54 protein-coding genes, 3 pseudogenes and 3 other annotated features (1 of these 60 running past the window's edge) are annotated in these 57,671 nt (G+C 42.5%); of the genes and pseudogenes, 11 read left to right on the top strand and 46 right to left on the bottom strand.

All coding sequences use genetic code 11. The features are described from left to right. The 19 genes and pseudogenes from nadE to CU635_RS16680 all read right to left on the bottom strand — a co-directional run. Positions 1–43, bottom strand: the start of a protein-coding gene (gene nadE / locus CU635_RS16770) for an ammonia-dependent NAD(+) synthetase (RefSeq protein WP_101578532.1). It extends 776 nt beyond the left edge of the window; the window shows 43 of its 819 coding nt (coding positions 1–43); the start codon lies at positions 41–43; its stop codon lies off the left edge, out of view. A gap of 297 nt (positions 44–340) precedes the next feature. Continuing rightward, complete coding sequence (gene clpP / locus CU635_RS16765; protein ID WP_101578531.1) at positions 341–922, bottom strand: ATP-dependent Clp endopeptidase proteolytic subunit ClpP; 582 nt, start codon at positions 920–922, stop codon at positions 341–343. Between the two features lie 26 nt (positions 923–948). Continuing rightward, positions 949–1,659: a sigma factor-like helix-turn-helix DNA-binding protein gene (locus tag CU635_RS16760; RefSeq protein WP_101578530.1), complete on the bottom strand. Its 711-nt coding sequence runs from the start codon at positions 1,657–1,659 to the stop codon at positions 949–951. Positions 1,660–1,791: 132 nt separating this feature from the next. Then, positions 1,792–2,436: an SDR family oxidoreductase gene (locus CU635_RS16755; protein WP_101578529.1), complete on the bottom strand. Its 645-nt coding sequence runs from the start codon at positions 2,434–2,436 to the stop codon at positions 1,792–1,794. Between the two features lie 196 nt (positions 2,437–2,632). After that, positions 2,633–3,628: an NAD(P)H-dependent flavin oxidoreductase gene (locus tag CU635_RS16750; protein ID WP_101578528.1), complete on the bottom strand. Its 996-nt coding sequence runs from the start codon at positions 3,626–3,628 to the stop codon at positions 2,633–2,635. A gap of 112 nt (positions 3,629–3,740) precedes the next feature. Next, positions 3,741–4,667 (bottom strand): MBL fold metallo-hydrolase, encoded by a 927-nt coding sequence (locus CU635_RS16745; RefSeq protein WP_101578527.1) that lies wholly within the window; start codon positions 4,665–4,667, stop codon positions 3,741–3,743. Positions 4,668–4,862: 195 nt separating this feature from the next. Beyond that, positions 4,863–5,291, bottom strand: a complete 429-nt coding sequence (locus CU635_RS16740) for a cell wall hydrolase (protein WP_101578551.1) — start codon at positions 5,289–5,291, stop codon at positions 4,863–4,865. 149 nt (positions 5,292–5,440) lie between these two features. Continuing rightward, a complete protein-coding gene (locus CU635_RS16735; protein WP_373270902.1) occupies positions 5,441–6,112 on the bottom strand; it encodes an HAD family hydrolase in 672 nt (223 codons plus the stop codon). A 137-nt stretch (positions 6,113–6,249) separates the two neighbouring features. After that, complete coding sequence (locus CU635_RS16730) at positions 6,250–6,528, bottom strand: hypothetical protein (protein ID WP_101578525.1); 279 nt, start codon at positions 6,526–6,528, stop codon at positions 6,250–6,252. Positions 6,529–6,889: 361 nt separating this feature from the next. Continuing rightward, positions 6,890–8,152 (bottom strand): annotated as a pseudogene (tyrS, locus tag CU635_RS16725) (tyrosine--tRNA ligase). A 43-nt stretch (positions 8,153–8,195) separates the two neighbouring features. Next, positions 8,196–8,408 (bottom strand) — a binding site (T-box leader). Positions 8,409–8,486: 78 nt separating this feature from the next. Next, a complete protein-coding gene (locus CU635_RS16720; protein WP_101578524.1) occupies positions 8,487–9,158 on the bottom strand; it encodes a GNAT family acetyltransferase in 672 nt (223 codons plus the stop codon). A gap of 21 nt (positions 9,159–9,179) precedes the next feature. Then, complete coding sequence (locus tag CU635_RS16715) at positions 9,180–9,845, bottom strand: GNAT family N-acetyltransferase (protein WP_101578523.1); 666 nt, start codon at positions 9,843–9,845, stop codon at positions 9,180–9,182. A 12-nt stretch (positions 9,846–9,857) separates the two neighbouring features. Then, complete coding sequence (locus CU635_RS16710; RefSeq protein WP_101578522.1) at positions 9,858–10,727, bottom strand: carbon-nitrogen hydrolase family protein; 870 nt, start codon at positions 10,725–10,727, stop codon at positions 9,858–9,860. A 134-nt stretch (positions 10,728–10,861) separates the two neighbouring features. Continuing rightward, positions 10,862–11,230, bottom strand: coding sequence for a winged helix-turn-helix transcriptional regulator (locus CU635_RS16705; protein WP_101578521.1), 369 nt, complete (start codon positions 11,228–11,230; stop codon positions 10,862–10,864). A 103-nt stretch (positions 11,231–11,333) separates the two neighbouring features. Further along, entirely contained in the window at positions 11,334–12,284 is a 951-nt protein-coding gene (locus CU635_RS16700) for an MFS transporter (RefSeq protein ID WP_101578520.1), read from the bottom strand. A gap of 118 nt (positions 12,285–12,402) precedes the next feature. Beyond that, on the bottom strand, positions 12,403–12,669 hold the full coding sequence (locus CU635_RS16695) for a phage holin (RefSeq protein WP_101578519.1): 267 nt from the start codon (positions 12,667–12,669) through the stop codon (positions 12,403–12,405). A gap of 176 nt (positions 12,670–12,845) precedes the next feature. Then, entirely contained in the window at positions 12,846–13,466 is a 621-nt protein-coding gene (locus CU635_RS16690; protein ID WP_101578550.1) for an NUDIX hydrolase, read from the bottom strand. A gap of 87 nt (positions 13,467–13,553) precedes the next feature. Then, positions 13,554–14,006 carry a threonine/serine exporter family protein gene (locus CU635_RS16685; protein ID WP_101578518.1) on the bottom strand — a complete coding sequence of 151 codons (453 nt, stop codon included), beginning with the start codon at positions 14,004–14,006 and terminating at the stop codon, positions 13,554–13,556. A gap of 20 nt (positions 14,007–14,026) precedes the next feature. Continuing rightward, the gene (locus CU635_RS16680) at positions 14,027–14,782 is read right to left on the bottom strand and encodes a threonine/serine exporter family protein (RefSeq protein WP_101578517.1); all 756 of its coding nucleotides are present in this window, start codon (positions 14,780–14,782) and stop codon (positions 14,027–14,029) included. A gap of 231 nt (positions 14,783–15,013) precedes the next feature. Between CU635_RS16680 and CU635_RS16675 the strand changes: the two genes are divergently transcribed. Continuing rightward, on the top strand, positions 15,014–15,439 hold the full coding sequence (locus CU635_RS16675; protein ID WP_342751466.1) for a DUF4395 domain-containing protein: 426 nt from the start codon (positions 15,014–15,016) through the stop codon (positions 15,437–15,439). A gap of 39 nt (positions 15,440–15,478) precedes the next feature. On the opposite strand, the gene nagE is transcribed toward CU635_RS16675, so the two are convergent. The 7 genes from nagE to CU635_RS16640 form a co-directional block, all read right to left on the bottom strand. After that, complete coding sequence (gene nagE / locus CU635_RS16670; RefSeq protein ID WP_101578515.1) at positions 15,479–16,855, bottom strand: N-acetylglucosamine-specific PTS transporter subunit IIBC; 1,377 nt, start codon at positions 16,853–16,855, stop codon at positions 15,479–15,481. Between the two features lie 202 nt (positions 16,856–17,057). Beyond that, positions 17,058–18,326 (bottom strand): exo-beta-N-acetylmuramidase NamZ family protein, encoded by a 1,269-nt coding sequence (locus tag CU635_RS16665; RefSeq protein WP_101578514.1) that lies wholly within the window; start codon positions 18,324–18,326, stop codon positions 17,058–17,060. An 86-nt stretch (positions 18,327–18,412) separates the two neighbouring features. Further along, a complete protein-coding gene (locus tag CU635_RS16660; protein WP_101578549.1) occupies positions 18,413–20,482 on the bottom strand; it encodes a glycoside hydrolase family 3 protein in 2,070 nt (689 codons plus the stop codon). Positions 20,483–20,599: 117 nt separating this feature from the next. Next, positions 20,600–22,315 (bottom strand): serine hydrolase domain-containing protein, encoded by a 1,716-nt coding sequence (locus CU635_RS16655; RefSeq protein WP_245917500.1) that lies wholly within the window; start codon positions 22,313–22,315, stop codon positions 20,600–20,602. 297 nt (positions 22,316–22,612) lie between these two features. Further along, positions 22,613–24,340: an ABC transporter ATP-binding protein gene (locus tag CU635_RS16650; protein ID WP_101578513.1), complete on the bottom strand. Its 1,728-nt coding sequence runs from the start codon at positions 24,338–24,340 to the stop codon at positions 22,613–22,615. 184 nt (positions 24,341–24,524) lie between these two features. Continuing rightward, positions 24,525–25,580: a M42 family metallopeptidase gene (locus CU635_RS16645; protein ID WP_101578512.1), complete on the bottom strand. Its 1,056-nt coding sequence runs from the start codon at positions 25,578–25,580 to the stop codon at positions 24,525–24,527. Positions 25,581–25,756: 176 nt separating this feature from the next. After that, positions 25,757–26,077 (bottom strand): MerR family transcriptional regulator, encoded by a 321-nt coding sequence (locus CU635_RS16640; protein ID WP_101578511.1) that lies wholly within the window; start codon positions 26,075–26,077, stop codon positions 25,757–25,759. A 187-nt stretch (positions 26,078–26,264) separates the two neighbouring features. On the opposite strand from CU635_RS16640, the gene CU635_RS16635 reads away from it, so the two are divergent. Together CU635_RS16635 and CU635_RS23430 are read left to right on the top strand one after the other, a co-directional pair. Then, positions 26,265–26,474 carry a hypothetical protein gene (locus tag CU635_RS16635; RefSeq protein WP_101578510.1) on the top strand — a complete coding sequence of 70 codons (210 nt, stop codon included), beginning with the start codon at positions 26,265–26,267 and terminating at the stop codon, positions 26,472–26,474. Continuing rightward, a complete protein-coding gene (locus tag CU635_RS23430) occupies positions 26,471–26,608 on the top strand; it encodes a hypothetical protein (RefSeq protein WP_180955669.1) in 138 nt (45 codons plus the stop codon). The genes CU635_RS16635 and CU635_RS23430 overlap by 4 nt, the downstream gene beginning before the upstream one ends. A gap of 615 nt (positions 26,609–27,223) precedes the next feature. On the opposite strand, the gene cdaS is transcribed toward CU635_RS23430, so the two are convergent. Further along, positions 27,224–27,820: a sporulation-specific diadenylate cyclase CdaS gene (gene cdaS, locus CU635_RS16630; protein ID WP_101578509.1), complete on the bottom strand. Its 597-nt coding sequence runs from the start codon at positions 27,818–27,820 to the stop codon at positions 27,224–27,226. A 304-nt stretch (positions 27,821–28,124) separates the two neighbouring features. Between cdaS and CU635_RS16625 the strand changes: the two genes are divergently transcribed. Then, a complete protein-coding gene (locus CU635_RS16625; RefSeq protein WP_101578508.1) occupies positions 28,125–29,093 on the top strand; it encodes a nuclease-related domain-containing protein in 969 nt (322 codons plus the stop codon). A gap of 33 nt (positions 29,094–29,126) precedes the next feature. Here CU635_RS16625 and CU635_RS16620 read toward each other — a convergent pair whose 3' ends face one another. Further along, positions 29,127–29,729, bottom strand: a complete 603-nt coding sequence (locus CU635_RS16620; protein WP_101578507.1) for a LysE family transporter — start codon at positions 29,727–29,729, stop codon at positions 29,127–29,129. Positions 29,730–29,892: 163 nt separating this feature from the next. Between CU635_RS16620 and CU635_RS16615 the strand changes: the two genes are divergently transcribed. Beyond that, complete coding sequence (locus tag CU635_RS16615) at positions 29,893–30,495, top strand: class I SAM-dependent methyltransferase (RefSeq protein WP_101578506.1); 603 nt, start codon at positions 29,893–29,895, stop codon at positions 30,493–30,495. Here the strand turns inward: CU635_RS16615 and trpA are convergent, their stop codons facing one another. The 8 genes from trpA to CU635_RS16575 form a co-directional block, all read right to left on the bottom strand. After that, on the bottom strand, positions 30,496–31,281 hold the full coding sequence (gene trpA / locus CU635_RS16610) for a tryptophan synthase subunit alpha (protein WP_101578505.1): 786 nt from the start codon (positions 31,279–31,281) through the stop codon (positions 30,496–30,498). After that, positions 31,278–32,477, bottom strand: coding sequence for a tryptophan synthase subunit beta (gene trpB, locus CU635_RS16605; protein WP_101666434.1), 1,200 nt, complete (start codon positions 32,475–32,477; stop codon positions 31,278–31,280). The genes trpA and trpB overlap by 4 nt, the downstream gene beginning before the upstream one ends. 5 nt (positions 32,478–32,482) lie before the next feature. Then, positions 32,483–33,097, bottom strand: a complete 615-nt coding sequence (locus tag CU635_RS16600; RefSeq protein ID WP_101578503.1) for a phosphoribosylanthranilate isomerase — start codon at positions 33,095–33,097, stop codon at positions 32,483–32,485. After that, on the bottom strand, positions 33,094–33,888 hold the full coding sequence (trpC, locus tag CU635_RS16595; RefSeq protein ID WP_101578502.1) for an indole-3-glycerol phosphate synthase TrpC: 795 nt from the start codon (positions 33,886–33,888) through the stop codon (positions 33,094–33,096). The genes CU635_RS16600 and trpC overlap by 4 nt, the downstream gene beginning before the upstream one ends. A 1-nt stretch (position 33,889) precedes the next feature. Beyond that, positions 33,890–34,915: an anthranilate phosphoribosyltransferase gene (trpD, locus tag CU635_RS16590; RefSeq protein ID WP_101578501.1), complete on the bottom strand. Its 1,026-nt coding sequence runs from the start codon at positions 34,913–34,915 to the stop codon at positions 33,890–33,892. Next, entirely contained in the window at positions 34,887–35,498 is a 612-nt protein-coding gene (locus CU635_RS16585) for an anthranilate synthase component II (RefSeq protein WP_101578500.1), read from the bottom strand. The genes trpD and CU635_RS16585 overlap by 29 nt, the downstream gene beginning before the upstream one ends. Then, positions 35,482–36,882, bottom strand: coding sequence for an anthranilate synthase component I (gene trpE / locus CU635_RS16580; protein WP_101578499.1), 1,401 nt, complete (start codon positions 36,880–36,882; stop codon positions 35,482–35,484). Before trpE ends, CU635_RS16585 begins: the two co-directional genes overlap by 17 nt. 71 nt (positions 36,883–36,953) lie before the next feature. Then, positions 36,954–37,251 (bottom strand) — a binding site (T-box leader). A gap of 35 nt (positions 37,252–37,286) precedes the next feature. Next, positions 37,287–37,534: a binding site (T-box leader), on the bottom strand. 95 nt (positions 37,535–37,629) lie between these two features. Next, entirely contained in the window at positions 37,630–38,283 is a 654-nt protein-coding gene (locus CU635_RS16575) for an MOSC domain-containing protein (RefSeq protein WP_180955670.1), read from the bottom strand. Positions 38,284–38,585: 302 nt separating this feature from the next. Here CU635_RS16575 and bcbE point away from each other — a divergent pair. After that, positions 38,586–39,827, top strand: a pseudogene (gene bcbE, locus CU635_RS16570) (bacillibactin exporter BcbE). A gap of 274 nt (positions 39,828–40,101) precedes the next feature. On the opposite strand, the gene CU635_RS24395 reads toward bcbE, so the two are convergent. Then, positions 40,102–40,158, bottom strand: coding sequence for a hypothetical protein (locus tag CU635_RS24395; protein ID WP_373270903.1), 57 nt, complete (start codon positions 40,156–40,158; stop codon positions 40,102–40,104). Positions 40,159–40,417: 259 nt separating this feature from the next. Beyond that, positions 40,418–41,218: a DUF2935 domain-containing protein gene (locus CU635_RS16565; RefSeq protein WP_101578497.1), complete on the bottom strand. Its 801-nt coding sequence runs from the start codon at positions 41,216–41,218 to the stop codon at positions 40,418–40,420. A 234-nt stretch (positions 41,219–41,452) separates the two neighbouring features. On the opposite strand from CU635_RS16565, the gene cls reads away from it, so the two are divergent. After that, positions 41,453–42,931: a cardiolipin synthase gene (cls, locus tag CU635_RS16560; protein WP_101578496.1), complete on the top strand. Its 1,479-nt coding sequence runs from the start codon at positions 41,453–41,455 to the stop codon at positions 42,929–42,931. 94 nt (positions 42,932–43,025) lie between these two features. On the opposite strand, the gene CU635_RS16555 is transcribed toward cls, so the two are convergent. The 6 genes from CU635_RS16555 to CU635_RS16530 all read right to left on the bottom strand — a co-directional run bounded on the left by CU635_RS16555 (position 43,026) and on the right by CU635_RS16530 (position 51,069). After that, complete coding sequence (locus tag CU635_RS16555; protein ID WP_101578495.1) at positions 43,026–43,649, bottom strand: flavodoxin family protein; 624 nt, start codon at positions 43,647–43,649, stop codon at positions 43,026–43,028. A 166-nt stretch (positions 43,650–43,815) separates the two neighbouring features. Beyond that, complete coding sequence (locus CU635_RS16550) at positions 43,816–45,075, bottom strand: TolB-like translocation protein (protein ID WP_101578494.1); 1,260 nt, start codon at positions 45,073–45,075, stop codon at positions 43,816–43,818. Positions 45,076–45,243: 168 nt separating this feature from the next. Then, the gene (locus CU635_RS16545; RefSeq protein ID WP_101578493.1) at positions 45,244–47,112 is read right to left on the bottom strand and encodes a PTS fructose transporter subunit IIABC; all 1,869 of its coding nucleotides are present in this window, start codon (positions 47,110–47,112) and stop codon (positions 45,244–45,246) included. 2 nt (positions 47,113–47,114) lie between these two features. Then, positions 47,115–48,038, bottom strand: coding sequence for a 1-phosphofructokinase (gene pfkB / locus CU635_RS16540; RefSeq protein ID WP_101578492.1), 924 nt, complete (start codon positions 48,036–48,038; stop codon positions 47,115–47,117). After that, on the bottom strand, positions 48,035–48,784 hold the full coding sequence (locus CU635_RS16535; RefSeq protein ID WP_101578491.1) for a DeoR/GlpR family DNA-binding transcription regulator: 750 nt from the start codon (positions 48,782–48,784) through the stop codon (positions 48,035–48,037). Before CU635_RS16535 ends, pfkB begins: the two co-directional genes overlap by 4 nt. Before the next feature lie 218 nt (positions 48,785–49,002). Beyond that, positions 49,003–51,069 (bottom strand): thioredoxin domain-containing protein, encoded by a 2,067-nt coding sequence (locus CU635_RS16530; protein ID WP_101578490.1) that lies wholly within the window; start codon positions 51,067–51,069, stop codon positions 49,003–49,005. 213 nt (positions 51,070–51,282) lie between these two features. Here CU635_RS16530 and CU635_RS16525 point away from each other — a divergent pair, with 213 nt between their 5' ends. Further along, positions 51,283–51,600, top strand: coding sequence for a retroviral-like aspartic protease family protein (locus CU635_RS16525; RefSeq protein WP_219620151.1), 318 nt, complete (start codon positions 51,283–51,285; stop codon positions 51,598–51,600). Positions 51,601–52,009: 409 nt separating this feature from the next. Here the strand turns inward: CU635_RS16525 and CU635_RS16520 are convergent, their stop codons facing one another. Continuing rightward, positions 52,010–52,282, bottom strand: a complete 273-nt coding sequence (locus tag CU635_RS16520) for a hypothetical protein (protein WP_101578489.1) — start codon at positions 52,280–52,282, stop codon at positions 52,010–52,012. 299 nt (positions 52,283–52,581) lie between these two features. Here CU635_RS16520 and CU635_RS16515 point away from each other — a divergent pair, with 299 nt between their 5' ends. Together CU635_RS16515 and bioB are read left to right on the top strand one after the other, a co-directional pair. Continuing rightward, positions 52,582–53,181, top strand: a complete 600-nt coding sequence (locus CU635_RS16515; protein ID WP_101578488.1) for a biotin transporter BioY — start codon at positions 52,582–52,584, stop codon at positions 53,179–53,181. An 18-nt stretch (positions 53,182–53,199) separates the two neighbouring features. Further along, positions 53,200–54,201 (top strand): biotin synthase BioB, encoded by a 1,002-nt coding sequence (gene bioB / locus CU635_RS16510; RefSeq protein WP_101578487.1) that lies wholly within the window; start codon positions 53,200–53,202, stop codon positions 54,199–54,201. 487 nt (positions 54,202–54,688) lie between these two features. Here bioB and CU635_RS16505 read toward each other — a convergent pair. Next, a pseudogene (locus tag CU635_RS16505) lies at positions 54,689–56,302 on the bottom strand (bifunctional metallophosphatase/5'-nucleotidase); the annotation flags it as partial. 358 nt (positions 56,303–56,660) lie between these two features. Here CU635_RS16505 and CU635_RS16500 point away from each other — a divergent pair. Beyond that, positions 56,661–57,593, top strand: a complete 933-nt coding sequence (locus CU635_RS16500) for an HNH endonuclease signature motif containing protein (protein ID WP_101578485.1) — start codon at positions 56,661–56,663, stop codon at positions 57,591–57,593. The last annotated feature ends 78 nt before the right edge of the window (positions 57,594–57,671 follow it).

The raw sequence follows: 57,671 nt of genomic DNA, 5'->3' as shown, positions 1-57,671 counted from the left end.
GTTTAACGTGTAAATCCTCAATGATTTGTTTTTGCAGACTCATCAGTTTAACACCTCTCCATTTCGCAAAAAATTTAAAACTGAATAACAGAATATTATGTAATTCTATGATCGCTGTTTCGCAGAAACCCTTGATTCCCTTCTACTTTGCCTTGGATGAGTAATCTTAAACATATTAGATAATTTTTTAGAAATGAGGCCATTCGGTTATTCTTATTTTAGCATTCTGTCCATATGAATGTAATCCGAAAAGAAAGGTATTGAATTTACCCTGTTTTTAAAGGTATTAAATGCAAAAAAAAGCAGCGGAATAGACTGCTCTTTCCGCTGCTGGACGATCTTAAGCCGGGAATAGAATTTCATCGATAATCCCGTATTCCTTCGACTCTTCGGCACTCATAAAGTAATCTCTGTCCGTGTCTTTTGCAACCTTTTCGCTCGGCTGCCCGGTCCGTTCTGCGATGATGTTGTTAATATGCTCTCTCAGCTTCAATATGCGCCGGGCCGATATCTCGATTTCAGTAGCCTGGCCTCGCGCACCGCCGAGAGGCTGATGGATCATCACCTCACTATTTGGCAAAGCATAGCGCTTCCCCTTCGTGCCGGCGAGAAGAAGCATTGCTCCGAATGAAGCCGCCATTCCGGTACAGATCGTCCTGATATCGGGCTTGATGTATTGCATCGTATCGAATATCGCAAATCCTGCCGAGGTTGAGCCGCCCGGACTGTTAATATAGAGCGAAATATCCTTATCCGGTGCATCTGCAGCCAAAAACAATAATTGGGCGATGATCGAATTTGCCATCTGGTCATTAATTTCGTCGCCCACCATAATGATCCGGTCCTTCAAAAGCCGTGAATAAATATCATAGGAACGTTCGCCGCGATTTGATTGTTCAATTACATATGGAATTGCCGTCATCCGTATTCCTCCTGTCATATAAATGGCTATGCTGCCATGCAGAAGGTGCTGAAAGGAGAATGGGCCTGTTTTGCGATTTTTCTTTTTCGAGCCCGCATTTGGACCGGCGCTTCATTCACTAATGAACGAATAGACGGAATTGCTCTAATCAGAACAGCTGGATCCTGTTCATGCAAAGACTCGTAAATAAGCTCGGAGATCTGTTTTTGCTCCCCGTCCTCCCAAAAGGTTGCAACCTCGTAAAACTTGTCGTTAGTCAAACGTTGTTTTGCCCGGAAAAGTGAGCTTTTGACAGCCATTTCGCTTACACTCAAAATGTCCGCAATCTCCTTAACCTGATATTGAAAGGCTTCCTTTAATGTAAAAATGATCGCTTGCTTCGGTGTAAATTGCTGCATTAATAACTCCGTCGTTTCCATTAGCCCGCTGTGTAGTTCCCTGATGGACAATTCAGGACTTGCATCAATCATTTCTTTTTTTCGTTTTCGAACCGTATCAATCCAAAGATTGTAAGCCATTTTGTTCAGTAAAGCAGCGCTGATTACCGGCTTGTGCTGGTAATGCTGAATCGCCTTCAGTATGGTTGCCTGCGCAATGTCGTCTCCATCCCATTTATTTTGGGCCAGAAACCGGCAATATTTTTGCAAACCGGGATATAACGTAACCAAGATATTTTCTGCCTGTTCTGGGCGCGGAGTTTCCAGTTGTTCATTTTTGCCGAGCCTGTTATCCATCATTTCACTCCTTCAGCACCTTTCTGTCTTTTAAACGATTTCGAACGGGAGAAAGATACGGGGTCTAAAATTTTATTTATTTTTTATCCCATATGCTGATACAAGCCTGTTAGTTACGGCAAAAAAATGTTATCTTTACAATGATTTCAGTGCGTCTGGGATGGGAATTTCCCCTGAAACGAGATCAAATGAGCGATAAAAAGTGTTTTCTTCATCTAGAGCAGCAAAAATGGTGTGGGCTACATCTTCACGGGGAATCGAACCTCTTTCCAAATTCTCTGCAGCTGACACTTTTCCGGTTCCGGCTTCATTGATGAGACCGCCCGGGCGGATAATCGTATAGGTCAACTCGCTTTGCTCAAGGATTTTATCAGCGTAATGTTTGGCAACATAATATGGTTTTATTGCTTCACTCCAGTTTTCCCTGTTGTGCGACTGGAGAGCACTAACCAATACAAACCTTTTTATCCCGGCTTTTTCTGCTGCTTCAACCGTTTTTGCAGCTCCATCCAAATCGATAAGCAGAGTTTTGTCTGCGCCTGTGTGTCCGCCAGACCCTGCAGTGAAAACAATCGCATCGCAGCCTTTCGCTGCTTCAGCAATAGCATCAACTCTATCCTCCAGATTGGCGACTGCTGTCTCGATCCCCTGCTGCTTTAATTCATTTGACTGTTCTTCCGTTCTGACCATCGCTCTCGGTGTATGTTCCTTGCTTTCTTTTAACAGCTCAATAAGCTTCTTGCCAATTTGCCCGTTTGCTCCCACTACAAGTACTTTCATTTAGCCATACTCCTTCCTTGATTTCATTTTCTGCATCAATTATTTCAAAAATAAAATACGAGGGCAAATCATTGGTTTCATAACAGCCTTTTTATGATTCGTTACTTTCATTAGAAATATAAAAAACCTTTTCCTCTTTATGAGAAAAGGCTTGAAATTTAGTAGTTATTAGATACTTTTCAACTCCAGCTCAGCATTAACAAGGGATCCCGGTCAGTTTCGCGACTTGATTATTCATTCTCTGGATGGCGCTATAGTATTCTTTTTCTAAAGAGTCGACAATTTCTGCCACTGTTTCGATTTTATTAATCGCGCCTACCCCCTGGCCTGCGGACCAAATGTCACGCCACGCCTTTGCGTTCGTTTCTTTTTGCATCCCATCAAAATCAACTTCTGCTTTCTTTGTTAATTCGGCTGGATCGAGGCCTGCTTTCACAATGCTCGGTTTCAGCATATTAGCTTTTACTCCTGAAAAGGCGTCGGTTAAAATAAGATCCTCCTGGGTTGCTTCTATGAGCATTTTCCTGTAATCGTCATTTGCCATGCTTTCTGTCGCAACGATAAAGCGCGTGCCTATATAGGCGAGGTCTGCACCAGCAGATTGTGCAGCCAGCAAGCCGCTTCCAGTTGAAATAGCTCCGGCCAGGATAATCACTCCATCCCAAAAAGAGCGGACAATATCGACGAAGGCAAAGCTGTTCAATTCACCAGCATGGCCGCCCGCACCAGCAGCAACAAGAATTAAACCATCCACTCCAGCCGCAGCTGCTTTCTTCGCAAATGCAACATCACTGACATCTGAAAAAACAAGACCTCCGTAACTGTGGACGACTTCGACAACTTTTCGGGGGCTTCCTAAAGACGTAATGACCAGCTTTGGCTGATGTCTTTGAAGCAGTTCCAGTTCAGTCTCAAGACGGCTGTATGAACTATGAACGACCATATTCATTGCCCATGGTGCACTCTTCCGTTCAGGCTCTTTTTTGTTTGCTTCAGCCAGTTCCTCATTTAATTGCCCCATCCATTGATCAAGAACCTCAATCGGTCTGGCGTTCGGTGCCGGGAAAGAACCAATCACACCGCTTAAACACGCATTTTTTACCAAATCAGGCCCTGAGACAAGAAACATTGGTGCTGAAATAACAGGAAGCCTTAAATTGCTCCACCACTCATCAGGGATTTTTTTATTCATCTCTTACCCTCCAAGCATTTTTTTAAAATTCAGAATTCCATAGATTTACTTTATCACAAAAGTGAATGAATAGCCATTCAATTAATATTGAAAAAGCGGGAAAAACCCGCTTTTACAACCAGGAGCTTTCCCCCAATGCGAGCACCTTCAACTGGTCTTTATCCAATTCAAGCCGCTCCCATTCTGCATACATTCTTTCTAAAGCTTCTGGTCCTGTATCATCCGCCAAGCGGTAAGCTCCATAATGCATCGGGATAAATGTTTGTCCTTTTAATTGTAAAAAAGCTTTTATCGCATCCTCAGGATTAATATGAGAAGTGGACATAAACCATTCCGGTTCATAGGCACCAATCGGCATAAGGACAATGTCCAGCGTGAATCTGTCAGCAATCTCCTTAAAACCGTTAAAGTAACCGGTATCACCGACAAAATAAACAGATCTGGCCCCGGCTTCAAGCCCTGCAAACACCCAACCGCCCCAATGGGATGTATTTGTATCCGTTAAAGACCTTTTCGTCCAATGCTGGGCAGGGACAAACGAAATTTGCAGGCGAGCCTCTGTAAAAGAGTCCCACCAATTCGCTTCAACTACTTTTTTATATCCTCTTCGCCTAAAGGCTGATTTCAATCCGGCCGGTACATAAAAGACTGGCGAACCTTTCAGTCTTCGGATCGAACCGAAATCAAGGTGATCGTAATGGCCGTGCGAAATGATGACCACATCAATTTCAGGGAGCTGATCAATCTGGATGCCGGGAGCAGTCTGTCTTTTTTGCAAGCCCATTCTGCTTGCCCAAACCGGATCAGTTAATATATTGAGTCCGCTCATTTGTATTAGAAATGTTGAATGTCCAACCCATGTAATCGAAAAATCAGTCCTGTTTTCCCGCAGTCTGGCTACTTCTTTAAGGTCAGCCTGGGGAATTTGAACTGTCAAATCCTTCGTTTTCCCCCTTCGTTCCTTTGACCATTTCAGCATATCGGAAAACGAATGTAGATTTTCTACATCCTCATAGTTTTTATATCTTGTTCGTTTCATCATCTAACCCCTTTTGACCAATTGTAGAACGTTATAGCTTTTTGGCACTCTCTAGGGGATATTATAATGAACTAATATTTTGATAGCAAAAATTCGGTATCATCCTGCAGTCACTTAGAGATTAAAAAAAGTCCACAAGCATTAATCAGCAAGTGGACAAGAAGCTACTTTTGCTTAATTCATTAGCACTTCGATTTAATAAGTATTATACACATTTTCGCATTCTTCTCCTGTTGGCTGGTAAAAACAGTGCAGCTTGTAACGGCCAACGTGTGGCTGGTTATACCAGGTTGGCGGACAGTCGCCCGGAGGTCTGAAATACCACAAGCTAAATTTTGCCGGCCAGCGTCTTTCACCATTTATAACGCGGCGGGCCAGTTGTTTCTCACTTTCTCGTGCCCGTTGATAAAAGTAACCCTTCTGCACGGCTTCGAAGGCATGGGGCTGATAGATCATTTGCGGTATGGTACGCAACCCTATAAAATCGGAGCAATTTGCCCTGATCCGATTTATGCCAACATTGCCAACGAGCAGCATACCAATGTCTCCTTCTCCTTCAGCCTCTGCCCTGAGCAGCCTTGCCAAAAGGTCAATATCAGACTCCCTTGCCTTAACAACTGCCATATCTTCACCTCCCATGTTTCTTCCTCTATAATATTCTGATGCGTTCGGGTAATGCCGATTAATTTAAATTTACCAGTTGCATAAATACTTCATCCGATAATTTTTCATTTGACACCTTTATTTCCATATTTATATGCAGTCTTTTTCTCTCACTTAGCATCCATTTCTTCAAAAATCGAACAAAGCTCAAGCAAGTCATCTATGATAAAATCGGCTTTCGTTTCGTCCATGCTCCAACCTTCATCTTTTTTCCAAATCGCAGTCATTCCCGCGCTTTTCGCCGCAGCTATATCGTTTTCAGGATGATCGCCGACAAAAATGCTCTCCTCTGTGGAAACTCCAAGCTGGTCGATAGCCCTTTTGAAAATTTCCGGGTTCGGTTTTTTAATCCCTTCTGTTTCGGAAACCAGGATAACGTCAAAATAATGTTTAATTTCCAATGCCTTAATATTTTTTAATTGAAAATCATGATATCCATTGGTAATGACTCCAAGTATCAGCGAGTTTCTTTTTAAATTTTCGAGCATCCTGATTAGATTAGGAAAAGGGACACAATGAACATGAAAATTTGTAAAATAATCATCGTATAAACTTTCCCAATTGCACCCTGGAATGTTGAACTCTTTTACCAGCTTTGAATAAACCATGTCTTTTCCTGTATAACCACGACAATCAAGTTCGACAAAACGGGTTAAGTAAGTATCTACAGGAATATGGTCGAGGTAATTGGAAAAGCGATCATATTGGGAAACTATGAACCTATGTACAGATTGATCGCGATCAAGCAATGTACCATCCAAATCAAATAATACAGCTTTCATCAGCTGCTCCCTTCTTTATATTTTGTGTTTAAAACGCTTTCAGACTCCTTTATTTTACCACATTCCAAATTTTTGGTTATCATACCTAATTAAAAAAACATCACCGTTAACCAGTGATGTATAGTGAAAAAAATTTATCATAATCTGTTCCTAAAATATTTTATCGCTCCAATAATAAACACGAAACCAGTTACCAACCATGTTAAAAGAAAGCCAGTCCTAACTCCCATTCCGGCATCCAAATTACCTCCGATGTAGTCCCCATACACAAGATACATTAACGGAATTGAGCTTAATAGAAACAGCAAGTTGAAGATGGCTTTACCATATGGCTTTCGCTGGCGGGACTGAGCGGATAAAAAACGAAACGCCGCGAATAAAAGCAGAATTGATAAACCGGCCTGAACCATTAGCATGAGAGCGATCATCCTCCTTCTCAAAATATATGAATCTTGTCCAAAAATATTGCTGTAAATTAAAATCTTTTTTTAATACGAAAATTTTACAAATAATTGAAACTTTACAACCTCCTGTCCCTTATAGAAATGATGTCGCATGTTGTCAGAATCATTACGATAACAGCTGAAAATCGGGGACTATACAACAATGGAAGCACTGATCCAGGCTCAACAGGCTGCCATGTATGCAGCGATTGTCGGCGCGTCAGTAGCCATCACTGGCAGCGGCGATACTGGATCGGCAATCCGAAAAGGTTGCTCCCAGCCGGAGCAACCTTTTGTGGGTGGATGTGTTTAAATTAATCCTTTAAAAAGTGAATCAATTAACCGCCGGATTGCTCCTAAGCAACTTTATAAATTTTCGTTTGCCAACCTGGATGATTGTTTCATCTTGAACCACTACCAGGAAATTAATATCGATAATTTTTTCGCCATTCACTCTAATTCCACCGTTTTGAATCATTTTGCGCGCTTCTCCCTTTGAAGGAAGCAATTTCAGTTTTACGATGGCATCAATGACTGACACAGGCTCAGCAGTATCCCAGACGATCATTGGAATATCATCTGGAATAAGCCCTTTTTGAAATACTTCTTTAAAGATCTGCTCTGTTTGATTCGCTGCCTCTGTTCCATGAAACATTGAAACAATTGTTCTTGCGAGCAGCATTTTCGCATCTCGGGGATGAACGCGTCTATTTTCGAGATCTGCAACGATTTTTAATTTGTCGTCTATAGGCAGATTGCTAGCAAGATTAAAGTATTTTACCATAAGCTCATCGGGAATCGACATCGTTTTTCCGTACATATCCTGAGGATTTTCGTCTATGCCGATGTAATTGCCTTTCGACTTTGACATCTTTTCAACACCATCAAGTCCTTCCAGGAGTGGCAGCAGCATGACGACCTGCTTCTCTTTATTGTAGTATTCCTGCAAATGCCTGCCCATCAATACATTAAAATGCTGATCATTGCCGCCAAGCTCGATATCGCTTTCAAGCATCACTTAATCGTAGCCTTGCATCAGCGGATAAAAAAATTCATGAAGCGAAATCGGTTTTCCCGCCGCAAGCCGTATGGAAAAATCGTTTCTCTCTAGCAGTCTTGCAACAGTAATACTCCCAGCAAGGTTGATAACTGCTTCAAGATCGAGCTTCGACAGCCACTTTGAATTATAATGCAATTCAACTTTTTCCATATCGAGTATTTTTCCAAACTGCTCAAAGTAAGTTTTTGCATTATGTTTTACTTCTTCAACGGAAAGCTGTTTTCTGCTCGTTGATTTCCCGGTCGGATCACCGATTTTCCCGGTGAAATCACCAATGATCAACTGGATCGTATGGCCGTTTTCTTGAAACTGCTTAAGCTTGTTCAAGACGACAGTATGGCCTAAATGCACATCTGGTGCAGAGGGATCCAGGCCAAGCTTGACTCTTAATGGCTTATTTGTCAGCAAGGATTTCGCCAGCTTGTTTTTTAGCTCTTGTTCAGGAATAATCTCCTGAACCCCAGTTGCATATAACGAAAACTGCCTTTCCAGTTCCACTACTTGCTGTTTAGATAATTTCTCTGCGAAGTTATCCATCTCGATTTTCCTCCTTTTTTAGCATAAAAAACCACGTCCCTATAAAAGGGACGTGGTTTATTGCACGCGGTACCACCCTTGTTGAAGAAAAAATTCTTCCACTCAATCGAATAACGGTTCGTCCGTCCTTTGTTACTCGTTTTCACAAAGAAAGTTCGAGGAGGTAATTCACCTTTATCTATGCTCCGATTTTCACCAGCCATCGGCTCTCTGCTCCATGGAGATAAATGCTACTCGTTCCTGTCATCACTTAGGCATATTGTAAAGTTAGCAATATTTTAACTGAATTGATAGTTGATGGCAAGAACAACCACCCTACTAAGAGCGTTACTACTTACAACGGCAGAAGTAGTACAGATTCCTGTCTTTCAAGCTGCTCCACCATGTTCAACCATTCGGATGGCTTGTTTGGCAAAACGGTATAGTAATTTTTCAGGAAATCGACAACGAGTTGTGCGGGAATCTCATTAACATTTTCATCGTCAGGCATAAAGCATAAGTCAAGGCCGGTAACTGCCTCGCCGTCGTTTTTCCATGAAGGATGCACATACGTGAAATCGAGACGCTTATAGCCTAAATGGGACAGAACTTCACGCCGTACGAACGGATTCATTGCTTTTACTCCGCCAAACTCGTGATCTCCCGCCTTGTATGGGTCGTAAATTTCCGCAAACATTCCAAACAGTTTTTTCCCATTGCTTTTAGCCAGTTCGTTCAAGTCATTCTGGCGATTTTGCGCCAGAAAACGGCCAAGGCTTAAGCCGGGCCGGCCAATGATCGTAAAATCGGTCATCGCGATATTCCAGTCGGGATAGTAACGATATTCGGTCGCACCTGCGACATCATCGCCATGAACCGCGACAAATACACGAATACCTGGATCTTCAAGCGGTTCCTTCCATAGTTCATATTCAAGCACTTCTTCAGGCGGAAAAACTTCCTGCATTAAGTTGTGCATTTTCCGAAATAACGGGTCTTCAATGCTGGTAATTCTCAAGTACTTCATCTACGTAAGCGCTCCTTCAGATTATTTAAACGGATTTTTCCATTCCATTAACGTCCCGTAATTGCACGATTCCTCGTCATCCAAATATTGTTCAACAACGGCAACTGGCACCCTGCCGCACCTGAGCAGGAACGAAATGACCGGATCCTTTATGTCACCCGCAGTAACAGCCTCGATATATTGCTCAGCGCTCATTTCAGCTGATTTTTGCTTAAAGCCCGGCATCCTGCCGCCGCCGAGCAGACGTTCGAGGCCAAGTTCGATGACAACATGGTACATTGCCTGCATCATCAGCTTGCCAAGGCCAAGCTTGCGATATTTAGGGCGTACGCTTATATCGACAATATAAAGAGTGCTGCCCTGCGGGTTATGGCTGCGGATATAGCCATTATCCGTTACCTCTTCCCATGTATGAACAGGATGATCCGGGTCAAAATCAACACATAAGCCCGTCAGAGAGCCGGCCAATTCACCATTTACTTCTACACAAAGCGCCCCCTCGGGAAACAGTGTAATATGGTTATTGAGCTGATCTTTATTCCACCACAGCTCAGCTGGAAACGGCGGCGGAAAACATTCGGATTGGATTTGGATAAGCTCATCAAAATCGTTTTTGTTATAGTTGCGAATTACGACTGGAACAGGCTTCTCCTGATCATACACATAAAACTCGCTTCGGTATCGCAATTCAGTCACCCTTCAAATATTTGATTTTTCCCAATCCGGATATAAATCAACACGGCGGTCCCGCCATGTCGTCACGGAACCTTTTTCGCGAACCTCATAAAGAAGGCTTAAATCAAGGTCAGCAGTCACGATCATATCGTTATTCAATTCACCTTCGGAGAGAAGGCCTTGCGGAGGAAATGGAATGTCATTGGGCGTAATCACTGCTGCCTGGCCGAAGTTTGCGCGCATAAAGTCAACAGTCGGTAAAGCTCCGACTGTGCCGGTCAAAACGACATAGACCTGGTTTTCGATCGCTCTAGCATGGCTTGTATAGCGGACGCGGTGAAAGCCATGGCGGTCATCAGTGCATGACGGACAGAAAATCACATCGGCTCCTTTTGCCTTCGCCATTCTGACGATCTCCGGAAACTCAATGTCATAACATGTCAGAATCGCAATTTTCCCTTTTTCGGTATCGAACACAGCCAGTCCATCGCCAGCAGTCATGTTCCATTCATGTACCTCGGTTGGCGTAATGTGGAGCTTTGCCTGCTCTTCAATTCTTCCATCCGGATAAAAAAGATGTGCGACATTGTACAATTTGCCATCCCTGTTTATGACATGGGTTCCCCCGATAATATGCATACCGGTGTCTTTTGCAAAACCTGTAAAAAGCTCACGGTATTGCTCCGTAAATCCGGGCAGTTCATTGATTGTCAGATTCGCTCCATGATCACTGCCGATTGACAGCAGCTGGGTCGTAAAAAATTCTGGAAACAGCACAAATTCGGAACCGTACTCCTGGGCTGTTTTTATATAATGCTCACATTGCTTCGTGAATTGTTCAATTGATTGGATCGTGTGCAAATGGTACTGCACTGCAGAAACACGAATTTTCATCAAACCACTCCTTACAAAACGTTATCTTTCTTGTTTGATTATCATTGATAATCATGAACATGACAAGAACGTACTTTTTTGTAAGTAGGTTACTTTTGGGGTACTATTGGGGTACTATTGGATCGCTGCTAGTTTCAAAGACTTTGTTGAATATCTTCTATCCGCTTTTTTCCCCATTCATACATCATTTCAATAATTGGCATCAGCGTTTGACCGAGTTCCGTTAACGAATACTCAACTCGAGGAGGAACCTCCGGGTAGGCTGTTCTCAGTACGACACCATCCTCAATCAATTCCTTCAGCTGGCTTGACAGCATTTTTTGCGTAATTTTTGGGAAAAGCTTTTGCAGTTCACTAAAACGGTGTGGACCTGCCTTCCCTAAGTACCAGAGAATCACAATCTTCCATTTCCCGCTGATTACGGACAGCGTTAATTCCTTCTCACAATTAAACTGTCCGTTTTCAATTTTCTCTTTAATTTCTTTTCGCAACGTATCCGCCATTCGCGTACCTCTTCTTTGTATTGGTATTTTCATTATACCCGATCTGATAGAGACGTTTAATTGATAACTTTCGAGATATGAATCTGGCAATTTATTTATAATTTTATTGTTTAACACTAAGGACTGTTTTATAGTTCGCTTTCGAAGCACGGTAGATCAGAAAGAATCCCATACCTGTGACCGCGCAGAGGATGATCCCGACAGACAGAAATAAAAATGGCAAGCTGAACACGGTTGCACAAAAGGTTCCGTACAGTATTCCAATTGGCGTTGCCGCTTTCGACAGCAAAAAACGGACAGAAAATACTTGACCCAATATCTCATCAGGTACGAGGCGCTGATAGATTGTCGTGCTATAAACATTCCAGAATGGCATTACGATTCCGGCCACCATCTCGAACAAGAGCGCCAGCCAAAAAGATTCGGTTAATCCTAGAAATATGTGCGTGCTCCCGCCGACAAACAGTGCACTTATCATAACAAGATACAAATACTTTCCGGGCGCCTTTAGCTTTCCTACCAGGTATGAACCGAGTATATAACCGAGTGGAAAAGACGCGGCAAAAAAACCATATTCAAAAGATGTTCCTCCCAATATGTCCGTAACATATGGAATATACATCGCTTGCGTCGCAAAGACACCAAAGCTTGTTGTGGCAATGAACATTCCGAGAATAAGCAGGATTTTATGTTGTGTATATATATCCAGTCCTGCCTTGAATTGTCCCATCCATGATGCTTTACTTAGCGGGCTTTTGTTCTTCTCTTTTAACAAAGGAAGAAGCATGATCGAAAAAAGATAAAACGACAGCACGATCGCGACAGCGATTATTTGTCCGAAATTGGCGACCAAAAATCCGCCGACAGGTAAAGCAATTAGTCTAATCAACTGGGTAAGCCCGGAAATTTTCGCATTCGCTTTTACCAGCTCGTTTTGATGTACCAGTTTTGGAATAATAGCGTCTGCTGCTGCATCGTATATCACAATTGAAGTTAAAAAAGCCGCGATATACAAAATGATCGGGTCCATCGATGCGAGCAACAAACAGATCAATAACTATAAAAACCGAATAACAATCACTTGCCCTTCTTTTTTATTTAAAGTTAGCTTTACATACTCTAAAAACAAAAAACCTCCGATACAGCTGAAGGTTTTCCGTTAAGTCTATTTGTTAGTTCGGTTCGATATATTTTTTCGCCCGTTCACTGTCCCTGTAGCCTTTTGTCGTCGGATCCTGGACAATTCCAAGCATCGAGAGAAGGATAAATATTGCATTAGCGAATGTTAATACCCCCTCGGCAATTTCTTCGGTGAGCTGGAAATCAGTCAGCCCCACTGAATTTAAACCAACTAGCAACATTTGCAGGACGATCAGCAGTTGGGATAAAAATGCTGCAACCCAACGCCAGTTCCTGAATCGGACTCTCCAGTTAATCATTATTAAACCCTCCTTATTAACTCCTTTCTTTAAAATATGCTCGTCTATCGGAAGGGTTGTCTTAAAATGTTCGCTATTTCGATAATCATGCACCCAATGTTTTGTTGGAAAAAGACTATTTAAATGTATTAAAAAACCGTCCGGAACTTGGACGGTTTGTACTTGTTTATTTAAAATTATTTTTCACTGATGATCTCCAAAAAGTGTGATAGCACCCTTGCGGTAAGTCCCCAAATGACCTTGCCTTCATAACGGTAAAAATACTCTTCCAGCTGCCTGGTTTGCCAATTATATTTTTCACCGCCCTGGATCGAATCGAATGGAAAATTTTCTTCCGGCTGAATTTGAAAATTGATTTTATACTTTTCCGGGTTTGTCCTTTTAAAAAAGCTTAAAGGTACGGTGAATATTTCTGCCACTTCAGCGGGGTTTGGCTTGATTGCCTGATAATCTTCAATCACACCAACGTATGGATAAATGATCGTCCCAAAAGCGGACACCATATAATCGAGCGGAAATACATTTGCGATGGTGCTTTCCGAAATCCCGAGCTCTTCTGAAGTTTCCCTGATCGCAGAATGCTGTTCATCCCGATCCTCTTGATCTATTTTGCCGCCAGGAAAACAAATCTCGCCTGGCTGTCTCCTTAATGTATGGGCCCGAACCTCGAATAAGACGCGGATCTCTCCATCATGATGGATCAAGGGTAACAGAATCGAATATTTTATAAATTGATCACTGCCCAAAATGACAGGAGTCCGGTCTTTCAGCATTCCTATTAACCTTTCAAGCTCCATTCTTCCACCTCCGCTAATATACGGCCGTCTTCTTTCGATAATAAAAAATATCTCTGTCCCAACACGAAGCACTCCAACGACTGCCTCCTATTGCTTCCTTGCTTTAACTGTTGGTTGAGGTGTGCTTTTTCGGATCATCTGGTTGATTACTTCCGAGATGACGAGGCCAATTGCAATCGCTCCTGAAAACAAGAATGCTTTGGCTGCAAGCTGTAATGCGCTGTTGTAGTCATTTTCAACGAAATTGCGCATCGCGTCGTAAGCAAGCCCGCCAGGCACTAACGGAATGATTCCGGCAACACTAAACACGATAATTGGTGTTTTATATATTCTTGCAAAAATTTGGCTGATAATCCCGATGACAACTGAAGCGATAACCGTTGCGAGGGCAATATCAAAATAGTCTTCGGAAAGCCATATGTAGACAACCCAGCCTAGCATACCAACAAACCCGCATTGCAGTAATGATCTTCCCGGAATATTAAAAATAATCCCAAAAGCGGCCGATGCAATAAAACTCGTTATCAATTGTACAATCATAAACGTTACCTCTTAGCTTTTTAATAAAATGAAAAAACGACCGCAATCCCGGTACCGATCGCAAAAGCAGTCAGGAAAGCTTCAGCGCCTTTCGACAGGCCGGAAACAAGATGGCCGGCCATTAAATCCCTGACTGCATTTGTTATTAATAGCCCCGGCACCAATGGCATAACCGAACCAATAATGATTTTATCCAATTCCTGCCCTGCTCCTGCGTTCACTAACAACAATGCGGTCGAACCGATCACAAGGCTAGCGAGAAACTCGGCAAAGAATTTTATTTCAACCAGCTTATGTACGTATATTAAAGCGATAAAGCCGAGTCCACCCGTAAGCATAGCTGGAATAAAATCGCTTGCGATACCGCTGAACATCATTAAAAAACAGCCGCTCGAAATCGAGGCAGCGACAATTTGCAGCCATAAAGGGAAAGCAAGATTGGCTAGATCTATTTTTCTTAATTCGCAAAATGCCTCCTCCAGCGTCAACTCGCCACCGCTGATCCTTCGTGAAATCCCATTCACTAGTGTAACTTTTCTTAAATCCGTCGTCCGATCAGAAATCCTGATCAGCTTAGTCGGTACCGTTCCGTCAACTGAAAAAATAATCACAGTTGGTGTCACATAACTGTGGGATCCATGGACAGAGAAAGAGGTGGCAATGCGTGACATCGTATCTTCGACCCGGTATGTTTCAGCACCGGACTGAAGCATAATTTTACCTGCCAGCAGGCATAACTCAATAATTTCAATCGTTCGTTCTTCGTTATTTTTCATGATTTTCTCCAATATTTTATCAGTGCATGTTTATCATAATTTTTTTTATCGCAAAAATGCTGTTATTGCCAGTATAACGCAATTATATTCAGATTCTACTACATTTCATTCTTTTAGAAAAACAACTTGCAACCACTATCAATTGGATTATTGCTTATTTCGGACTTTTTTCTTCACAAATTAACTAAAAAGGGATAAACTTCTTATAATCATATAGGAAAGGTAGGAATAATGATGACAAAAGAAGTTCGGACTATTCCCCGTCCGCTCGTCAGAATAAATCAATCATTTATTGCAGGTAGCGTACTGTTAACCTGGCTAACCGGAGAAATCTGGATACTTGCCGTCCCGCTTATCGCCGGTTTATTCGGCCTTTTATTTGGTGTAAATCCAATTATGAAAATCGGGAGCGCTTTTTTAAAGAAACCATACTCCCAGTACATCCCGGAAGAATATGACCAGCAGCAATTCAACCAAATCATCGCCGTTGTTTGTCTAACTGGCGCACTTATCGGTTATGCTGCCGGCTGGAACGTGATCGGTCATATTTTTTCCGCGATGGTCGCACTCGCTTCCATTTTTGCACTGCTTGGCTTTTGCATCGGCTGTTTTATCCGCTACCAATGGATTCAATACCGGCACAGAACCGCAAAATAAACATGAAAACACGGAACCTTCGCAGGTCCCGTGTTTTCGTTATATTCTCTTCATTTCATTGGCCACAAATTCAACATCTGTCCCGACGACAACCTGGAGATCTGTTTTCCCCATTTTGATAACCCCTTTTGCACCTGATCTTTTCAGCTGAGCTTCATCGATAAGGCTCATATCCTTTACTTTCAGGCGCAGGCGGGTGACACAATTGTCAATTTCCACAAGGTTTTCTTTTCCGCCAAGAGCTGAAAGATAACCGGCAGCTACTTCAGAATAGTTGCCTGTGGCAATTCCGCTTTCTTCAAATTCACCTTCGACATCATCTTCCCGTCCCGGTGTTTTCAAATCCAGTTTCTTGATCAACAAGTAAAAAACAACAAAATACAGGAGGGCATACACTAATCCTATACCTGCCAGCACGAGTGGTTTCTGGGCGATTCCAAAGTTCAAGATAAAATCAATCGCTCCTGCCGAGAACCCAAAACCATGATGGATATCAAGAAGATAGGCAATTGACAGGGATAGGCCAGTCAATATCGCGTGAATAAAATATAGTGCCGGTGATAAAAACATAAATAAAAATTCAATTGGTTCTGTAATTCCCGTTAAGAAAGAAGTAAATGCAAGGCCAAGCAATACCCCCGTCAGAGCTTTTCTCCTTTCCGGCTTTGCTGCTGCAATTATTGCCAGTGCTGCACCCGGAAGTCCGAACATCATGACCGGGAAAAATCCAGCCATAAAGACCCCTGCTGTCGGATCCTTGGCAAGGAAACGATATAAGTCTCCTTTAACAAGCTCGCCTGCGGCATTGGTAAACTCGCCAAATTCAAACCAAACAAGTGTATTCAGGATGTGATGGAGGCCGACAGGAATTAACAGTCGATTTAAGAACCCATAAATTCCAACCCCGGTTGCTCCTGCACCAATAATCCATTCCCCGACATTATTGATTACTTCCTGAATCGGTGGCCAAATAAATCCAAAAATAAACGCAAGGATCAGCATTGCCAGTGACGTGATAATCGGTACAAACCTGCGTCCGCCAAAAAAGCCAAGCCAATCAGGCAGTTTTATATCATGATATTTGTTATAAAGCAGCCCGGCCACAATACCTGATATAATCCCTCCCAATACGCCCATATTGATCGTTTTATCCAATGCTTGGGCACCATTCGTCAATACAAAGTAGCCGACCGCGCCGGCCAACGCTGCCGCACCGTTTCCATCCTTCGAGAATCCAATGGCAACCCCGATTGCAAACAATATGGCCAGATTGGCAAATACGGCATCCCCTGCTGCGGAAATAAACTTAATATCCAATAAGTCCGGCTGTCCTAAACGTAAAAGCAATGCAGCAGCAGGCATGACGGCAATCGGAAGCATCAATGATTTTCCAATGCGCTGTAGAAACCCTAACATTTGTAAACACCCCTTTTTTATTTTTTATGATAATACTCCAAAAAGGCAGCTTTACTTATTTAATAGATATGAATGTACTGTCCGACATATTATTTAGCTGGCCTGAAAATTTTTCAACATTGCTTTCATAAAAAGTGGCTTAGATTAATAGGCTAATCTTATAGCCTTATTCGATGTTTTTAGCTTTCATATTAGAGTAATCTTAATACAACAAGTACTGCTCGCGAACTTCGATAAATTGTTCCAGTCCTTCTTGCCATTGCTTTTTCATGTCCTGGACTGGCCATCCTTCTTCAATCCCGTCACGAATCCAGCCATTTCCGACCAATTGGTCGAAGAAGGAAATGCCAGCACTGTTCTCGGCCCGGAATTGAAACTTGCCTGGATATAGGTCGTGAATCGTTTTGACAATATGGAGGCCTGTCTCGACCGGTTTAAATTCCTCCCGATCCGTTACATGGATTTGGATGCCGTGCGAAAGGACTCCAGCATGCTTTGAGAAACTCGGGTTGAAGGATGCCGGCCTGAATGTAACTCCTTTAAGCTTTAGAGAATTCAGTTCATGTGCCAAAACCTCTGCATTAATAAACGGGGCGCCGATTAATTCAAATGGCTTCGTTGTTCCTCTTCCCTCTGATACATTTGTTCCTTCAATTAAAGCACCACCCGGATAGGCAAGCGTTGTCTCAACAGTCGGCATGTTCGGCGATGGAAGAACAAACGGCAAACCAGTATCATCAAAATACGCCGATCGTTTCCAGCCGTTCATTTCAACAACAGTTAAATCAGCCCCGATACCGTACTCTTCATTGAACAATTTTGCCAGTTCCCCCACTGTCATTCCGTGTCGGAGCGGAATCGGGTAATTGCCAACGAAGGATGCATATTTCGGGTCAAGGACCGGTCCTTCAACCTTTAGTCCGCCGAGCGGGTTAGGACGGTCAAGCACGATAAATGGAATATCGTTTTCTTTTGCGGCTTCCATCGCATAAGCCATCGTATAAATATAAGTGTAGAAGCGGGTTCCTACATCTTGAATATCAAATAGCAGCACATCAACGTTTTCGAGCATTGCCGGTGTTGGCTTTCTCGTTTTTCCGTACAGGCTGTATACAGGCAGCCCTGTTTTTTCATCGGTGTAAAATTCCACATATTCACCTGCCTGGGCGCTGCCGCGTACGCCATGCTCCGGTCCATACAGGGCGGTCAGTTCAACATCGGGATCGCTATGGAGCAAATCGACAACACTGGTCAGATCGGGATCGACTCCGGTTGGATTCGTAATAAGACCGACTCTTTTTCCTTCAATCAAGTCTTTGTCGTCCTCTAACAGCACTTCAATGCCGATTTCCAGCTTCTTGCTCTTTTTGCTTTTACCATATCGTTTCCCTTTACCATCGTCTGCCAATACTCCTGTCAACGACGACAGGACGAGGATTGCCGTCAAAATCGTTACAAGCCATTTTTTCAACTTCGTCACCCCATTTCGATTTATGAAACGATAGTGAGAGGCAGCAGGAAAAAGATTCACTTATCCCTGCCTCACTACCAGGTAAACTAATACGTTAAACCGTGTCCATACCCGTAAAGGACTCCACCATCTACTCCCGGGATCGTAACAGGAAGCTTTCCTGACGGGCTGAATTCTCCAAAAATAGCGCCTGCTGCTGCTTTGAAGCTGGCCGATCGAAAGCCATACTGCGCTAAATAGGCATCTGTGTTTGGATAGGCCATCACATCATAAGGATTGCGGATTCCGAGACCGATGACAGGGCCCGCTGCTGTTTCAATTACTTGATTGACCATCTTCATTTGTGCACTGCCCGGAGATCTTCCAGACACGTTGCTTGTATGGGTTCCGACAATAACGGCTTTTGCATTTTTCACAAGCTCGAGCTGCTCTGGAGTAAGCTTGTAGGCGGAAGATAAGGCAAGTACTGTTGTATTGTCATGATAGGCTTTTATCGCATTGCCAAGGTCGGTGATGTAGGTGCTTCCAACGACGACAATGTGTTCACCGCTATTTGTGTTCAAAGGTAAAACTTGATCATTTTTCAAAAGTGTAATCGAACGTTCAGCTGCTTCTTTTTCGACCTGTTTATGTTCGGCTGATCCAACAACTTCAAGGGCTTCGGCAACCTTTTCTTCGATCGGGACAGGGATCTCTGCCTTAATGATGCCCCGCTTGACTTTTAACGTTAAGATTCGCTCAACCGATTCTTCAATTCTTTTTTCAGATATTTCTCCGTTTCTTACAGCGCCTAACAGGCCGTTTGCAACCTCTGCCAAGCCGACGGGCATCAAGACGATATCCGTCCCGGCTTTGACAGCACGAATGGCCGCATCAACTGGTCCAAAATGGTCAGCGATCGCTTTCATGTTCATCGCATCGGTTGTGATGACACCTTCATAGTCCATTTCTTCCCTCATCAATTCTGTCAGTACCTTATAAGACAGTGTTGCCGGCAAAGCGATCTGTTCTCCCGTCAATTTAGACGTTACTTTTGTATCGTCAATCTTCGGGAACGTCACATGCGCGGTCATGACAGAGTCGATTCCCGCTTCCATTGCCTTTTGGAATGGATAGAGCTCTACCTCCATAAGGCGGGCTTTATCATGCGGGACCTCCGGCAGTCCGAGATGGGAGTCTACAGCGGTGTCGCCATGGCCAGGAAAGTGCTTGGCTGTTGCTGCAACACCTGCTGCCTGAAGTCCTTTCGTATACGCTACCCCCAATTCGGCAACAAGCTCAGGGTGTTCACCAAACGAGCGAACACCAATTACCGGGTTATCCGGATTGTTATTAATGTCCAAAACCGGTGCAAAATTCATGTTAATTCCAAGAGCTGCTAATTCTTCCCCGATTGCCTTGCCGACTTTCCCGGCAATTTCAGGTGATCCCGTCGCGCCGATTGCCATATTGCCAGGCATATCAGTCCCTGATTGAAGCCTTGTTACAATTCCGCCTTCCTGGTCAATCGTCATCAACAGACCGTATTTCTCAGAAGCTTCCGCATATTGGGAAACAAGTTTCGCGGTTTGTTCGGTTGTGACGACATTTTCCCTGAATAAGATCACACCGCCTAAATGATATTGCTTAACGAGCTGCTCAATTTCAGGAAGCATTTCGGTTACATTTGCGCCCTTCCAGGTTCTGAAATCTGGCATAAGCATTTGCCCGACTTTTTCTTCTAGTGTCATTTTCTTAATTGCACGCGAGATCACGTCATACTTCTTCCCTTTTTGTTTTATGAGTAATGGCTGCCAATCGTCTTTTCCACCTTCCCGAGCGCGTCCGTTTCGATTGGTTTTATAGTCGATGGCAATGCTGTCCACTTGTTTTCCGTCACTGGCAATGATAAAGGTCCGCCCCTTTTTGCCTGTTAATGTGACGAGTCCCTTTTCATCGATGGTCGCGACATGTTTGTTCGAAGATCTCCATTTTAATCCTTCTGACACAGTCATGAAATGACCGTCTTCATACACATGAAGTGCCTCGAGCTGAAAACTGTTGCCAACGATTTCAGCATCTGCTTCCGGTACATTTTCAAAAATAATCAGATCCGTTTCTTGCTCCTTTGCTGCCGCTGATTGCGCAGGAATGCCTACCCATAGCTGTGAAAGCATTAACGTTAAAACGATAAAGGTGATGATTCGATTTCTCCGCGTTTGTACCAAGTCAGGTCCCCTCCGTTTTTTTTAACTAATCAAGAAACGGCTTTAGATTTACTATTAAGCCGGGCTTTAATAATCTCTCTCCTGCCATCCTGCACCAGTTAATGCAGGCTTAATTGTTTTACTGCGAGCTTCCTTAATTTTGACGTTATTAATATACCAGCCTCTTCCATTCGTTGACGCGTCTGTTTTGTAACGGAACCTGATAAAATTTGTATTTCCCGGAACATCAAGGTTAACTTTCTGCCAGTCAACACTGCTTCCTGTGGTAGGTTCGCCCAGTTGTGTCCACACTTCCCCGTCTTCAGAAACTTCAACATAACCGAAGTCAAACCCGGTTTCAATCCGGTACCATGTGTTAAAAGACAGAGTTGCAGCTTTTTCAATATTAACCCGTGCTGTTAAAGTCCGATCCAAACGATCCCCATATCCGGAAAACCAAGCTCCATTTCCCCCACGAATATCTACTGGAATTGCATCGGCTACTTGTCTCGCAAACTCTCGTCTAGTGCCATTAGTAGAAACTGTATTTCTTGTCGGATGAACCCGGTTGGTAAGGAGGATCGCAATTGTGTCATTATTCTGGTTAATCACGATTGATGTCCCCGTATAGCCCGTATGTCCAAGCGTAGTTCCTTCCGATAACGCGTCCATAAACCATCCCTGGCCGATCTCCCAGCCAAGCCCATGGTCATTTCCCGGAAATTGCGGGATTTGGTTTTCGGCAAGCAAGCGCACGGTTTCCGCCTTTAAAATTCTTTTATTGCCATAGCTGCCTTCATTCATAAACATATGCGCGAATTTACCAAGGTCACGAGCGGTTGAGAACACTCCGGCATGCCCGGCAACCCCGCCCAATGACCAGGCATTCTCATCATGAACCTCTCCCCAAACAACGCCGCGCGCCGGTGTAGCCTGATATTCAGTTGCAGCAATTCTGTCTTTAAGCGCGGCTGGCGGATTGTACATCGTATCCCTCATTCCAAGCGGTCCGGTAATATGCTCTGCAACGAAAGCATCCAACCGCTGTCCGGATAAACGTTCAATAAGGGCACCAAGTGTGATCATGTTCAAGTCGCTGTATGTATAGGTGCTCCCCGGTGCGTTTTTTAATGGGTGTTTTAAGACGGTTTGAATTCGGTCTTCCCGGCTGTTCCCCTTGGTATAAAGCGGAATCCACGCCGTGAATCCGGAGGTGTGGGTCATCAGCTGTCTGATCGTAACAGATTCCTTCCCATTTTGCGCGAACTCGGGAAGATAGTCTGCAACAGGATCGTCCAATCCGAAAAGGCCTTGTTCATACAGTTTCATAGCGGCGGTTGTCGTAAAAATTTTGCTGATTGAGGCGAGATCAAAAATCGTATCCGTCTTCATTTGAATTGGTTCGTCCACTTCCGTGAATTTATCATCTTCATAACGGAGCGCGTGTCCATATGCCTCATGCTTAACGATATGTCCTCTTCTGGCAACAAAAGCTACGGCACCAGGCATTGCCCGCTCAGAAATCTTTTTGTTGATGATAGCGTCTATTTGGTCAAGAGGTTCCTGGACCATTCCGGCTGCTCTTGGAGAGCCGGGCAACAATACAGGATATGACTTTCCCGGATGATCCCATGCGAACTTTGAATGCTTCTTTTGCTTAAATGGCTTTTTCTCGATTTCATTTTCGTACGTCTTAAAAAAATGACCTGTTATTTCGTCTGCTAAAGCGGGACTGCTGGCAGGAATTAGCATAGCAGTGCACATCACAGCTGCTATCGCAAACATGAAATCTTTGTTTTTCATACTTCCTCCTTTTGAGCTTCAGCTCTTTAATATTGTTAACCAAATTTCCGAAGTGAAAAGGCTTGCAAATCTAATTTCAGATTAATTGTTTTTCTGTATAGATGTCTATACCGCATTAGACCCGGAATGTCTGAAAAATCAGTTTTTTATATATCCAATTACTTAGGATTTTTTACCTGTTTTTGAAAAGTTAGTTTAATAAATTTCACAGAACACTTCTTTAATTGAAAAACGAACAATTAGACAATTGAAAAAGCCGGAAAACTACTCCGGCTTTTTCATCACGTATTTGCATATTTAACTTGTTGAAGTTTTTGCGTACTGGACACGGTGCAAATTCGCAAAAATTCCGTTTTGCTCAATCAGTTGTTGATGGCTCCCCTCTTCGGCAATCCCATCTTCTGTTACGACGACAATTTTGTCGGCATTCTTGATTGTAGCGAGCCGGTGTGCGATCACAAGTGTAGTCCGATTTACGGCAAGCTCTGTTAGAGCCGTTTGGATGATCTGTTCTGTTTCAGTGTCAAGGGCAGAGGTTGCTTCATCCAAAATCAGAATTGGCGGGTTTTTTAAAAACATCCTGGCAATCGCAATCCGCTGCTTTTGTCCGCCGGAAAGCTTCAGGCCGCGTTCGCCAATTTGGGTTTCATAACCATCAGGCAATGATTGAATAAAGCTTTCGAGGTGGGCGCGTTTTGCTGCTTCGATTATCTCCTCTTCGCTGGCATCCAACATCCCATAGGCGATATTCTCTCTTAATGTTCCTGTAAAAAGGAAGACATCCTGCTGGACAATCCCGATTTGTGATCTGAGTGATCGTTTTGTCATATCACGAATATCGATTCCATCGATCGAAATATACCCTTCATCAACGTCATAAAATCTCGGAATCAGAGAACAGATCGTTGTTTTTCCCGCGCCTGACGGACCGACAAATGCAATCGTCTCCCCTGCCACGATATGAAGATCAATTTGCTTAAGTACAGGTTTATTTTCATCATAGCTGAAAGATACGTTTTTAAAATCAATATGGCCATGCAAAGAAGAAACTTCAATTGCATCCTCCGTATCTTTAACATCAGGTTCCATGTCGAGCAACTCGGTAAATCGTTTAAAACCAGCCATCCCTTTTGGATATAGCTCCATTAAAGCACTTATTTTATCAATCGGCTTAAGTAACACGTTCACATATAGAACAAACCCGACGAGCTGACCATAAGAAAGATCTCCGCTGAAACTTAACCAGGAACCGTATACGAGAACAACCAGGGTGATGAAACGCGTCATCATATAGATTCCGGAAGAACTGAAAGACATAATTTTATATGCACCAAGCTTTGCCTTGCGGAATTTTTTGTTGTTTTTTGCAAAACGGTTGATTTCAAATTTTTCATTCGTAAACGATTGCACAACCCGGACGCCTGAGACACTGTCCTCCACTCGTGCATTAACGTCCGCAATATCACCGAACATTCGCTTCCATGCTTTGTTCATGCTCAGATTGCTGACAACAATCAGCAAAATCAGGAATGGGACGATGAGTATTGTTGCGAGAGCGAGCTTCACATTAATGGTAAGCATGATCCAGAAAGCGCCGAAAAATGTCATCACGGCAATAAACAAATCCTCCGGTCCATGGTGGGCAAGCTCACCGATATCAAATAGGTCGTTTGTAATCCTGCTCATAATATGGCCAGTTTTGGTATTATCGAAAAACTTGAATGATTGGCGCTGGACATGCTGAAACAGCTGCTGCCGCATATCGGTTTCAATATTAATGCCGAGCTTATGGCCCCAATAGTTGACGATAAATTGCAAGCCCGTGCTCACAATATAAAGTGCCAGCAATCCAGCACTGACAGAAACAATCGCTGACCAATTTCCAGTCGGAAGCAGCGAGTCTACAAACCATTGCACAGCAAGTGGAAATGCAAGCTCTAGCACGGCCACGACCACAGCACTGCTAAAATCAATCACGAAAAGTTTTCGATGCGGGATATAATATGTAAAAAACCGCTTAATCATTTGGGTTATTCTCCTTTTCACAGTTGCAAACATACTAGGATTATAGGGCTGTCAGGAATTTTTTTCAAGGATTCTACCCATATGTTAATCTATTAATTCAGCAAAAAGCAGCCAACACGGATTGGCTGCTCTTAATGATGAGAATCCTAACAATAATAAATCATCGATTTTCGCCCACACAGCATTAAAAAGCAAAGTTTTTTCCCTCTTCCAATATGAAGGCTTTAACAAGTTCTGTTGTTGCTTCGATATCACGTATATCAACCACTTCTACAGGAGAATGGGCGTACCGTGAAGGAATGGAAAGGACACCGGTTGGAATTCCTTTGTTGGAATAGGTGATTGCACCGCCATCTGTTCCAATCCCGGGAAAAACTTCGAGCTGGTAAGGAATCCCTTGCTCCTTTGCTAGCTTAACAAGCAAATTCTTCACCGTCTTATGTACAATTAAGCTGAAATCCATTACTTTAATCCCGGTTCCCGCTCCAAGAGAGAGTGACTGGTCCATCGTTTCTTCCGGAGTGTCGTTGACCGCAGTCGTATCAACGGCAAGTGCAGCATCTGCAAATAAATGCTCGGCTGCTGTTTTGGCTCCCCGCAAACCAACCTCTTCCTGTACTGCAAACAAAAAAATAAGTTCGCCGGCAAAAGAAACCTCTTGCAGCTCTTCTAACACCTTTACCAATACTGCACACCCTGCCCGATCATCAAGAGCTTTTGAACGGACCAGCGGCCGTGATTCCGGGCCGAAAACTTGGAATTCCGTTCCCCATGTAATCGGTGTTCCGACTTCGACGCCCATCTCCTCCGCTTCCTGTTTTGAAGATGCCCCAATATCAATATAAAGGCTGCTGTGTTTTCTGACTTTAGCGGGATCATCAAATTTTACATAATGGGCTGACATCGTGCCAATCACACCGGACAGTTCACCTTTCTCTCCCATAATTCGGACAGGCTGGGCAAGCAGGATCCGGTCATCATGGCCACCCAGTTTTTCAAAGCGCAGTAAACCATTCGCTTCAATCTTTTTTACAATAAAACCGATTTCGTCCATGTGTGCAGTTAACAATAGAACCGGCCCCGGTTTATCACCTTTTTTCCTGGCGATAACATTGCCGATTGGATCAATGAAAACTTCGTCTGTTTTATCTTTTAAGTAATCTTGTAGAAAATAAGAAACAGAATGTTCATATCCGCAGGGCCCGGATAATGATGTTAATGTTTTTAAAAGCTTAAGCATTCAATCTTCCCCCAAAGAAAATTATTTCTATACTCGAAATGTTGTTACGTAAAGTATTATAGGTTATGAATTTTCAGAAATCAACACAAAAAGACTGGAATTGTTGCAATGCTTCTTTGGGTAATTCGCTATTGAATTTTTTTCTTGGTTCAAGATTATTTTTGATATGATTGTCATTAATCCTTTTGAACTCCGAATCTCGCATTGATTTGGCCGCGGAGCATTTGCTTTCTAATTTTTCGATCCTCTTTTCTGCTTTTGCTTTCCATTTCCTGCTTGATCTCCTTCGTGGTAACTCCATCTTCTCGTTTATTGGCGATATCAATTAATCGTTCCACGTCAGCGAATGAATATTTTCGGTTCCCGCGCGCCGATCTTTCTGGAAAGATGAGCTTGCGGTCTTCATAATAGCGGATTTGTCGTTCAGTAAGTCCCGTCAGCTCACTGACAACACCAATCGTGATCACTTTTCTTTCTTTATAAGATTCATCCTCCATTCGCTTTTCACATCCTCTTCTATAACATTTATAATAATTTTACATTTTTCCTATAAGAAAATTTACCTTTATGTAAGATAATCTAACATAGATTTAAAATTAGTGTTAGATTATCTTACGCAAATGATGTTGAACAAAACATTTTTTATTAAAATAAGAAAAACGTAAGTAAAGGGGGTATGGTCAAATGCCATTTTTACGTGAGGCGGTTGAAAAGAAACGGAGAGAATTTATTAGCATCCTAATGAACGCGGGTGTGTTGAGGAACTCCGATAAGGAATATCAAAAATGGACATTTACTGAGCTGAAAACGGAATGCAAAAGGCTCCAAATAAACAATAAAAAAATGACTAATCGGGGCAGCATCATAAATAAAGAAGAGGATGATCGGAGATGAACCAGAAGGAAACGCTCGAGATTGTGAAGAAAATTATTGAACTTGACTTGCTTCGGGATGAATATTGGGAAAGCTTATCGGAAAAAGCCGGGGAACATGCATTTGAGCTTTTACGAATAGCACAAAATAGCTGATAATTTTATAATGAATGGCTTACTAAAGAACGGACAGTGCGTCCGTTCTTTTTTCTCATTATTAAAATTTTGACATTAATGCGAATACCGTGCTGATCGCACGGTCATATCTTTCTATTTTTTGTTAACCAATTTAACAAATTCCTTTTGAATAGGGTATGGCAAATGTCACTGCATCAAGAAACGATTTATGGCATTCTATTTTTGCCAGTCCCATTAAGAGAGGTTGATCGTGATGGACGCTCATAAACAGCGGTTGTTTCGCAAACTATTTAAACTCAGGGTTAGACAAACCCGAATGATGGAAATAGAAGGTCCGGTCAGTCCAAAATTTATTCAGCTTTCGAAACAGATTGATCATCTGCTTGATAAATATTTAAAAAACAACAGGTGAATGAATGAATTTCATAAAGCAATTTTTAAATTGAAAGTAGAACAATTATTTAAAATTAAGACAGCATGATTCGTTTTCCACGGGATACTCTTGTTTATTGCAGACAACTTCATTTGTTTTTCGGTTTAGCTTATTACTTTGTGAATTTACTCGAAGGATGAATTCCTTTTCCACAATCTAAAACGGGGAAAGTCCAATTTTTATACGAGATTGGCGGCTCCTCAAGTTTTGACGACATATAGATCGCCCCCGTAAGCAAACGAAATCCGTCCCGTTTCCTCTGAAACAATGAGGGCAAGCGCGTCTGTGTGCTCAGTAATCCCGATAGCAGCGCGATGCCTCGTCCCGATTTTTCTCTTTGCAGGCTTATTTGATATTGGGAGAATGTTCCCCGCTGAAAGAATACGGTCTTGAAGTATTACCGTTCCCCCGTCATGAAGTGGATTGCCCGGATAAAAGATTGCTTCAAGCAGCTGCTGGCTGACCTTTGCGTTTATTTGGATTCCGTTATTTATTAACGCTTCAATCGGGTTGCTCCGCTCAACGATAATAAGCGCTCCATGCCTTTTAGCAGAAAGCGTGTCCACCGCCTGTGCAATATCAGAGAATTCATGCGTATATGGTTCTAAATATGACTTTAAGTAATACGAAGATGAAATTGTTTGTACATCCGCCACAAGCGAGGCTAATTTTTCAAAATTAGAGAGAATGCAACAATCCAATTCATCAATCGAATTTTCAATTTCCGACACACTGCTGTGAATTTCACTCAAATACCGTGCGACATTTACCCTGAATTTCAGCGCTTCTGCATCCATTTACCGTCATCCTTTCATTGCCTAATACCCATTATATTTTCCTCCCTGTTTAGAATTAAACTCGCTATTAATACGATCGCATTTCAAAAGTTTGCTGTGAAGTTGACGATATATTTGAAATGTTGACGATAAAGGGGGTGAAGTCGATGATATATTTCTAAAGTTGAGGATTAATCAGACAAAGTTGATGATATACTTGAAAGTTGATGATAAAGGGGTCAAGTTGATGATATATTTCTAAAGTTGACGATTAAGTAGACAAAGTTGATGATAATTCAAAGCCACTAACAGGAGGATTGATGAAATGATCATAAGAAAACGTGAAATTCCACTGATTGTTCAAAAGTTGGAAGCCTTACAGCGGCGGACGCCACCTGATCACACTAAAATTCCAATTATTAAAGAAAATTTGTCTAAAAGTCTTGCTGGATTTAAAGGCGAGACTTCAATTGATTTCCCACTGAGTTTCCTTCCAGAAGAGAACTACTTCATTTTGCATGATCTTCGACTTCATGACCAGCAGCATTACTTCCAAATCGACACATTAGTTTTAACTCATACCTTTTTGTTGATCCTGGAGGTAAAAAATATAACTGGTACACTAGTTTTTGATCAGGTGTTCCATCAGCTTATCCGAAAAGTGGATGAAAAAGAAGAAGTCTTCCCGGATCCATTAATCCAAATCTTCCGGCAGGAGTCTCAGCTCAAAAAATGGCTGGAAAATCACCGTTTACCAGACATTCCGATTGCTTCTTTAGTCGTTGTTAGTAACCCATACAGCTTTATTCGCACCACACCAGAAAATATAAATCCTCAACAAAAAATTGTACACCGTGATTTTCTCCCTCAGAAAATTAAGCAACTTGAAAATCTTTATCACGAATCAAAAATTTCGGAAAAAGAGCTTAAAAAAATAATTCGTCAGCTCGAAAAGCAGCATACTCCCCTTGATCAATCCATCTTGAACCGCTACCAAATGACAAAAGATGAATTAATCAAAGGCGTTCATTGCACAAATTGTTACTATCTTCCAATATTTCGAATCTACGGAACCTGGTATTGCCCTGCATGTAGCCTCAAAGATAGAAACGCTCACCTTTCATCCCTAAAGGATTACTGCCTCTTAATAGGGTCTACAATTACAAATAGCGAATTGCGAGATTTTTTGCAAATTTCCAGCCCTTCTCTTACAAACCGGTTACTCAAGTCTTTGAACGGAACATATGAAGGCATGAATAAAGCGAGGGTTTACCGTTTACCTTTTAAAGATTAATAATAATCCCTACCCTGTCAGCACCTTATACGCCTAACAGCCAAAATAAATCCCGAAGCCGATCATTGATAAGCCGGATAAGACCGAGATCGCCATTAGAATGCGGTGATCCAGGTATCTTTTCATGCTGCTTGCGACGGCCGCCATCGTTACATCCCATATCAACAGGCCGATGAAGATCGCAGAACTATACATAATCAGCTGGCTGTGGCCGTAGGAGGCTGCGGTTTTAGCGAGTACGGATCCGTAAATGCCAAGCCAAAATAAAATCGTCAATGGATTTGAGATCGACATTAAAAAACCGGATAGGAACGATTTCGAGTACGATTCGTTGAATCTTGTCCGGTTTGCGATTGGTTTTCGAGAATTGATGAGGCTCTCGATACCGGTATATGTGAGGACGAAGCAGCCAAACAGCCAGAGAAACGTTTTCATAAAAGGTGTCTCCAGGAAATGGACTACGCCGATATAGACAGCAAGCATGTATATTCCATCTGCAACAACCGCTCCGACCCCGACAAGCCATGCATGCAGAAATCCACTTTTTATTCCTCTATCTAATTGGGCTGCGTTGACCGGTCCGATTGGTGCCGCAAGCGATAGCCCTAAAAGTATATAACTGAAGAAAACAGTCATCAAGCCATCCTCCTTTTTTTCTTGTCTTTCATTTTTATTCGGAGGCACAGGCTCGTACAACAAATTTACGTAAAAAGTTTAAATAATCCATTCAACATTTTTTGTAAAAACAGGTTTAAAATCAACTAAAAAAGGAGTAATAATATCGTATTGAGGTGGTAAAATGTCGGGGTTTGTTAATCAATTTGAAAAGCCAAAAGGGTTATTAGGAAAAATAGCCGGGAAAATCATGTTTTTTGAAAATCGAAAAATCAACAAATGGACAATCAACCATTTGGACATTAAGCGAGGCGATCGCATTCTCGAAATCGGCTATGGTCCTGGCTATGCGATAAAACATATCATGGAAAAGTATGAGCAGGTCAAAATCGATGGAATCGACGTATCAAACAAGATGAAAACGGAAGCGGAGAAAGTGAATGAAGAAGGGATAAAGTCAGGCAAAGTCCAGCTCTACACTGGCGATATTGCTGAATTCGAGGCGCCCGCAGATTATTATGATAAGATCTTTTCTGTTAATAACTATCCGCTCTGGGAAGAACCGTCCCAATCTCTTAAAAATGTACTCGCGATGCTTGCCCCCGGCGGAAAAATTGCTTTTACCGTCCAGCCCCGCGAAGAAGACGCTAACAACGGGACAGCAGCCAAATTAGGTAAAAAAATTAAAGCCGACCTTGAAAAAGCCGGCTTTCAACAAATCACTGCCTTTTATAAACAATTTCGCCCGGTCCGAACTGTCTGTGTGACAGCATTGAAAAAACCGTAATTATGCAGTGCCGACCGTTCTCGCTGCTTGTATTAACTGTTCAATGCTCTTTAAATCATCAGCCTCAAACAAATCAATGATTCGGCTGCCGACAATGACACCATCGCAATATTGAGAGAACTCTCTGACATGGTCAGGCGTTGAGATTCCAAATCCCGCCAGCACAGGCTTGTTGCTCGCTTCTTTTACTTTCTGGAGATAGGCTCCGATTTCTGTTTGGAATCCACTTCGAGCTCCTGTAATGCCTGTTACGGTGACGGCGTAAAGAAATCCATTTCCTTTCTCGGAAATCTCTTTTATCCGTTCAGGCGGACTTGTCAAAGTGACAAGGCGGATCAGTTCGATTCCCGCTTCCTCTAATTTTGGTGCAATCAAATCTTCCTCTTCAACAGGCAAATCGGGGATAATACAGCCATCAATACCTGCCCTGGTTGCTGATTCAATAAATGAATCCAGCCCATAAGCGAGAATTGGGTTCATATAGGTCATAATTAAATACGGGATTGAGACCTCATCTCGAATTGTTTCTAAAGCCTCTAAAACACCTTGCAGCGTTGTACCCTTTTTCAAAGCGCGCAGTCCCGCCCGCTGAATCGTCGGACCGTCTGCGACAGGATCGGAGAATGGGATGCCAAGTTCGACGGCGGTTGCGCCGCATTTTTCAAGAAATAGCAGTTTTTCCTTTAACGATTCGAGTCCCCCGTCACCAGCCATGATATACGGGACAAAAGCTTTCTCATTTCGGTCGTTTACTGCTGCAAATGCTTTTTCCAATCTGTTGCTCATGATTGTTTCCCTCCCAGCACAGCTCTTACTGTTTGTACATCTTTGTCTCCCCGGCCTGATAAACAAATGACGATCGCTTCGTCAGCGGCCATCGTTGGCGCGAGCTTTAAAGCGTATGCTACAGCATGAGCGCTTTCGAGTGCCGGAATAATACCTTCCAACTGCGACAACAGCTGCAGCGCATCAAGTGCCTCGTCGTCGGTAATTGATTCATATGTGACCCTTCCTGAATCACGCAAAAAGCTATGCTCAGGGCCTACTCCCGGATAATCCAATCCCGCCGAAATCGAATGAGCTTCCTGAATTTGCCCGGCATCATCCTGGAGCAGATACATCATCGCCCCGTGCAAAACACCCGGCTTTCCCTTTGTGAGTGAGGCTGCATGGCGTCCGGAATCGAGCCCGGCACCTGCAGCTTCGATGCCGTAAAGACGGACATTTTCGTCCTTTATAAACGGATAAAACATCCCCATTGAATTGCTGCCGCCGCCAATACAGGCGACAACGGCTTCTGGCAGTTTGCCTTCTTTTTCAACATATTGGGCTTTTGTCTCATTCCCGATCACGCTTTGAAAATCACGAACGATCATCGGAAATGGATGCGGACCCATCACAGAGCCTAAAATATAATGCGTGTCATTTACATTGGCTACCCAGTACCGGAGGGCTTCATTTACAGCGTCCTTCAATGTTCCGCTCCCCGATGCGACGCTGATAACCTTTGCCCCAAGCAGTTCCATCCGGAAAACGTTAAGCTCCTGGCGGCGAATATCTTCTTCGCCCATGAAAATGACGCACTCAAGATTTAGGAGTGCACAGACCGTTGCCGTTGCAACCCCATGCTGGCCAGCCCCCGTTTCTGCAACAATTTTCTTTTTGCCCATTCGGACAGCGAGCAGCGCCTGGCCGATTGTATTGTTGATCTTATGGGCCCCAGTATGGTTCAAATCTTCACGTTTCAAATAAATTTTTGCACCGTTTGCGTGTTTCGTTAAATTTTTCGCTAAATATAAAGGCGTTTCCCGTCCGACATAATCCGTAAGCAAATCACGAAGCTCGTTCTGAAAAAATTCATCGGCAATCGCTTTGTGATATGCTTGTTCAAGCTCCAAGACAGCTTGCATTAGCGTTTCTGGAACAAATCTTCCGCCGTATTTTCCAAAATGACCCTTCTCATCCGGTAATGTGTATGTCACTATGATCATTCCTCTCCTGCTTGTTTTGCAATCGCAATAAATCTGTTGATTTTACTTATATCTTTCTTTCCGTCTGTTTCAACGCCACTGCTGACATCAACCATATAGGGATCAACTTTTCCAATTGCCTCGGCAACATTGTTTGCATTCAGTCCCCCGGCAAGTATAACCTTTGTTTCACTTTTTGACGCCTCGGCGGCAAGCTCCCAATTAAATTTCGTGCCGTTTCCGCCACGGTACTTCCCTTTCGGACTATCAAGAAGCACGTATTCAGTTTCATACCTCACCAGTTCTTTCATATCTTCAGAGGTGCTGATACTTATCGCTTTTACCACCGGAAGGCTGATCGCCTTGCAGAATTCCGGTGATTCGTCTCCGTGAAGCTGAATCAGGTCGAGCTTGGCCGTATTCGCAATTCTTTCAATCTGTTCAATCGTTTCATTAACGAACACGCCAACCTTCTGGACATGACCAGGCAGGATTGCGGCGATGGCGCCTGCTTGCTCGGGCGTCACCCTTCTGCTGCTTTCAGCAAAAACAAATCCGATCGCATCGGCACCAGCCTTTACTGCGGCTTGAGCCGTTATACTATCCGTTATTCCGCATATTTTTACCTTCATCGCTGCTCCGCCTTGATCATCGGTACTTTCATGCCTTTTAATTGTGCTTCCAGCCCACCGGCAGCCATCAGCGCTTCTCCAACTAATATTGCATTTGCACCAGCCCGGACTGCTCTTTCCGCATCAGCCTTTGTTTTCAATCCGCTCTCGCTGACTAAAAAGGCACCAGCGTTTAAAATTTGTGGAGCGAGCGTTTCGGTTACTCCGAGATCAACCTTGAACGTCTTTAAGTCCCGGTTGTTTACGCCAATCAGCTTTGTTCCGGTTTCCAACGCAGTATCGAGTTCTTTGTCATTATGCACTTCTATTAACACTTCAAGGCCGTTTGCAATACTATAATTATATAATTCTTTTAACTGGTCTTTTTCCAGGGCAGCCGCGATTAACAAAATGATGTTGGCCCCGGACCGTTTTGCGAGCTCTATCTGTGAGCTGTCGATCATAAAATCCTTGCACAAAATTGGGCTATCCACCGCTGCCCTCACCGCCTCAAGGTCAGCAAATGAGCCTTTAAAAAAGCTCTTATCCGTTAAAACAGAAATTGCGTCTGCCCCGAATTCTACATACGCGCGGGCTTGTGCCTGCGGGTCCGCCTTGATATTAATATCGCCTTTCGACGGTGAAGCGCGTTTAAATTCGGCAATGATCCTTAGTTCATCTGCCAGCTTCAGCTTTTCGAGGAACGATCTTTTATGATAGGTGTCTTGTCCGCGTTTTTCCTCAAGGGCATGCTTGATTTCGCCGAGTTCCCGATGTTTTTGTGCGATTATTTCGTCTAAAATCGTCGCCATCTTAAATCACCTCTTGTTGATAAAAACGTGTTTTTTCAATTAATTGTTCAAGCTTATCAAGGGCAGCGCCAGAGTCGATACTCTCTGTAGCAAGCTCAATCCCTTTTTTGATTGATGCTGCTTTTCCGCCGGCATAGATGCCAATCCCGGCATTTAAAAGAACCGTATCGCGGTAAGCTCCTGTTTTCCCTTTGAGAACAGCTTGTAAAATTTCAGCATTTTCCCTGGAGTCCCCGCCCTTGATTTCCTGATTATCATATTGCGACAGCCCTGCTTCTTCAGGAAGAAGAACCTGCTTTTTTATTTCACCGGCATCAAGAATAACTAAATGGTTCTCTCCTTGCAGCGATGCTTCATCCATATGGCCGGCCCCGCTCACGACAACGGCGCGCTTTCTGCCTAATTTTTTTAACACATTTGCAAACATTTCCGAAAAATCACGGCGGTATGTTCCAAGCAATTGATAATCCAAATTAACCGGGTTAGTGAGCGGACCGATTAAATTGAAAACGGTCGGGATCCGCAGGTCTTTACGGACTTTCATAATTTGCTTGATTCTCGGGTGGACATTAGGCGCGAACAAAAAGGCAATCCCGATTTTTTCAAGCATCTCTTCGGTTGCTTCTACCGACGAAGCAAGATTTACACCAAGCTGTTCAAGGACATCGGCACTTCCCGTTTTACTGGAGACACTCCGGTTGCCGTGCTTGGCAACCGTAATTCCGGCACCAGCAATCACAAATGCTGAAGTTGTGCTGATGTTGAAGCTTTTCGAGCCATCGCCACCTGTACCGCAGTTATCCAGGACATCGTTAAACTTCTTTTGAAAGGGCAAGGAAGCGTCCCTCAGTGCCTGGACGAGTCCCACGATCTCATCGACGGTTTCGCCCTTCGTCTTTAAGCTGATTAAAAATGCCGCAATCTCGCTGTCTGTAATATCATCCGAAAGCAGCTGGAGAGCTGCTTCCTTCATTTCTGCTTCAGTTAATGAATCCCGTTCAGATAGCCTTTGAAGATACGTTCTCATCTTCAAACTCCCTCCCTATTTCGCTCAAAAAATTTTTTAGTATCTGCTTTCCAAGTCCTGTGCCAATTGACTCAGGATGGAATTGCATCCCAAATAACGGGTACCCTTCGTGTTTGACCGCCATGATTTCCTGATCATCCATGGAGCGGGCCAGGATTTGAAATTCTTCTGGCAAGGTGCCGCGGCTGATTACGAGTGAATGATATCTCATCGCTTCGATCGGCTGTGACAAATATTGAAATATATAAGTACCCGAATGGGTCAACTGTGAAATCTTTCCATGCATAATCTTTTTAGCGACGTCAATTTTTGCCCCGAATGCATAACCGATCGCTTGATGCCCTAAACAAATGCCGAGAATCGGAATCTGTTTATAAAAAGTTGTGATCGTTTCGATGCAAATGCCGGCTGCCTCGGGACGGCCCGGACCTGGTGACAGGACGATCGCTTCCGGCTTTAGTTGTTGAATTTGCTCAATGCTGATTTCATCATTGCGGACAACCGTAACCGTTTCACCGAGTTCACCGAAATACTGATAAAGGTTATAAGTAAATGAATCGTAATTATCAATTAGCAATATCATCTTGATCCTCCAAAAAGGCCTTTAGTTTGTGAAGCGTTTCTTCGTACTCTTTTTCCGGGGAAGAATCATATACAATTCCCGCTCCTGCCTGGATATATGCTTTGTCGTTTTTAATAAGCATCGTCCGGATCGCAAGCGCAAAGTCGAGGTTGCCGCTGGCGGAGACATAGCCGACCGCCCCTGAGTAGACGCCTCTCTTCACTTCTTCAAGCTCATTAATGATTTCCATCGCCCTGATTTTCGGAGCTCCCGAGACAGTGCCGGCTGGCAGGCATGATATTAATGCGTCGATCGGTTTATAATTTTCGTTAAGCGTTCCTGTCACCTCGGAAACTAAGTGCATCACATGCTTGAATTTTTCAAGCGCCATATATTTATCAACATGGACCGTGCCAAATTCGCAGATCCTGCCCAAGTCGTTTCGGCCCAGATCGACAAGCATGCGATGCTCCGCCAGTTCTTTCTCATCCACAAGTAAACTATTTTCGTGCATCCTGTCCTCCTGCTCCGTTTTACCACGCGGCCTTGTACCGGCGATAGGGTTTGTAGTTACTTTTTTGCCGTTAGCTTTAATCAAGCTTTCAGGCGAAGATCCCGCCACTACATAATCTCCAAAATCAAGATAGTACATATAGGGGGAAGGATTGCCGACTCTGAGCTTTCGATAGAATGAGAAAGGATCTCCCGTGAATGTTGCCTGCAGCCGCTGTGAAAGAACGACTTGAAAAATATCGCCTTCTGAAATGTACTTTTTTGCTTTTGCAACCTTTTCGATAAAATCGTTTTTGCTGATCGAGGCTTTGAATGCTGAAAGGTTTGCGTCGTTTGTAAGCTTTGTTTCCCCACCCGCCAATAACTCGGTTTTCCTTTTCGCTATCCGATCCTTTAACTCGTCAATGGTCGTTTCTTTTCGTAGCGGGGATGCGACAATTGAGATTTTTTGTTCAAGGTGGTCAAAGACGATCACATCTTCATAAAACATAAAATGAACCTCGGGAATACTCAGCTCATCAGGCAAGTTTTCGCCGATGTTCTCGTATTGTCGAATGACATCATAGCCGGCATAACCAACAGCCCCGCCCGCCAGTGGGAAATCGGCTGCTCCATTTTCCGGCAACAGTGATTTTAATACTTCAAGCGGCTTTTCATGTCTTAGCTCCTGCCCGGTCTCAGTCTTAATGGTTGTTCTATCTCCATTGCCGGTAAGTTCGAAGACCGGATCTGTTCCGATGAAAGAATATCTTCCTGAAGCCTCATATTTAAGCGAACTCTCCAATAAAAATTTTTTTCGTCCTGATAACCGTTGAAAAATTAAAATCGGTGTGAAGGTATCCCCCTCTAGTTGTTCAACGATTAGATTCTTATTCTCCAATAAACTTTTCATCCACCCAAGCTCCTTTCAACGCTGTTTCTGAAAATAAAAAAGTCCCCTATACACACGCGAAGGACGTGTATATAGAGGACGATTATGCTGGACCGTGGTGCCACCTCAAGTTCGGAGCCGTAATGGCTCCCTCGTTCAGATACAAGCTAAACTCGGAAACAACTTTAGAAACGAATACGCTTCTAAAGAGGAATACTCCAGCTCAGCCGATATCCTATCCTTTTAACGGTGGAAGTCCGTGTACCCCTACTTGGCGTTCAAGGCACCTCTCGTAAGGCCATTCAGCTGACTTCTTGTACCGGGTTCCACCAATCCCGGCTCTCTGGAACGAAGATCGATCAGCTTACTCTTCTTACTCAGCGATTTATTATCAAATTTTCAACACAAAAAGGGCCTCCCGTCAACAAAAGGACGAGAGACCCGTGGTGCCACCTTGATTAGCTAAAATTCAGCTCACTTTGCGACATCAAAGCATTTGCTTTAATATCTGTCTCTTGTAACGATGAGACTGTTCGCCAAAGCCTACTTTTCGTAAAGAAGTTCGGTTCGGAGGCTCTGAAGTCCATTCACTCTTACATCGACACTGATTTGCACCAACCATCAGCTCTCTGCAGTTTCCGTAAAAGTTACTAATCTTCGTCATCGCCGTACGTTTGATTTGTTGTTTTCAATAATAATTACAATCATAAAAAATGTCAAGAAGCAAATTCTATTTTTTAAAAATATTTACGCTTCTTAAAACACAACTTACAACTGCTCCTTTTGCAGTTCTCTTTTAAGCTTTTCATGCCAAACAGATGCCAGCTCTTCAACCTCAAGGATTTTTTCAATCGCCTCTTTGTTTTTCCTGTCATGAAAAAGAGTCTGATTGGCAAATAAAATCGATACCTTTTTTTCGTTTTCTTCTACCAATTGCATATGTGAATTCTCAAAAACCATTCCTTCTTCCAGGACCCGGAAAAAATATCCTGTATATCCTGTGTCAACTATTCTTTTTAACAACTCGTCGATGGCATTATGCTTCGAAATTGTTGAACATGGAACCCGCCCCTGAGAAATTTGGACAACTGCAGTTCCCAGTTTGTAAATATTTCCTATGTATACATCCGCTTCTGTCATTCCCGCAATCGTGATATTCTCCCCAAACGCAGGCAGCTGGAGCGGGATCTTGAACTCTTTTTCCCATAGAGAATAATGTTCGAAAGGATAAAGACAAACTGCGCGCTCGGGGCCGCCGTGGAACTCATGATTCGCGACTCCATCGCCAATAAACCCTTCTTTCGTTAACAGCACCTCTTGAATCGGTTTCTTGCAGATTGCCGATTTTTCCTCTCGTCCCTGCCATCGGAAGTCTTTTGGTTCTCCGACTGACAGCGATATGATTGGTGCAGCGTTATGCATCTTTATCACCCCCATGTTCTTTTTCGCCGCTTAAGCCGGTTTTTCCTTCTTTTTTTCATTGGGCTTATTTATAATCGCACCTGTTCCACAAATTTTTTATTACAAAAATGCAAATAGTAAACTTATGTAAATGAGTAAATTTCTCAATGTATTAAGCTACACCGAAAAACGAATTTAATTGTCTAAATAAACGAGAAGAATTTAGTATCAAGCGAATAATACTGTATTAATTTTAAATAATTGTTCGTTTTTCAACTAAAGAAATGCTTTTGAAATTTATTCAAATATAAAGGCGGAATATCATGAAAAAATCTCGTAACCAGCTTTCATCCCCACTGCAAAGCATCGATTTACATAAACAAAGATGGGCGATATTATCCATTTCTTCGATCCCATTGGTGATGACTCTCGGCAACTCAATGCTGATTCCCGTATTGCCCGAAATGGAAAAAATAATGAATATTTCCCCTTTTCAATAAAGCATGATTATAACGGTCTATTCAGTTGTTGCCATTTTTCTTATTCCGCTCGCAGGTTACCTTTCCGACCATATTGGCAGAAAAAAAGTGATTATACCGAGCCTGATTATTGCAGCAATTGGCGGGCTAATTTCCGGCTGGGCTGCCTGGAAGATGAATGACGGCTATTGGCTGATATTAATTGGCAGATCGCTGCAAGGAGTAGGGGCTGCCGGAGCTGCACCAATTGTCCTCCCTCTCGTGGGTGACATGTTTAAAACAGATGACGAAGTCAGCAGTACTCTTGGCGTCATCGAAACTTCCAATACGCTCGGCAAGGTGTTAAGCCCGATTTTGGGAGCATTTCTTGCCGGATTTTTTTGGTTCGCACCATTCTTTGCAATCCCGGTCTTTTGTACAATATCAATTATCTTAATGTTTTTGCTTGTTAAAACGCCGAACAAAAATGAAAAGGGAGTTCCAGTTAAACAATTTTTCTTTAACGTAAAAAAAATATTCACGGATAATGGAAGATGGCTTTACGCTATCTTTGCAATTGGAATGATCTTAATGTTTGTCCTCTTCGCGGTACTGTTTTTCCTTTCCGATATTCTCGAAAAAAAATACGGGATTACAAATTTAAAAAAAGGCCTGCTTCTGGCAGCGCCATTAGGTACGCTTTGTCTGTCATCTTATCTGACCGGGAAAAGAATTAAAGAAAACAAGGTGTTGATGAAATGGATTACATTTGGGGGAATCCTTTTGCTTTCCGTATCAATTGGCATGTTGAGTTTTTCAAAGCAGCTTGTATTTTTGATCGGAATGTTTTCCCTAAGTGGCATTGGAATAGGAGTCGCCCTTCCCTGTATGGACGCTCTGATCACCGAAGGAATCGAAAAAGAAGAACGGGGCACAATTACTTCCATTTATAGCTCGATGCGTTTTATCGGGGTGGCTGCCGGTCCGCCTGTCATGGCGATATTGATGGAACATGCACATAATTGGATCTTTTACCTACTGGGTGGGGTTAGTTTTGTTGCAGCTCTAATCGCTTTCAAGGAAATAAAGCCTGATAAAGAACAGTGAACAAGCAAGGTCTAGATCTCGACGCGCCCGGCCGTGATCAAAACGGATATAAAATATAACAACTGTGACCTCTGCAAAACGTTCAGCTTCCTGCAATCCGGATTAATCGTGACATTCTCGGCGTTCTATGTTATTATTTTAGTTGAAGATTGCATAAAATATAAACGACCGCAAGTGTTGCTGCACCTGCGGCGTACCATAGTCGTTCCCATAGGGGATCGGCCTATCTCATATTTAAATAGACCTCTCCCTCAATTTGCCGGTCAAGGGAGGTCTATTTTTTTTGGTTGAAGGTAATCACTGCGACGATTAAACTGGCAAAAGACAACATCATCATCATCGCTTCAAAAACCGACATAGCATCACCCCCTTTCGTACGGGGCTAGCCGACCACCCTTGAGAAACAAACTATCGCCTCTATAGTATAACACAGATTCGTCCTATGTATAGAACAGATGTTCTGTTTTTCTGCAAATTGAGACTATGCTCCTATCCCGGAAACTTAAAAATTACCCATTCAACAAAGCTTGACCGTTAGCACATTTATTTTTTTGAAAGTGAAAAGTCTTGCTTACCTGCGGGATGCTGGTTCATTCAGCTTCAATTCTTGGCTTTCCCGGATCACACCCTGGCCTTTCTAATGAAGCCGATTCGGCTACCTTAGTTAAATAATAGCATTCTTCCCGATACATATGGTCTGCCATCAATGGAGCAAAAGTTCCCAGCGCCTGTGCTGACAGCTCTAGCTCTTCAAGCTCGTTGAGAAAATTCATAAACAGCTGTATTTCCAACGATACTTCCTTGTTCATACGAGTCAATGCCGGAAACGATTCAAGGTTCGTTCGCAAATAGCCGGTCATTTCAACGGCCTTCAGATAAAATGCTTCAAAATCTTTAACATACATCATGCTTTTTGCCTTTAGCTGTTTTTCAATCTGGTCCAGATTGTCATTAATGGCACCTGCGTGTCCGGCAGCATCCAGAAACCAAACGAGATGATGATGCAGTTCATGGAATATTGGCGGTGTCTGCCCATTTTTTAAATAATCGAGAACTCGTATATATTCTTCTACTTCATTAACCATATGGTTAATAAATGTTGGGGATAGGCTCATCTTTATGTGGCCTTGCAAATGTCTGGCAAGTAACGAAAGCTTGAATTCCCGAATTTGTTTCGCTTCGCGATCCGCTACGTTACTTAGCTCGATTAAATCGCCTGCATTAACCCTCTCTAGCAGTTGGTCAAATCGATAGATAAAAGAATCCGCCTCCTCGACATCCTTTGTTTCACTTGGTGCGAGCGAATCGTGAATAAACCGGCTGTGATCCCCAAGTACTTGCAGCCAAAACCTGTGTTCAAACCGAGCTGAACTCTGAAAAGTGGAAGCCACGCTATCTCTCCTTTCTCACTGCCTACATTGATACTTATCTTTTTACTTATGTATTTATGACAATGAAAATTTTATAAATCGATCCGAGTCCAGCCCCGGCTCCAACTCTTTAAAATGCCAACTGACAATCATCAAGTTTTAGATTTTGAACAATAACGTGTTATTCTTTTGTTAGGATGTTTTTTATAATTGAACTACAGAAGGTATTTTTTGCTGTGATTGTGGGGAAATGATATGGTCTTGAATCTTAATCCAAACATTGGTTTTAATTTAACATCGATTTTACTGGTTCTTGTTCTAATTCTGAATTTCCTTTTTGCTATTTTCGTCATTTTTCGGGAACGCCGTGATGCCAGCTCCACATGGGCCTGGCTGCTCGTTCTTTTCTTCATTCCCGTGCTTGGATTTATCCTATACCTGCTCTTCGGCCAAAACTTAAGCCGCTACCATCTCTTTCAATGGGATGACAGAAAAAAGATCGGCATTGAAAAAATGCTCTGGAATCAATTGCATGAGTTAAGAACGGAACAATTCCACTTTCGTAATAAAGCTACAGAAACAAGCAAGGACTTAATTCATATGCATTTATTAAATAATGATGCTGTTTTAACAGAAGATAATAGCGTAGAAGTTTTTACCGACGGGCAGGAAAAGTTTGCGCGCCTTTTTAAGGATATTGCAGCTGCGAAAAATCATATCCACTTACAATATTACATTATCAAAAGGGATGAACTCGGAAAAAAGTTGATCGATGCACTGACTGTCAAAGCTAAAGATGGTGTAAAGGTCCGGGTTTTATATGATGATCTCGGATCAAGGACGATCACAAAATCGTTTTTGAAAGAATTGCGCCAGGCCGGCGGAGAAGTCGAAGTATTTTTCCCTTCAAAACTGCGCTTGATTAATTTGCGTCTCAATTACCGTAACCACCGCAAACTGGTCATCATTGACGGGAAAATTGGCTATGTTGGCGGTTTTAATGTCGGCGATGAATATTTAGGCCTGAATCCGAAGTTTGGCTATTGGCGTGACACTCACTTGCGCATTGAAGGCACAGCTGTTCACGCTGTCCAAACTCGTTTTATTCTTGACTGGAACCAGGCTTCTCATAACCGGGATATCGCTTACGCGCCAGAGTATTTCCCCGAGGAAATTGGCAGGGGCTATGTTGGGATGCAGATTGTGACGAGCGGTCCTGATTCTGAATGGCAGCAAATTAAAAACGGCTATATTAAAATGATTTCTTCCGCCAGGAAATCGATTCTTATTCAAACACCTTATTTTATCCCGGATGCAAGCCTGTTGGATGCACTACAGATTGCCTGCTTATCGGGAATCGATGTCAAAATCATGATCCCTAATAAGCCTGACCATATGTTCGTTTATTGGGCGACCCTGTCATATATTGGGGAACTTTTAAAAGCAGGGGCAACCGTTTTTATTTATGAAAAAGGTTTCATCCATGCAAAAATGCTTGTCGTTGATGAGCAAATTTCTTCTGTTGGTACAGCAAATATTGATGTTCGCAGCTTTAAGCTGAATTTTGAGGTCAACGCATTTCTTTACGATGAAACAATCTCCAGAAAGCTTAGCAGTATTTTTCAAGAAGACTTACTCGTTTCGAACGAATTGACGCTGGCCAGCTATCAAAGCCGCTCTGCACGGGTCCGCTTCAAAGAATCCGTGTCAAGGCTGCTGTCACCGATTTTATAAAGGAGCAGATCTGAGATTAAAATGGTCTCAGGGTCGCCATCATCTGTCGGGATTATCCGAGCAAAAAAGGCATATCCCAACGGATGTGCCTTTTTCACTCCAGTAAATTTCCTTCTGCAGGAATCGGATTTTCTGTTAACAGACGGGCAAAATGAACAAGATTATATCCAGTTGTACTTACCGACTTCATCGTATAGTCATTTTCCCAGCCATTTGCTTCAATATATGAAGGGCCTGGACCCGCTTCCCCGACCCAGTAAGTGTCAACATTAGGGGGTAGCGTAAATCCAATATACGACAATCCATAAAGGATCGACCCCGCAGCATGCTTGGCGCCGTCTTCATTCCCGGTAACGACAACACCGCCGACTTTATTGTAGTAGAGGGATTGGCCCTTTTCATTTGTCATACTGCTTGCCCCAAATAATCTTTCGATTGCAAGCGTCGCAATACTGCTTTTTTCTCCAAGCCAGATCGGTGTTCCAATTATCAGTATATCAGCCTCTTTTACTTTTTCAAAAATATCAGGCCACTCATCATCAATACCTTCATTAGCTGAAATCCCGTATGCGATATTATAATCGGCCAGTCTGATCATTTCAGATTGAACCTGTTCCTTTGTAAAGATTTTTTCGACCTCGCGCATTAAGCTTTCCGTATTGGATTCTTCAGGGCTTTTCTTTAATGTACAGTTCAGAAAAATTGCTTTTAATGGCATAAACATCCTCCTTCACGATACTCTGTATCATTTTAACCTTTTTCTTAAAAACAAAACGAAATAAGCGGGGATTTAAGGAAGATGCCGCTGAAGTTTGTAAGTCAGCCTTCTGCTGGTTGTCCCTAACTGAAACTAACTGTGTTGGCTGTTTTTCGAGATGAATTGTTCAGTTCTCTTTAAAATCATTAATCTTATATAAGCAAAAAACTTCATCCCAATTCCACTTTTCATAATACCAGCTGCCTAATTTGATATTTTCTATCCACTTGATCTGATTTAAGTCATCGCGGTTTGACGTTAACACATCTCCCCTTTTTCTATTCGTCCTAATCCAGACTAATTGATCACTGTCCCTGTTATATTGAGGACGAAAGTCTCCTTCTTTTTCCAAAGGGGTCGTAACCTTTTTTTGTTCATCGGTGTCAATATTTACTCTGTATAGACTCGGCATTGGCCGTTGTTCAATATCAACAAGATCACTTTCATATGAACGTGAAGCGATAAGCAAATCCCCATTTACCCATGTGAAGTCACGATCAGCAAATTTCCCCGGCGTATAATTAATGGTTTTCTTTTTGTCGATGGCTGTGACATTTAAATGTTTATTAAGTGTCGCTGTCCGGCCAACCCCTTCTATATAAGCTAACGTATTGTGATTTGGCGCCCATTGAAACCATCCTTCGTCAGATAACATTTCACCAATCTTTTGAAAATGCTGTCCATCACGTGAAATTATACAAAGAGTATTGCTATCAGCTGACATTGATGCAGTGGGGACTAGCTGAAAAGCGATCCAGGCGCCATCAAATGACCATTTAAATTCGCTCGTGCTGATAAAATAATCATCTTGTCCCACCTTTACTGTATAAAAATCGTGCGATTCAGGTTGATTTATCTTTTTGTTGAACAGTATTCTAGTCAGTCTGATATCCGAAAAAATATTTTTATTGGCTTTAGAAGAGGTTAACAACCCACTTCCGTCCGGAAGCCATGAAAAATTTTCGATTCGGGAAGCAATCTGGTGGATTTTATCTATTTTAGCTGCATCGGCGATATGTAAGCTTGTCGCGGTTTGATATGCTAACGTGTTCTTGTTTGGTGCCCATTGAAAATTATTGCTAACATTCGAGTCTATTTTATAGTGCTGATTCAGTTTAAGATCATAAATCCAGAGTGAGCCTTCATACAGCGGTTCATTTTGTTTCTGGTCCTTTAAATAAGCAACATAGCTGCCATCATAAGACCATTTAGGATATCTTACAAATTCGCCGTTTGTAATTTTGGTTTCCTGTTCGGTTATTTTAATCCAGAGGTCATTATCTCTGATAAACGCAGCTTTTAGCTCATTCGTTGACTCTGCCCTGACAAAAGAAAGAGGGTGAATAATCCATGCAAAAACAGTCAGTGAAAGAATAAATGTTTTCATATTCGTCTCCTTCCATTATGACTCAGTTTCGCTGTTAGTCTTCGCATTTATCTTTTTCCTAACCGTGTCCCCTTTAAATGAAATACCTCTATCCTTAAAGCATCGGGCGATTAATTTATGTAGAAAAAGGGCTCACCCAAAGTTGGGAAGCCCTTTTCGTGTTTCCTATTAAGCCTTTACAGGTTTCTTTAAGAACCCGAGCAGTAATGCAGATACCACCGCACCTGCGATGATTGCAACGAAGTAAAGGAAACCGTTGCCTTCAACCAGCGGAATAACGAAGACTCCTCCGTGAGGTGCTCTCAGTCCTATTGAGAACATCATCGATAGGGCTCCTGCGATCGCAGACCCAGCCATAAGTGAAGGAATAACGCGAATCGGATCTGCAGCTGCAAATGGAATCGCACCTTCTGTAATGAATGATAAGCCCATGACATAGTTGACTTTCCCTGCTTCTCTTTCCTGCTTGGTAAACTTATTTTTGAAGAAAGTCGTCGCCAGCGCAATCGCTAGAGGCGGTACCATACCTGCGGCCATAACTGCAGCCATTGGTTCATAGACACCGCTTGTGAGCAAGCCTGTTCCAAACACGTAGGCTGATTTATTGATTGGACCGCCCATATCAACAGCCATCATTAAGCCGAGCAAGATACCAAGCAAAACTGCGTTTCCAGTTCCAAGTCCTGTTAACCATTCTGTAATTGCTCTATTCATCGCTCCAACTGGCTCGTTGACAAGATAAAGCATAATAAATCCAGTTATACCAATTCCGAGCAACGGATATAAAAGAATCGTCTTGATTCCTTCAAGAGACGCTGGCAGTCCCTCCAGTAGTTTCTTTAAACCCACAACCAAATATCCAGCCAGAAAGCCGGCGATCAGTCCACCCAAGAACCCGGCGCCACTTGTAGCAGCCATCAAACCGCCGACCATTCCAGGTGCAAATCCAGGCCTGTCGGCAATGCTTAATGCAATAAACCCTGCAAGTACCGGTATCATCAAGCCAAAAGCATTTCCTCCGCCAATAATGCTTAATGCTTCAGCAATAGGATTGTAGGAAGGATCTTCGGGATTGGCAGCATTATAGCCAAATACAAACGATAGCGCGATTAAAATTCCGCCCCCAACGACAAATGGAAGCATATTTGACACACCGTTCATTAAGTGTTTATAAATACCCGTTTTTGCGCCGCGCTTCTCTTCATTGTCCTCCGATTTTCCAGCACCGCCCTTGAAAATAGGTGCATCCTGGTTAACAGCGCGGGTGATTAGCTCTTGAGGCTTGCGAATACCGTCGGCTACAGGCGTTTCGACCACATGCTTTCCGCGAAAGCGCTCCATTTCAACAGAAGTATCTGCAGCGACGATGACCGCGGCTGCGTTTGCGATTTCTTCCGGAGTCAGAACATTTTTTGCCCCGCCAGATCCTCGAGTTTCCACCTTAATGTCAATACCCATTTCAGCTGCTTTTGCTTTTAAGGAATCAGCGGCCATGTAAGTATGAGCAATACCTGTCGGACAAGCTGTAACAGCGACGACATATTTTTTTGTAGTCGAAATCGTTTGTTCTTCTTGTTCATCTTCGCGATCATAGCTGTCTATCAGATTGATCACATCATCTTTTGTTCTGGCCTCCATCAGCTTTGCGCGGACTTCTTCCTTCATTAAAAGAGTTGAAAGCCGCGATAAAGCTTCCAGATGGGTATTGTTGGCTCCCTCAGGAGCAGCGATCATGAAGAACAGATGGGCCGGCTGGCCATCCAAAGACTCATAATCCACACCCTCAACCGATTTGCCGAAAACGATTGCCGGCTCGATAACAGCTTCCGTTTTGGCATGGGGAATCGCAATTCCATCGCCGATTCCAGTCGTGCTCTGCTCTTCCCGTTTTAAAATTGCCTCAGTAAATTGAACTCGGTCCGAGATCTTTCCGGCTTTCGCGAGGACTTCCACTAATTCATCCACAGCCCCCGATTTTTGGCGGCTGTCCATTGATAGCAAAATTGTTTCTTTCGTTAGCAGCTCTGTAATTCTCATTTTTATCTCTCCTTTAAGAACTCCTTAATCACTACTTGTGGCAATAATTCAGCAACCTTTTCCGGGGTGCATAAACCGATCGAAAATGCGGTAGCGCTGCCGGATGCGACACTATATTGAAATGCTTCTTTAAAATTGTTGGTCGTTTCATATTTTGCAAGAAAACCTGCCACCATTGAATCTCCTGCGCCAACCGAGCTTTTTACGTCTCCTTTAGGCACTTCGGCAATGTACGCAACATTTTCATTGATAAACACGGCTCCTTTTGCAGCAAGTGACACAATGACATTTTCCGCGCCCATTTCGACGAGTTTTTGCCCGTAGTGGATTGCCTGTTCACAAGTTTCGATAGTTGCTTCAAACAGGTCGCCAAGCTCGTGATGATTGGGCTTAATTATGAATGGCCGGAATTTCAATACATTCTTTAGTAAGTTTCCCTCTGCATCGACTACAAACCGCGCTCCATTCGCACTGCATATGTCAACAAGGTCTTCATATGTCGATTCCGGCATAGTTGCTGGGATGCTTCCTGCCAACACAAGCAAGTCTTGTGACGACAACTGACGCACTTTATTTTTAAGTGCCTGATAATCCTCGTTTGTAATCAGCGGGCCTTTCGCATTAATCTCTGTCTCTCTATCTGTTTTCAGCTTGATGTTGATTCTAGTATCTTCGTTTACGCGAACAAACTGTGAAGCAATGTTTTCATTTTGCAAGTAATCTTCAATAAATTGTCCGGTAAACCCGCCGATAAAACCTAATGCCTGGCTGTTTATGCCCATTCCCTTTAAAACTCTTGAAACATTAATCCCTTTTCCGCCGGGGAATTTTGTATCGTTTATCGTGCGGTTTAAAGCTCCAACGTTTATTTGTTCAAGTTCGACAATATAATCAACGGATGGATTTAATGTCAGTGTATAAATCATGCTGTCACGACCTTTATCGTTGTTTTACTTAAAAATTGCTCTTCATTTTCCTTGTTTAATTGATTCGTAATGATAGCCGCCTCGTGCAAGTCGGCAATTTTCGCAAAAGAGATTTCCGAAAACTTTGATTCATCTGCAAGCACAAACGACTCACGCGACAAAGAGATCGCTGTTTTTTTTATGAGTGCTTCTTCCTGATCAGGAGTAGTATACCCAAATTGCGGATGAATCCCATTCACCCCCATAAAGCATTTATCAAAGCGGTAATTCTCCATGCTGGCAAGAGCTCCCCTGCCGATGATTGCCTTAGTTTTATGTTTAGCAAAGCCGCCGATTAAAAACGTGTTGATTTCTTTATCAAGCAATAAATGAATGTGCATCAGCCCATTTGTGACGACAACGATATCGTTCGGTAAATATTCGATCATCGCCATTACGGTAGAACCGGCATCAAGATATATGCAATCACCTTCTTCGACCAGGCTTGCAGCATATTGAGCGATCTGTCTTTTTTCATGAAGGTTTTTGAAGTTTTTTTCCGACATGCTTGCCTCTTGCAGTTTTCCTTGTAGTCTGGCAGCACCGCCGTGAACCCTTTTTAAGAACTTCTCTTGCTCCAATTGGATCAAATCCCGCCGAATCGTCGATTCCGAAGTATTAGTTAACTCAACTATCTCCTGAATCTTGACTACATTCCTCTCCTTTAACAATTGAAGGATCAAGCGATGACGCTCTGGTGTCAGCAAGTAAACCACCCCCTTAACTCGTTTCTCTTTATGGTTCCATCTTACTGTAACCGATTTCAAAAATCAATCATTATCATTCATTTCCTTTCATATTTTTATAGTTTTTGAATGATATGATTGATTTTATAATTTTCTGGTTATTGATTTAAAAAATAAAACACACCATCGTTTACAGATAGCGTGTTTGGTTGATAATTTCTTTTTGTTCCGATTCCCTTTTACGACTCATTTTCATTAATTTTTAGTTCCGACAATACTTCGTGCTTCGATGTTAATGGCTGCTTACAGGCGAAGTTCTCACATATATAGACGGTTAATGAACGATCGGCGAGTGGCCGGTATCCTCTCTCATAGATTGTATGTAAACCTTCATCACTCGCTGAAGTGACCACAGCCAATTCCGGAGTATATTTTGATCGCAGCTCTTCGAAAAGTTCAAGCCGCTGTCTTGCTTCTCCCACAATCACGACTTCTTTCATCGGGAATTCCTTCAGCAACAAAGATTGCAATAAAAATGTATGCCCTGATCCGTACGCTTGGATATCCGGCTTAAACACCTTCAATATTTCATCAGCCATATCAAGCCATTCAGTGTCACCTGTAAAATGGCCAAGCCTCAAAAGATTAACGGCTGCCACACTGTTACCCGAAGGAATCGCCCCATCATAAGCTTGCTTTTCCCTGACGATGAGTGACTCACTGTCCGCTCTTGTAAAAAAGAAGCCCCCGTCTTGTTCATCCCAGAAAAACGACCGCAGCTTTCTGGCCGTTTCAACGGCCTTGCTCAAGTACTCCATATTCGCTGTACCTTCATACATTTCAAGATAGCTCCAAAGCAGAAAAGCCCAGTCATCCAAATAGGCCAGGTATTTTGCTTCCCCATCCCTGTATCGGGCAAGCAATTCACCGTCAACGACAAGCTGCTTTTCAATAAATTGCAGAGCTTTTTCAGCTTTTTCAAAATACGCTTCGTTTTGCAGCGCCTGTCCGGCCTTCGCGAGCCCAGCAATCATCAGTGCATTCCAGGCTGTTAAAATTTTATCATCTAAATGCGGATAGACGCGCTGCGTACGTTTTTCAAGTAGCACTTTCCGAAGTTCCTCAAGCTTTTGTTTTCCATCTTCGGTGCTCAAGCCAGCTTCTGAGAATGTTTTGGCCATATTGCTTTGAAGCAAATTCGGGATATTTTCACCTTCAAAATTTCCATTTGACGTTATATCGTAGATTCTTGAGTAAAACTCCCCATTCTTTTCTCCAAGCAAATCTATGATCTCTTGTTTTGACCAAACATAGTACTTGCCTTCAACCCCCTCACTATCCGCATCGATCGCAGAGTAAAAAGCTCCTTGCTGATCGGTCATTTCCCGGTCAACAAAAGTGACAATTTGCTCGACAATTTCCTTATAGCGGCTGTCATTGGTCACCTGGTAAGTCTCGGCATATGCGTAAAGAAGCAAGGCATTGTCATACAGCATTTTTTCAAAATGCGGAACGAGCCATTGTTCATCAACAGAGTAGCGGGCAAACCCAAATCCGACGTGATCATAGATTCCCCCATCCGCCATCGCATTTAAAGTTCTTTCAACCATTTTCAAAGCTATTTCTGCATCTGTCCATTTGTAGTATTTGAGCAAAAATATCAGCGTGTGCGGCATCGGAAACTTCGGGGCATCGCCAAAACCCCCATAGATGCTGTTAAACCGGTTCGATAATTCCTGATAAGTTTTGTGAAGGACATCTGCAGAAAGCAGTTCTGCCCCGCTTCGCTCTGCAGACAGCCGCAGCGCTTCGGTAGCCTCGGCTGCAATTGTATCAATTTTATCCCGGTTATTTTGGTACTGATCATAAAGCTGGGTGATGACTTCTTTGAAACCGGGTACCCCATACTTACTCTCAGGAGGAAAATAAGTCCCGGCATAAAACGGCTTTTGGTCCGGTGTAATAAACACATTAAGCGGCCAACCGCCATGACCCGTCATCAGCTGGCAAATATTCATATAGATCGAATCAATATCAGGGCGTTCCTCGCGATCGACCTTGATTGAAACAAACCTCTCGTTTAAAAGCTTGGCCACTTCTTCATCCTCGAATGATTCTCGTTCCATAACGTGGCACCAATGACACGTTGAATAACCAATGCTTACAAAAACGGGTTTATTTTCTATTTTCGCTTTTTCAAATGCTTCTTCTCCCCAAGGGTACCAGTCGACTGGGTTGTAGGCATGTTGAAGTAAGTACGGCGACTTTTCCTTGGCTAATCTATTAGGTTTATTGTTCGTTGTCATATGGGCACCACCTCCTTTTGTTCTTCTGGAATATTTTTGGTGTTGACATTCAAAGCTTAGCATACACACAATAAAAAGAAAAAACCCATGCCTGTAAAAGCAAAACAGAAGATCGAAATTCAAATCAAATAATTATTCGGATTTAGGGGTCAATATGATAAACATCGAGTATAGAGATGGGCTTTTATTCATTTCTTTCGTGGAAACTCAATTGTGATTGAGAACATTGTCATTGATACGGGAGCCGCGGAAACGATCTTTTCCCCCGATGTTGTTGAGGAGATAGGAATTTTTGCTGAACTTGACGATTATGTACATTCTTTTTACGGTGTCGGCGGCAGCCTTTATAACTTTTTTTCCAAGCAGGTTGACGGCGTAAATCTTGGGTCGGTTAATCTCAGTAAAGTGAAGTTGGATTTTGGAGTCATCGATCCTCAAGGTCATATAAATGGACTTCTCGGCCTTGATATCCTTATGAAGTTAAATGCTGTGATTGATTTAAGGAAATTGGCGTTATCATTAGACATATAAAATAAAAGACCGGAGTAGTTAGCACCGATCTGCAAATAATAGGAATCGTTCAAGAAATTGTTCAAAAAATCCCCGTCTTATTCCTTTTCCCATCTACTTATACGCTGATGTATGAATACTCGCATATTCTCTTGGAACGGTAATATTTAAACCATGTATATTTCCAAAATCAATGTAAACAACGTTAACAATTGTATCTCCCGAGTTTAATATAATCAACTTTTTTCGAGAAACTATATTCCTCTCCACCAATCCCTATACTGCTGACTAATCTATCGCCGGGCTCAAAAAAAATGTCTATTTCATCTACTTCATCTACAACAATGATAGAATGGGCAGCACCTGTACCGATAACAACATTTTCGATAACCTTGTACTTCCTTTTATCCTATTTCAACTGAAGTGGATATCAAACCGTTCCCATAACACAATTTCTTCTTCTTAAGCCTCGCAAACCAGATGTCTTCCTAACTTCTATGACAAGTTCTTCATTGTCTGTATGATAGACAATAGTATCTTTTCTAGCATTTATAAGTTCTTTTGTAGCTTCTTGTGAATCCTTAATAGGACGAACTAAAGCAACATCATCGATAATCTTTTTATTACCTACCATACGAGCATTTATAACAGACAACAATACATATTGATTAGGATAAATTTCCCGGACTTCTTGCCACTTCATTAGATTTCACCTCAATTTTCAAAGGTTTTCCTTTATCTAATTTTATTGTAATAGTTGTAAATTTTTAATTCAACGGATTTCCTTTATCTTTTTCCATATGCCTTCTATACTTCCTCATTACAAAATCCCCTTCCACAATTAGCTACCCGTAAAAGGCAGATCTTTGAATCGCTTTACTTTGCTTCTGATAACTCGGATCCGTACAAAGAGAACTTTTTGTCAACTAAAATAACATTTAGGTTGACATATGATAACTAACCGATTTATCTTTAGATTATGACAATTCAAGGAGGGATAAGATGAACAGGAAACTTACTACTTTTGATTTAACCCTTGTACCATTATTTGTTGCGCTAATGTGTATAGGGGCAAACATTACGTCAATCGTGCCATTTATGGTCGTTGGCGGTGTTCCGATTACTTTACAAACGTTCTTTGCTATCTTAGCGGGTATTATTCTGGGAAGCCGTTTAGGAGCCATTGCCATGATCGTTTATGCATTGGTCGGTCTGCTCGGAATACCAGTTTTTGCAAAATTCGGAGGCGGATTTGCACATATTCTAAGTCCTACCTTCGGCTTTATTATTTCATTTATTTTTACAGCTTATTTCGCTGGAAAAATTGTTGAAAAAAGCAAAGCGGTTAGTACTTATATCATTGCATCCTTAGTGGGAATGATGATTAATTACGCATTCGGAACAAATTGGATGTATTTTGCTTATAAGCTATGGGCAGCAGCCCCGGAAGGTTTCACCTATACAATGGCATGGCTCTGGATGGTTGTTCCGCTTCCGAAAGATATCTTCTTAGCTGTCTGTGCTGGATTATTAGCCCACCGTTTAGACAAAACCGTTCTTTCAAAAGGCCTGTTTAAAAGAGCGAATCGTTTAGCATCTTAATCCAAGGAGGACACTATGATGGAAAACTGGAAACAGCTTGCATTTGATGTTTTAAAGGGCAGAGAAATTTCCGATGAGGAAGCATTCAACATTCTAAATTGTCCCGATGAGGAGCTTCTTGACCTGCTGAACAGCGCTTACTTAATCCGTAGATTTTACTATGGAAATAACGTAAAACTGAATATGATCATTAATACTAAATCAGGATTATGTCCGGAAAATTGCGGTTATTGTTCACAATCGAGTGTTTCGACTGCTCCAATTCCGAAGTATAGAATGGTAGATAAGACGACTATTCTGAAGGGAGCCGAACAAGCGTACCAGCTTAATGTTGGCACTTACTGTATTGTCGCAAGCGGACGCGGTCCGAGTGATAAAGAAATCGATACCGTTGTCTCCGCCGTTGAAGAGATCAAAGAGAAATATAATCTTAAAATTTGTGCCTGCCTCGGCCTCATCAAACCAGATCAGGCAAAAAGATTGAAAAATGCCGGAGTCGAAAGGTACAACCATAATATCAACACATCTGAAAATCACCATGAATCCATTACAACCTCACATACATATCAAGATCGGGTAGATACTGTCCAACTTATAAAAGAAGCCGGAATTTCCCCCTGCTCCGGTGTTATTATCGGAATGAAGGAAACTCAGCAGGATGTCATCGATATGGCCAGGAGCTTAAAAATTTTAGATGCTGATTCAATTCCAGTAAATTTTCTGCACGCTATCGCTGGAACACCATTAGAAGGTGTTGATGAACTTAATCCGCGGTATTGCTTAAAGGTATTATGTTTAATGCGGTTTATTAATCCTTCAAAAGAAATTCGCATTTCCGGTGGCAGAGAAGTTAATTTACGCAGCCTGCAACCGCTAGGATTATATCCTGCAAATTCTATTTTTTTAGGAAACTACTTAACAACAGAAGGACAGGAAGGCACAGCAGACCACCAGATGTTAAAGGATTTGGGATTCGAAATTGATTTTATTAAAGAAGAGGCTGAAACTGCAGCATTATAAGCTTTGCGGCTGTATTTTCAAGGTAATCATTTAGCTTTCATTTTTTGCCACTTGGCCTAACCTGAGATATTTTGTCTGAGCGATAGGCCTTTCTTGTTTTCATAATGCTATCAGGAGCTTTGAAAACTACTAATATTCGTGATAATGTGTTTGTATTTAACTTGTTAGAATCTCCTGCGTCCTCACTTCTTTTAGGAGCGTTCCGTCATACGTATGTCTAGCGTAAGAGTACAGAAAACCTTCCCCTTAAAATAGAGGCAAAAAGCTTACTCTCTAATCGAAACTCCCTTTCTTAAATTGAAAAAGACTATTTTTGCAGAAAACAGAGAATATCACAATAGGACCAAAGTAGAGATCGAAGTTTTAATCTGTTTAAAAAGAACAACCCGGTCATCGAACCGGGTTTGTTCCATTTTCCCTTCTACTATGGTTCATTAGAAACCACCGCTCCATACAGATCAACTTTAGGTGCAAGAACGAATTCATTATTTAATTTAGTAACTCGACTGCCAGCTGAAGCTATGATAGGTTTTGGCTGTGCTTCCACATAGCCGGTAAGAGCATCTAAATCCACCGGGCCTTTTACTCGGTTTTTGCCGTTAGTAAATGCTGTGAAGTTGTCTTTCCCCATAGCCAGGAAGGTATTGACGGCCACTGAATATTCAGAGTCAGGATTGATCTTTTCACCAGTCGGTAAGTAAATGTCAACCACTTTTTGTCCGGCTGGTAATTCGTTTGACCAGGTATATTTCAGGCCGGAAATTTGCAGCATACGCTTCTTGGGAGACCACTGCTGATTTAAAGCATCGCGCACTTGAGAGCCAGTCATAGTTAAACTCATTAAGCGGTTGCCGAATGGCAGCGCAGTAAACAATTCACCCCATGTAATCGGTCCTGCATCAAGATCCGCACGAATACCAGCCGATTCAATAAAGGCAAAGTCAGTGTTCATCGTGTGCCGCATGCTGTCTGCAATTAGCGTACCAAAATCAGATTCTCCAGCTGCGTTTTGCCCTCTTGTCAGCTCCACTCCGGTTTCACCAATTTTTTCATGAATCGTCTCGCTAACATCTTCTTGATATGCGGCGACTATTTCAGTCATTTGGCGATCCGCTTCGATTGCATCTTGATAGGTTACGATAATTTCCGCTTTTTTTTCGATTATATCCCCGGTTGCAGCGTCGATAACGAGGTCGACATCGGCAAATGCCGTTCCGGCGGAATACGCTTGGACAAGCAATTTGCCATCCACTATCGAGTTCAAATAGGTGTGGTTATGCGCACCAAAGATTACATCTACTTCATCATCGACTTGTCTGGCAAAATCAACAATTTCCCCAGTCGGTTTCGACCCATCGATCTCGGATTTTCCTGGATTGTGGGCAAGCACAACAATTGCTTCTATACCCTGATCCTTTAACTCTTTTGAATATTTATTAATGGCTGTCACTTCATCTGTGAACTTAACATCTTTAACCTTGCTCGAATCCAAAATATTAGGAGTATCAGAGTATACGACCCCGATAAACCCTATTTTCTTCCCCTTAACTTCTTTAATAACATAGGGATCGAGTATTGTTTTGTTCGTATCTTTGTCAACTACGTTTGCAACGGCGTATGGAAAATTTGCACCTTGGAATTCACCGTACCTTTTTGCTGTTTTAGGATGTTTGCCTCCATCGATAAGACGCATCATTTCTTGGACACCTTCATCAAATTCGTGATTTCCAACGGTGCCGACATCAAATCCTAGTTCATTTAGCATATGAATGGCCGGTTCATCCTGCAGTAATGCGGATGATGGCGAGCTTCCCCCGACTGCATCGCCTGCATGGACCAGCAGTGTGTTAGGATTTGTTCTTTCTCGTTCCTTTAAGTATGCAGCTAAATAATCCGCCCTCCCGGCAGGCCGATTGTTCACTTTTTTGGATGTATCAATCTGCCCATGAAAATCGTTGATCCCCAGAAGCTGCACCTCGATGTTCTGTTCAATTGAATGGGAAGTTGATAGGGAGAATTGGGAGATAAATGTTGTTGCTAACAGACTAACGAATAGTACAGCTGCCCTTTTCACGAAATACCCCTGCTGTGTATTCTTCATTCTGGCGCACCATTCCTTTTCAAGAATTAATGTACATCAAAACAAATGAGAATCCTTTCCCTATAACTGCCCTCCTCTTCATTTTTGGGAACAGATGTTTACTGCTTATTGTCCGAACTCAGGTGACAATAATTCGCACTGATAGTATTGGCAGTGCATCCCTCTATGCTTCAGAGTATAAAATACTATTGTTATGCATGTTCGAACACAGTGTAATTTTATTGAAAAATTTTTGTTAAGCTTTGTTCGTAGTTATCTGCTTACAACGTGATAGAAACCAAGCGTAATTTTACATACTAAAGCTGTGGTTGTTATAACGAAAGAACATTGTCGAGTTTTCTATTGGAGGCGAACGCGCGTGGAACCTACTGGATATTGGACTTTTTTTTCAAACCCGAAAATGTGGGCTATTGATGAGTTTTTATTGTCAGGTGAAGTTTATGATTTATTCTCGGTGGCCCGTTGGCAAAAAGACTGGTTTAAAAAGGGCCAGCTGGGGGTTATTCGAGTGGGGCATGATCAAAGGACAAAGGAACAATTAAACGGAAAAAAGCGCTTAAGGCGAGGGATTTATGCAATCATCGAAATCCTCGGATCCCCGTTCCTTTCAATTTCTGGAGATGAATTATGGTTAGAAAAAGATGAAAAAGAAAAACCAAGATATAGTGTCGAAATTAAGTACTTACAAAACTTGTTAAGAAGGCCAATATCTTTGGACCATTTTAGAGAAGAGGAGTCACCTGAGTACGATAAATACCTTGTCCACGGTTTTCAAACGGCTTCCATCCCCCTTAATCCGCATACTTTTGAAAGTATAATCAGCAGTATAGGTGGTACCGAAAAGCTGGAGTTTGAATTTTTTAATACTCGAATTCGCCAATACGAAGATATACATTTTTTAGAGCGAACTTACATACATGGAGTTCGCGAAGTAACAGAAGCGCTCAGTGTATATATTGAAAAAAGCCATGTTGCCCTGGACTATCAAAGGTCTTCAGGGTTTAAATGTGAAATATGTACTGCACTTGGCATTGAACCGTTCTACTTTGAAACACCTAATGGCGAATATTATGCAGAGACACACCATGTAATGCCTAATCCGCAAACTTATGATAATTCTATTTCCAGCCTGAGTCTCATCACGGTTTGTCCTAACCATCACAGACAATTGCATTATGGCAAAGTGAAATTATTGGAAAACAACCATGAAAAATTTGCGTTTGAAATCGACGATGAAATCGTGGCGGTTCCAAAAGGTTTACAAAGTTTTCAAAAGTTAGTTGAAGAATGAATTATACATAAGTGCCAGTATGAGTAAAATGTTTGTAGGAGAAGAATTTCCCTTCTCATCCAGATAATGGCGTAGCCG

It is taken from the genome of Bacillus canaveralius (genome assembly GCF_002860125.1).
Lineage (GTDB): Bacteria > Bacillota > Bacilli > Bacillales > Cytobacillaceae > Bacillus_BJ > Bacillus_BJ canaveralius.
Note: the sequence above shows the minus strand (reverse complement) of the source record. Positions and strands in the feature narration are given on the sequence as shown.

What these genes read in the sequence shown, in the direction of transcription:
- CU635_RS16625 (WP_101578508.1), top strand. Translation starts at nt 28,125, where the DNA reads ATGATCATAAGAAAACGTGAAATTCCACTGATTGTTCAAAAGTTGGAA.
- cdaS (WP_101578509.1), bottom strand. Translation starts at nt 27,820, where the DNA reads ATGGATGCAGAAGCGCTGAAATTCAGGGTAAATGTCGCACGGTATTTG.
- CU635_RS16750 (WP_101578528.1), bottom strand. Translation starts at nt 3,628, where the DNA reads ATGAATAAAAAAATCCCTGATGAGTGGTGGAGCAATTTAAGGCTTCCT.
- CU635_RS16645 (WP_101578512.1), bottom strand. Translation starts at nt 25,580, where the DNA reads ATGCTTAAGCTTTTAAAAACATTAACATCATTATCCGGGCCCTGCGGA.
- CU635_RS16675 (WP_342751466.1), top strand. Translation starts at nt 15,014, where the DNA reads ATGATGACAAAAGAAGTTCGGACTATTCCCCGTCCGCTCGTCAGAATA.
- trpE (WP_101578499.1), bottom strand. Translation starts at nt 36,882, where the DNA reads ATGAAAAGTTTATTGGAGAATAAGAATCTAATCGTTGAACAACTAGAG.
- CU635_RS16555 (WP_101578495.1), bottom strand. Translation starts at nt 43,649, where the DNA reads ATGCCATTAAAAGCAATTTTTCTGAACTGTACATTAAAGAAAAGCCCT.
- CU635_RS16720 (WP_101578524.1), bottom strand. Translation starts at nt 9,158, where the DNA reads ATGAAGTACTTGAGAATTACCAGCATTGAAGACCCGTTATTTCGGAAA.
- trpC (WP_101578502.1), bottom strand. Translation starts at nt 33,888, where the DNA reads ATGGCGACGATTTTAGACGAAATAATCGCACAAAAACATCGGGAACTC.
- CU635_RS16620 (WP_101578507.1), bottom strand. Translation starts at nt 29,729, where the DNA reads ATGACTGTTTTCTTCAGTTATATACTTTTAGGGCTATCGCTTGCGGCA.
- clpP (WP_101578531.1), bottom strand. Translation starts at nt 922, where the DNA reads ATGACGGCAATTCCATATGTAATTGAACAATCAAATCGCGGCGAACGT.
- CU635_RS16690 (WP_101578550.1), bottom strand. Translation starts at nt 13,466, where the DNA reads ATGGAGCTTGAAAGGTTAATAGGAATGCTGAAAGACCGGACTCCTGTC.
- CU635_RS16635 (WP_101578510.1), top strand. Translation starts at nt 26,265, where the DNA reads ATGCCATTTTTACGTGAGGCGGTTGAAAAGAAACGGAGAGAATTTATT.
- CU635_RS16745 (WP_101578527.1), bottom strand. Translation starts at nt 4,667, where the DNA reads ATGAAACGAACAAGATATAAAAACTATGAGGATGTAGAAAATCTACAT.
- CU635_RS16530 (WP_101578490.1), bottom strand. Translation starts at nt 51,069, where the DNA reads ATGACAACGAACAATAAACCTAATAGATTAGCCAAGGAAAAGTCGCCG.
- CU635_RS16575 (WP_180955670.1), bottom strand. Translation starts at nt 38,283, where the DNA reads ATGCATAACGCTGCACCAATCATATCGCTGTCAGTCGGAGAACCAAAA.
- CU635_RS16710 (WP_101578522.1), bottom strand. Translation starts at nt 10,727, where the DNA reads ATGAAAATTCGTGTTTCTGCAGTGCAGTACCATTTGCACACGATCCAA.
- CU635_RS16655 (WP_245917500.1), bottom strand. Translation starts at nt 22,315, where the DNA reads ATGAAAAACAAAGATTTCATGTTTGCGATAGCAGCTGTGATGTGCACT.
- CU635_RS16740 (WP_101578551.1), bottom strand. Translation starts at nt 5,291, where the DNA reads ATGGCAGTTGTTAAGGCAAGGGAGTCTGATATTGACCTTTTGGCAAGG.
- CU635_RS16585 (WP_101578500.1), bottom strand. Translation starts at nt 35,498, where the DNA reads ATGATATTGCTAATTGATAATTACGATTCATTTACTTATAACCTTTAT.
- bioB (WP_101578487.1), top strand. Translation starts at nt 53,200, where the DNA reads ATGGAAAACTGGAAACAGCTTGCATTTGATGTTTTAAAGGGCAGAGAA.
- CU635_RS16730 (WP_101578525.1), bottom strand. Translation starts at nt 6,528, where the DNA reads ATGCTAATGGTTCAGGCCGGTTTATCAATTCTGCTTTTATTCGCGGCG.
- CU635_RS23430 (WP_180955669.1), top strand. Translation starts at nt 26,471, where the DNA reads ATGAACCAGAAGGAAACGCTCGAGATTGTGAAGAAAATTATTGAACTT.
- nagE (WP_101578515.1), bottom strand. Translation starts at nt 16,855, where the DNA reads ATGTTAGGGTTTCTACAGCGCATTGGAAAATCATTGATGCTTCCGATT.
- CU635_RS16695 (WP_101578519.1), bottom strand. Translation starts at nt 12,669, where the DNA reads ATGATTAACTGGAGAGTCCGATTCAGGAACTGGCGTTGGGTTGCAGCA.
- CU635_RS16615 (WP_101578506.1), top strand. Translation starts at nt 29,893, where the DNA reads ATGTCGGGGTTTGTTAATCAATTTGAAAAGCCAAAAGGGTTATTAGGA.
- CU635_RS16600 (WP_101578503.1), bottom strand. Translation starts at nt 33,097, where the DNA reads ATGAAGGTAAAAATATGCGGAATAACGGATAGTATAACGGCTCAAGCC.
- trpA (WP_101578505.1), bottom strand. Translation starts at nt 31,281, where the DNA reads ATGAGCAACAGATTGGAAAAAGCATTTGCAGCAGTAAACGACCGAAAT.
- CU635_RS16705 (WP_101578521.1), bottom strand. Translation starts at nt 11,230, where the DNA reads ATGGCGGATACGTTGCGAAAAGAAATTAAAGAGAAAATTGAAAACGGA.
- CU635_RS16520 (WP_101578489.1), bottom strand. Translation starts at nt 52,282, where the DNA reads ATGAAGTGGCAAGAAGTCCGGGAAATTTATCCTAATCAATATGTATTG.
- CU635_RS16755 (WP_101578529.1), bottom strand. Translation starts at nt 2,436, where the DNA reads ATGAAAGTACTTGTAGTGGGAGCAAACGGGCAAATTGGCAAGAAGCTT.
- pfkB (WP_101578492.1), bottom strand. Translation starts at nt 48,038, where the DNA reads ATGATTTATACACTGACATTAAATCCATCCGTTGATTATATTGTCGAA.
- CU635_RS16685 (WP_101578518.1), bottom strand. Translation starts at nt 14,006, where the DNA reads ATGATTGTACAATTGATAACGAGTTTTATTGCATCGGCCGCTTTTGGG.
- CU635_RS16735 (WP_373270902.1), bottom strand. Translation starts at nt 6,112, where the DNA reads ATGAAAGCTGTATTATTTGATTTGGATGGTACATTGCTTGATCGCGAT.
- CU635_RS16515 (WP_101578488.1), top strand. Translation starts at nt 52,582, where the DNA reads ATGAACAGGAAACTTACTACTTTTGATTTAACCCTTGTACCATTATTT.
- CU635_RS16550 (WP_101578494.1), bottom strand. Translation starts at nt 45,075, where the DNA reads ATGAAAACATTTATTCTTTCACTGACTGTTTTTGCATGGATTATTCAC.
- CU635_RS16760 (WP_101578530.1), bottom strand. Translation starts at nt 1,659, where the DNA reads ATGATGGATAACAGGCTCGGCAAAAATGAACAACTGGAAACTCCGCGC.
- CU635_RS16545 (WP_101578493.1), bottom strand. Translation starts at nt 47,112, where the DNA reads ATGAGAATTACAGAGCTGCTAACGAAAGAAACAATTTTGCTATCAATG.
- trpD (WP_101578501.1), bottom strand. Translation starts at nt 34,915, where the DNA reads ATGAGAACGTATCTTCAAAGGCTATCTGAACGGGATTCATTAACTGAA.
- CU635_RS16650 (WP_101578513.1), bottom strand. Translation starts at nt 24,340, where the DNA reads ATGATTAAGCGGTTTTTTACATATTATATCCCGCATCGAAAACTTTTC.
- CU635_RS16680 (WP_101578517.1), bottom strand. Translation starts at nt 14,782, where the DNA reads ATGAAAAATAACGAAGAACGAACGATTGAAATTATTGAGTTATGCCTG.
- CU635_RS16640 (WP_101578511.1), bottom strand. Translation starts at nt 26,077, where the DNA reads ATGGAGGATGAATCTTATAAAGAAAGAAAAGTGATCACGATTGGTGTT.
- cls (WP_101578496.1), top strand. Translation starts at nt 41,453, where the DNA reads ATGGTCTTGAATCTTAATCCAAACATTGGTTTTAATTTAACATCGATT.
- CU635_RS16660 (WP_101578549.1), bottom strand. Translation starts at nt 20,482, where the DNA reads ATGCTTTCACAGCTATGGGTAGGCATTCCTGCGCAATCAGCGGCAGCA.